Genomic DNA, 55307 nt, shown 5'->3' on the forward strand with positions numbered 1-55307 from the left:
ACTGCAGTGGCACGCCTCGCCCTGCGAGGAACTGGTGGAGAAGATGGGCATCTCCTGGGATGATGCCAAGCACAAGTTCGAGCTGTACCTGAAGGAAGTCGAGGCCGGCAACATCGAATACCTCTACGACCCCGAACTCGCCACCAAACACCTCGGCGCCGGCGCCTGAGTACCCATAAGCTATCGAGCTGACATTTTCGAATGACTGAAGGTAGGGTTTAAAATGCAAGATACAGTATTGATTGTAGGCGCGGGACCCGCCGGGCTGGCTGCTGCTGCAACGGTCGCCGAAGCCGGCAAGAAAGCAGTCCTGGTCGAAAAGGAAGACATCCTGGGTGGCGCGCCGATCATCTCCGGCTATGCCAAGCTCGTGCCCTCAGGTGAGTGGGCAAAGGATGCCATTGGCCGCATGGTTTCCCGTGTGGAAGGCAATCCCAATGCCACCATTCACAAATCCACCAAGGTCACCAAGGTGGACGGCGAGGCTGGCAACTTCACCTGCCAGCTGAGCAATGGGCAGTCCGTGAAGGCGGGCTCCATCGTGCTGGCCACCGGCTTCACCCACTTCGATTCCATCAACAAGCCGGAATGGGGTTTTGGCACCTATGAAGACGTGCTGACCACCACCCAGATGGAGCAGATGGTAGCCCAGGGCGAAATCCGCTGCCCTTCCGATGGCCGTGTTCCCGAGCGCGTCTGCATCCTGCTTTGCGTCGGTTCACGTGACCGCCAGATCGGCCGTGAATGGTGCAGCAAGATCTGCTGTACGGTTTCCACCAATCTGGCCATGGAAATCAAGGAATTAAGTCCTCAGACGGATGTCTTCATCTATTATATGGACATTCGTACCTTCGGCCTGTACGAGGACAAGTTCTACTGGAAGTCCCAGGAAGAGTTCAAGACCAAGTTCGTCAAGGCGCGTATTGCCGAGGTCACCAAGTCTCCGGACGGTCGCCTGCTGGTCAAGGGCGAAGACACCCTGGTCAAGCGTCCTATCGTGATTCCCATGGACATCGTGGTGCATGCCATCGGCATGGATCCGAATGAAGACAACCCGGAAATCTCCAAGGTCTTTGGCATTGGTCTGGAAAGGCACGGCTTCGTTGATCGTGCCGAGCAGTACACCAACAGCCAGGGTACCACCCGTCGCGGTATCTACGTCGCAGGCGCTGCAACCGGTCCTGAAGACATCGATACCTCCATTGCTCAGGGCCAGTCCGCTGGTTCCCGTGCCCTGGCCGACCTCTATGGCGCAGCCCAGCAAGCCGCAGGGTAGGGGCGAGGGCGGGGGCGAGTATATCGCTCCCGCCCAGCTCGCGCTGACCCTCGATTCGGGTATTTTCAGTCGTGGTTTCACTGCCATGGGGAATATGCTCGAAAGCAGTGGTGGCACCGAGAGCTATGTCGAGGCGCTGAAGGCCAAGGCTGCCCAGTTCCAGGCCGTCTTGTCCCGGGACCATGTTCAACATCTTACGCTTGATGAGCTCAAGCCCTTGGTGGAGCGCATGTTTACGGTTCGGCGGCGGCTCTGGCCCGTTCTCCAGGAAAGCGGTGAGTCCTTGCTGCGGGACAGCATTGCTGACCTGTTGTATGCCAATGGTCCGGTTGCCGAGCGCATGAAGCGATTCGAGTCGAGCATCCCGGCAGAGGGAAAGACCAAACGCGCATTGCGTGATCTCGCGGCCGAACTGCTGCATTACAACAACCCTGAGACATACCCGCTGATGACCAGGTGGGTATGGGATCAGGGCACGGAATCGGGTGCCATGCGGGAGTTCATTGCCGGGGGAGACCACCTGCAGGAAGTCCCCTTTGGCGAGTCTCCGGAGGTGTTCGAGGGAGGCAGAGCCTGGATACGGGAGCAATTGGCCGAGATGGGTGTGTATCGTGATCTGCCATACCTGACGGATATGATGCTTGCCTTCCAGTACAGTGAGTATCTTCGGGCAATGGCGGAAGGCTTCTTGCGATCGGACTTCGGCGGACAGAGCGATCCTGCTGAGCAAATCAGGAAATTATTGGGTATAGATTCGCCACGCCGGCAAGGTGCCTCGCGGGTGAAAACAGAAACCTTGCATTAACCGGGCAGGAGTTGATATGGCAATTCATGAGAAGTCACTAATCGATCAGGATCGCATCCTGACCCATGACAAACTGGTCGTGGACGGGGTCGATGTCTCTGGTCACTGGAACACAATGATCTCCCCGCGTACCCTGACGGACTACGACGATGATTTTGAGGAGATCATTCAGAGCTACCCCGGCGGTGAAAATGTGCACCGCTGCTGGCAATGCGGCTCCTGCACCAACTCCTGCACGATGTATGCGCAGAACATCGACTTCAATCCGCGGTTCTGGATCTATCTGATCCGCCTCGGTCTGAAGGATGAGTTGATGAAGGACCGTGACATCATCTGGCAGTGTGTCTCCTGTAACAAATGCACCAACATCTGTCCCAAGGACGTGCGTCCGGAAGGCGTGATGAAGGCCACGGCACACTGGCTGGAAGAGAATGGCTACACGGAAAAGACCAGGTCGACCATCTTCGACGAGGAATTCACCGAGCAATGCCTTGAGCATGGCCGCATCGAAGATACGCACATCCTGGTCAACTTTCTCAAGAAGAGCAAGCAGCCCCTGGTTCAGGACTGGCTGGTAGAGTTCACCAAGCGCATGAACAAGCATCTGCCGGTTGGTCAGTTGATGCGGATGGGCATGAACCTGGTGTTCACACCCAAGGCCAAAACCTGGGGCCGCACCGGCGAAGTGCTTCGCGAATACGTCAGAGAGCAGAAGGAGGCCACGCACCATGGCTAAGGTTGCATATTATCCGGGGTGTGCCCTGGAAGGTTCGGGTGGCCCCTACGACAAGTCTACCCGCGTGCTGGTCAAGCAGCTCGGTCTGCAGATGGAAAACCTGCAGGACTACAACTGCTGTGGCGCGATGGAAGTGAAGAACGTCCATCCGATGCTGCAGACCTACATGTCCGCGCGTAATCTGGCCATGGCAAGCAAGCTGCAGGGCTGTGACACGGTGATGGCCCCCTGCAATGGCTGCTATCACAATCTGAAGAAGGCCGAGTATGAACTGGCCACTTCAGAGACCTCCCTCGACACTGTGCAGGATCTTGCCCGCAAGTCCGATGATCCGGTCTACGAGGGTGACGTCCGTACCGTCCATCTGCTTGAATGGCTGATGGAAGAGGTCGGTCCGGAAGGCATCAAGGGCCAGATCAAGAAGAACCTGAATGGCCTGAAGGTCGCCAACTACTACGGTTGCATGTACACCCGGCCGCGCCAGATCTTCCCCGAGAAGGATCAGGGTCCCGGTTCCGAGTCCAGCTACAAGCCGCACTTCATGGATGACCTACTGCAGGCCGCGGGCGCCGAGAACGTCGACTTTCCGCTGAAGACAGCCTGCTGTGGCGGTGCGCATACCTTGTCCGATGCCGATACCTCCACGCAGCTGGTGCTGAACCTGCTGCAGGCGGCCGAGGACGCGGGTGCCGAAGTCATCGCGACGGAATGCCCCACCTGCCACTCCGGCCTGGAAATGCATCAGGTCCGGGCGGAAACCGAGTTTGGCATCAAGACCAATGTCAAGATCATCTACTTTACCCAGTTGCTGGGCATGGCGATGGGTCTGTCCCCCCGCAAGGTAGGCGTGACCGACAACGTCAGTGATTCCCTGGATGTGCTTCAAAACCGGGGAATAGCGTAAATATCTTTACAGGGCGCAGCTTGCTGCGCCCTTTTTTTGTCCGTAATCTGGGCTGTATCTAGGATTGGGTTGGACATATATGGAATTTAACGGTTGCGAGTTCAGGCCCGAGCTGTACTACGATGACGAATATCAGGTGTGGGCCCGCCGAGAAGACGACGGGACCCTGACGGTTGGTATGACGGATATCTCGCAGAGCATCGCAGGCAAGATTCTGCATGTTCGGGTTCGGCGGCCTGGCACTCGACGGCCGGTGGGTAAGCCGGTGGCAACCATCGAGAGCGGCAAATGGGCGGGGCCGGTGCCAAACACCTTTGATTGTGTCATCGTTGAGGCCAATGAAGAGGTGCTGGAAGATCCCAACCTGCTGAACATCGAACCTTATGAGGCATGGATCGCCCGGGTCGAGCCGGTGGATGGGGTGGAACAGGCACTCAGCGTCATGAAGACAGGGGATGCGGCGGCGGAAGGCTATGCCGCCCGCTGCATACGGGACAATATCAGCTGTGAGCGGGGTATGCGCTGAGCATGGACAAGCACTATGTAGACCATGAGGAACAGGACGTGGTCATCGTCATGACCAGTGGACCCAGTACGCCACATCGTTGCGCCACGCCATTTTATCTCGGTGGCTTATTGTCATCCATGGATGCCAACGTTAAGATCTTTTTCACCATGGAAGGCGTGCGTCTCATGGAGCAGGGGGTAGCCGAGAACCTGGTCGCCATGGAGGGTGGCAAGCGGATCATCGAATTCATCCGCGACGCCAAGAATGCCGGCGTTGAATTCTTTGTTTGCCGTCCGGCAATGCCAGGCTATAAGATGGCCGAGGACAACCTGATCCCGGAAGTCACGGCAACGGCGAGCGCCGGTGATCTCGCTGATCTCATCCTGACTTCGGATCGGCAGTTGTTTTTCTAGGCTTGAGGTTTCAAGACAGATTTGGCAGTTCCACAAGGGTGGCGGTCGCGCCCGGAAGCGCTTTTTTTACCCGTAAGGAGGATGATCGATGGGCACAGTTCGTGGTTGCAACATTCCTGAAGACCTGTATTACAACGTCGAAAACAATGTCTGGGTGCGCAAGGAGGATGACGGTACGGTCACCGTGGGCATGACGGCTTATGCCTGCTCCCTGGCCGGTGAAATCGTGTCCTATACCCCCAAGAAGGTGGGCAAGGATGTTGCCAAGGACAAGTCCGCTGCCACCGTGGAGTCCGGCAAGTGGGTCGGTCCGCTGAAGGCGCCGGTCTCTGGTGCGATTACGGCCACCAATCCCGATGTTGCCGCGAACCCCGGCCTGATCAACAAGGATCCTTACGGCAATGGCTGGGTGGTCAAGCTCCAGCCCAGCGACTGGGACGGCGAATCCGGCGAGCTGAAGACGGGTGCTGATGCCCTTGCCGCCTTTGAAAGCAAGATGGACGCAGACGGCTTCGGCGGCTGCTAATTGGCCAGGGGCGTCACCCCGGTGACGCCCCACCATGATCGGGGGAAAACATGAGTGCATGGCTGGAAGCGGTAAAAAGGGTAGAAGCGCTCGAAGACCTGGATCTCAACCGGGCTCTGGTGGCAGAGATGGAGTCACGCTGGGCAGGTCTCAAAGGCAGCCAGACCGGGCCGGTGAATTTCTACACACCGTCTTTCAAACATCATGAAACCTCCGAAGTCAGTGCCTGTGGCAAGAATGCCTTTCCGGCGATCTCGATCACCGGTGGTGATTGCAAGCTCCAGTGCGATCATTGCAAGGCCAAGATTCTGGAGCCCATGATTCCTGCCCGCACGCCCGAGGACCTCGCGCGTCTGGCTGACGAGTTCGTGGCGGATGGTGCCCGGGGCATGCTGCTCAGTGGCGGGTCCGACCACCGCAATGTCGTTCATTACGAGCCTTACTTCCCGACAATCCGCAAGATCAAGGACCAATATCCGCATCTGCAGATTGCCATGCACACCGGCCTTGCTACGCCCGAGTTCGCCCGGGGCATGGAAGATGCTGGCGTCGACGTGGCCATGATGGATGTGATCGGATCGCAGGATACCATCACCCAGGTCTATCATCTCAAGCGCAGCGTGGATGAATTCGAGGCCTCCCTGGAGGCCTTGGTGGCCACGCGCATGAAGGTGGTGCCGCATGTCGTGATTGGTCTGCATTATGGCAAGCTGCTTGGCGAGTGGAATGCCCTGGACATCGTCCGTCGGCATCAGCCGGATGCGCTGGTGCTGGTTGTCATCATGCCGCATTACGCGCCCGCGAGCCGGCCTTTCGCCACCCCATCCTCGGCGGAGGTCGGCAAGTACTTCATGGACTGCCGCGAAGCCCTGCCGGACACCCCGGTGTTGCTGGGCTGCGCGCGTCCTGCCGGGGTACACCGTCTTGAGACCGATGCCTATGCCGTGATGGCGGGCCTCAATGGCGTAGCCTTCCCCTCGGATGGCATGCTGGCCCTTGCCAAGCACCTGGATCGTGACGTACGTGTCACGCCGTCCTGCTGTTCCATGGTGGTGGGCGAGGAGGTACTGGCCCTGACTGATGGCCAGTCCGGCAGCATCAAGCTCGATCATATCCCGGCCGCGCCGAAGCGCCGCGCCAGTATCCGCGACATTCCCATCGTCGTCGCAGGTTAAGCGGCTTACCGAATCGAGGACACAGGCATGACGCAGGGCACTTGGCGGGTACTGGATACCGGATTGCGTTCAGCGGCCGACAACATGGCCCTGAACCGCACCCTGCTTGAAAGCCAGCAGGCCGGTACCAGCGTCAATACCCTGCGTTTTCTCCAGTTCCAGCCCGCGGCCCTGGTCGGTTATCACCAGTCCCTGGAGCAGGAGCTCGAAGTCGACTACTGTCGTGCCAATGGGGTCGAGATTCAGCGCCGCATCACCGGTGGTGGCGCGATCTACTTCGATCCCGGCCAGCTTGGCTGGGAACTGTATTTCAACAAGCAGGACTTTGGGCGGGCGGAAATGGCTGCCATATCCGAGATGATCTGTGAGGCCGCCGCCCATGGCATGTCGAAGCTTGGCATCGACGCGCAATTTCGGCCGCGTAATGACATCGAGGTCGATGGTCGCAAGATTTCCGGTACTGGCGGCGTATTCGATGGCGATGCCGTACTGTTTCAGGGAACGGTACTGATCGATTTTGATATCGAGGCCATGTTGCGCGTACTGCGGGTACCCAAGGAAAAGCTCAGTGCGCACGCCATTGCCTCGGCGCGGGAACGTGTGACCTGTCTCAAAACCCTGCTCGGCGAAGCGCCATCCCTGACCCAGGTCAAGTCCGCCCTGCTGGCTGGCTTCGAGGAAAAGCTGGGGCTTTCCTTCAAGTCAGCCGGACTGAACCCGGTCGAGGAGGCGCTGTTTCAGCAGGTCCTGCCGGAGATCAAGGACCCTGAATGGGTGAGGCTGGTTGACCGCCCGCGCACTGAGGCGCCCCTGCTGCAGGCAGCCTATAAGTCCCAAGGTGGTCTCATCCGCGTGACCGCCCTGGTCGATGAATTCAAGGAACGCCTGCTGCAGATCCAGTTCGCCGGCGACTTTTTTGTACAGCCCAAGCGGGTCATTGCCGATCTGGAGGCAAGCCTGCGCAATGTGCGGCTGGAATCCGTCCCTGAGCGGATTCGTGCCTTCTTTGCCGAAACGCCTGCCGAGATGCTGTTGCTGGAACCCGAGGACTTCATCCTTGCTTTCCAGCAGCTTCTGCCCTCGAAAGCTGACGGAGCCGTGGCATGAGCGCTCGTTCGCTTGATGTCCTGGTGGTTGGCTGCGGCCCGGCTGGCAGTGCCGCAGCACGTACAGCGGCCGAGGGTGGCGCCAGGGTGCTGGTGATCGACAGGCGGCAGGAGATCGGCCAGCCAGTACAGTGCGCCGAATTCGTGCCCACGCCCATGCTGCCCTATACCAAGGTACCCGGTGTGCTGACGCAGAAGGTCGACGGCATGCTGACTTTTTTGCCTTCCAGCGCCAGCCACGCCAGTGCCTTTCCGGGGCTTATGATCGATCGGGGCGCTTTTGACAAGGTGCTGGCCGAGCGGGCGGTTGCCGCTGGCGCTGAACTCTGGACCGCCGCGCGTCTGCTGCGCCTGGATGGGCAAATAGCCGAGGTGCAGCACGAGGGTGTCATTCATCGGATCGAGGCCCGAGTTGTGATCGGCGCCGATGGCCCGCATAGCCTGGTTGCCCGTTCGGTCGGGGTGCCGGAGCAGCAGGTGGTTTATACCCGCCAGTATACCGTACCTCTCTTGCAGCCCTATCTTGATACCGACATCTTTCTGTCGGACGATTTTCCGGGTGGCTATGGCTGGCTCTTCCCCAAGGGCGAGGTGGCCAATCTCGGGATCGGCGCGGACCGGCGCTTTGAAGACAATCTCAAGCTCCCTCTGGAAAGGCTGCATCGCGCCATGGTGGATCGGGGCTTGCTGGGTAAAGCCGTGCTGGCGCGCACGGGTGGCGCCATCCCGGTCAGCGGCCTGCGACCCATGGTCCATGGCAGCACTCTGCTGGTCGGGGATGCCGCCGGGCTGACGCATCCGATCACCGGTGCGGGCATTTCCGCCGCGGTCATCAGTGGCGAGCGGGCAGGCGAGGCGGCCGCGGCATATCTGGAGAGTCTGGATCCGGCTGAACTGGCGGATTTCGAGGAAGATGTGCGGGATCAGTTTGAAACGACCCTGGAGCGTGCGGTACAGCGGCGCAAGGCCCTTGAACAGGTCTGGCGCCGCCCGGCAGCCCAGGATGACAACATCATGCGATCCGGCTGGATCGCCTTTGAAGAGTACTTCGCGGCCTGAGCGCCCCGGAACCCATTTCGACCGAGGAGGCAACAATGAGCGCTGTTCCCGAACATCTGAACACTCCCCAGCCGGTCACTTTTTACCGGCCTGACTACAACATCAAGACCCCCGAGATGCGTTCGCCGGAGTACATTCAGATGAGCACGGCAGCGGCGATCACCCTGGGATTGGTGCCCGGTGTGATGCATCGTACCGCCTGCACCCACTGCCTCAATCTGCTCATGACCTATCCCGAGGGCTGCCGTGCCAACTGCACCTACTGTGGCCTGGCGCGTCACCGCGAAGAGGCGCGCGACTACGCCGATCGCAACTTCATCCGCGTGGACTGGCCCACGGTGCGCGTCGATGAAATGCTGGAAAAGGTCGTCGCCGGCTATGACAAGGGGCAGTTCGAGCGCATGTGCATCAGCATGATCACGCACCCGAACTCCGACCATGACACCCGTGTCATCCTCAAGCGCTGGATGGAGGTGGCCCCGCACATCCCGGTCTCCATCCTGTCCAATCCCACCACCATGACCCGCGAGGATCTGGTCGAGCTCAAGGAGCTGGGCGCCGACATCTTCACCGTGGCCCTGGATGCCGTGACCCCGGAAATCTTCGAGCGCACCCGCGGCAAGACCGTGCAAAGCCCGCATCGCTGGGAGAAATACTGGCAGGCCATCGAATGGGCAGCGGAAATCTATGGCCCGGAGAAGTTCGGCGCGCATCTGATCTGTGGTATGGGCGAGACCGAGCAGGAAATCCTCGAAGTCTGCCAGAAGATCAAGGACATGGGCGGCCACAATCACATGTTCGCCTTTTTCCCGGAGAAGGGCTCGATGATGGACGACTGGGACGCCGTGCCACAGGACCAGTGGCGTCGCGTGCAGCTCGGTCGCTTCCTGATCGACTACGCTGGCGGCAATGTGCGTGACATGCGCTTTGACGAGTACGGCCGGGTGGAGGACTTCGGCTACCCGCAGACCGAGCTGGAAGATATCATCAGCTCCGGCAAGCCTTTCCAGACCTCCGGCTGCCCCGGCAAGGACGACGAGGAAGTCTCTGCCTGCAACCGCCCCTACGGCGATTCATCACCTTCGGACATCCGCAGTTTCCCCTTCGCCCTCAACAAGCAGGACATGGAGATCGTGCGCCGGCAGATGAAACTGCAGGAGCTTGCCTGCGAATAAGACGGAAAGCTTCTGTTCCTTAGTAAAAAAGCGGCCTTTTGGCCGCTTTTCTTTTTAAACTTAATTATATGCTTATATAGCCAAATTATTTGATTTTCAGGGTTTATCCTGCAATCGAAAATTTTATGTCTGAAACTTGTTGCAAGCACGCAAATAACTGCTACAAATAGCTTAGGCAGATGGGCTGCCTCCGAATAAAGATAGGAGAGGGAAATGCAACAAGCGCCTATGCGAAAAAACAACCTGCTGGCGGTGTCGATTGCGGCCGTCCTCGGCCTCGGCGCTAGCGGCAGCGCCTTTGCGGTAAATGGTTTCCAGGTGATTGGCTACGGCGAGGATCAGGTTGCCGTAGGTGGTGCTGTAACTGCCAATCCGACTTCCGCCATGACCGCGCTGAGCAATCCGGCCGGTATGACCATGATCGGCGAGCGTGCGGATTTCAGCATGGAAGCCTTCATGCCGGATGTGAAGCTGGATGCCACTAACAGCGCCTTTACTGGATTTAACGCAACACCAAATCCAAACCCTGGTGGCACAGCGAAGAGCTCGGGTGATCTTTACGGCCTTCCGAGTATCGGCTGGGTGGGTCAAACTGGGGTTCAGAATCTATTCTTTGGTGGTGGCATGTATGCAACCGCTGGGTTGGGGGCGGACTTTGGCTCTGTTAACCTGAACACCCAAGCCAACCCGCTTGCGGGCAATACAAACCCAACCGTGTTCAATGGGTACAGCAATGTCACGATGTTCCGGGTCTCACCTGCGCTTGGCTACAAGATCTCACCACAACTCTCGGTGGGTGCGGCGCTGAATGTGAATATGCTGATGCTCGGTTTTCGTGAAACCTTTACCAACATGATCAATCCAGCAAATGGTTCTGCCTTTGATGTAAACTTCAATCTCGGGCGTGCCGGTCAGGCCTTCGGATTGGGTGGCACCCTGGGTCTGATCTATGACCCGTTACCGGGCCTCGTGCGTTTGGGGGCATCGTACACAACAAAGGCCAACTTCCAGGATACCGAATTTGAGCTGGCTGCTGGAGATATTTCAGGTTTTCCGGATGTGTCTGCAGCGCAGGGAAATCCTAACGCTGGGGCTCCTAACTCTGCTGGAACCTACAAGGCGGCATTTGACTTCCCACAACAGGCGGCTGTTGGTCTGGCGCTGATGCCGGAAGGTCCGCTGACCCTGAGCGCAGATGTGAAGTGGATCAATTACAAGGATACCCTGAAAGACTTTTATGTTACAGGCAATGGCAGGACATGGAATCTCCAGCCCAAGTGGGATGACGTCTGGGTTTATGCCGCGGGTGCGACCTATAAACCAATGCCGGGCATGAAGTTCATGGTTGGCTACAACTACTCCGATGCGCCAGTCAGCAACTCGGCCACTTTTAACAATCTGATTTTCCCGGCTATTGTCAAGCATCACATTACCACCGGTTTTAACTATCAGTTGGGTAAGAATTGGGATATCGGTGGTGCATTGCAATATATTCCCAAGGAGACCATCACGGGCGAGAATGACATGCAACAACCTGATGGTTCAATAGGAAGCTCAAACATCAAGCTCAGCAATCAGATCACGACTATCGGTATGAATCTCGGCTATCGCTTCTAAGCCACTCTGAACCCATTCAGGCCAGCCTTCGGGCTGGCCTTTTTTATTTGTCCGCCTCGGTTCGGGTAATGTGGTTTGACGTAAGCCCACTCCGGCTCTCCATTCCTGCCCTTGTGCTGTCGCCATGATCAGGGCACACTAATAATTGACCAAACTGATATGGAATAGCGATGAAGAACATCCAGATTACCGATGTCAGCAGCCTGAAAAACGACCTCAACAAGTATCGCAAGGGCAAGAAGCTGGAGATCCCGCGCTTCAACCAACTCGCCCGGCTGGCCTATCTCGGCCGCCTGGTGATGACGCCCTTTGACCTGGAGGACCCGAGCGTGGAGTCCTATCTGGTGCATGTCATGCCGCCTGAGGGCATGGCGGGGCATTTCATCGATCTCGACGAGGATCTGCAGGACGCCATCCTGATCCTGGATTCCGAGCAGTCGAAGGCCCTGATCGAGATTCTGCGCAATGGCGTGCAGGAGCGCGCGCGCATGTATCAGGAGCTCAATGAGCGCGACTTCTACTTCCAGTCCTTCTACAAGCCGGGTGAGCCTGGAGGCAAGCAGGAAGGATGACCGGGGCGCTGCCGGCGCGCTGGATCGATCTGGGTGATCTGGCGCCGCTGGACCTGCATGCAGCCTATATCGGGATCGCCACTGCCCAGGATCCTGAGGCAGCGCCGGTCGTGCTCTGGGGCCGGAGCGCCACACCGCATCTGAGTCTGGGGGCGTCCCAGAATGCAGAAGCCGAGCTCGATCTCGCGGCCTGCGAGGCAGGGAGTGTGCCCTGGATCCGGCGTCCGCTGGGTGGCGGCACCGTGCTGGTCGATGACCGGCAGTTCAGCTTTTTCGTGATCCTGCCCAGGGCCTATGCGCCAGGGCGCCCGGCGTTGCGCCCGCACGAGATCTTTCCCCTGCTGGCGCCGGCGATGCTGGAAACCTTTCAGGCCTTCGGTCTGGCAGCCGGCACGCAGGGCAACCATGATTTCTGGGTGAATGGGCGCAAGATCGCCGGCACGGGCGCCGGGATGATCGGCGCTTGCCAGGTATTTACCAGCAGTTTCATGCTGGACTTCGATGCTGAACGCTTTACGCAACTGGTGGCCGTACCTTCAGCGGGCTTTCGTCAGTGGCTCCTGGAGGGGCTTTGCGGGACAATGACCTCCTGGCGCCAGGAGGGCGTTGTCCCTGATCCGGCCCCGCTGGCTGCGGCATTTCAGCGGGCCTTGACGCGCACCCAGGGTTGGGGGCTTGAGGCCAGCGAAATCCGGCCCTTGGAACGCGATGCGATTGCCGAGGCGCGCGCCACGCTCGCGGATGATCAGGATGCCGACTGGCAGTCCTCAGTGGGTGGATCGAGGCGGGTGCCCTGGGGCATCAAGCTGAATGCCGGCAGCTTCCTGACTGAGCGACGCTGGGGGTCGGACTGGCTGCGCATCCTGACTCAATTGGGGCGCATCGGGCGGCTGGCGGGTTCGGGCGCGCTGGATCAGGGCGTCATAAGTGAATCGCTCCTTGGTCTGCCGGTAAGTGCCGAGGCCATCATGCCGGTTCTGCGGCGGGGAATGGCCGATGAGCTTGCCCGGCGCTGGACAGAACGCATCCTCGAGACAGCCTTTGTGAGTGACAGGAATCAGGGAAATCAGTAGATGGCGAATCCAGGACCGGGTATACAGCGGCGTTTGCAACGGGCCTTCATCGTGATGTCCTCGGACGCGGATATGCTTGCGGCAATCCAGGCGGCGACGCCAGAGGGCTGGGAGATGAAGGTGGTGACGGATCTCGAGGACATTGGCGAGTGGCAGGAGATCCTGCTGCATCGCTTCATGCTGGTGGATCTGGATGAGGTGGATGCCTTCGATCCGCTGTCACCCATCCGTCAGGTGCGCACGGAATACATGCTGCAGATCCCCATACTTTGTTTTGGGGGGGATGAATATGCGCGGGATCAGGCGAGGCTGGCGCGTGCCGACCGCTTTTTTGGTCGTGAGGAAATCATTGGCCGGTTGCCGGAGTTTTTCGAGCAGTTTGGCTGGGGAGGGTAGGGCGCGATGGTAACCGCGCCCTGAAACCGGTTAGCCGATCCAGGCGTGTTCTTCGACGTCCAGCGGCAGATCGAAATTCTCACTGCGTCCGCCGGCAGTGACGGTGATGGTCGCGACGCGGTGTCCGGGTGTTTTGAAGCTGACTTCACAGCTGGCGGTGCCGGGCAGGCTGACGGTCTGGTTGCATAGCGTCTTGTCCTCGGCCCTGATTTCCATCTGGGCCTGACCGCTGCCTTCCAGCATCACCTGCACCCGGAAGGGTTGGCCGGGCGTACGACGGTAGACCTGCGGGTCGCGGTTGGGGTTGTATTGCAGGTTGTTCAGTTTCACCATCTTGATGAGTTTCTGGCTCATGTGGCCTCCTTTATGAGCAAATAAGAAAATCTTTTTAAACTCGGACCTTTGCTGGATACGTGGGGGCTTATGCTAAACGAAATTGCCCCCGGACGATAGAGCAAAGTCAATAGCCTGGAGCGGCTTTAATGGAAGCAAAAACATCTTTGATGGCACGGCTGGGGACGGTCAATGATAAGCTCCTGAGCCTTGAGCAGCGCATCTCCCGGGGCGAGGAACTGCCGGTTTCCGAGACCATCGACGAGGCCACGGCCCTGGTCGAGGAGATCCTGCGCGCTTTTCTGGATACCGAGGGCAAGGAATACGATCCGGACGACCGCATTCTGGAACTGTGGAAGCGTTTGGTGAAAGGCGAGCCGACCCTCAACACCATCCGCGACAATTGCCGGGAACTGGTTTATTACCGCAACTGCCTCGACATGCAGCGGGAGGACGCCCTGCCGCCTCACCCCGCCAGGATGGCGGTGCGCACGGCCCGACACATTTACCTGTATATGCGCAGCCGCGCCGAGCAGCGCGGCATGTTGCAGGAGGATTGACATGTCAGTGAATCAAGGCGCCAGCCGGGATGCCGTGCGCATGCCGGGTGGCGAGGCACCTTTCTATCAGCCGGTCGGCAATGAAGTGGAGATCTTCGAGACGGCCTATCGCAAGCGCTTGCCGGTCATGCTCAAGGGGCCGACGGGTTGCGGCAAGACCCGCTTCGTGGAGTATATGGCGCATCGCCTGTCCCGCCCACTGGTGACGGTCGCCTGCCATGAGGACCTCACGAGCTCGGATCTGGTGGGCCGCTTCCTGCTGGAAGGGGCCGAAACCGTCTGGCAGGACGGCCCCCTGACCACCGCGGCCAAGGTCGGCGCGTTCTGCTACCTGGATGAAATCGTCGAGGCGCGCACGGACACCACCGTGGTGATCCATCCGCTGACCGACCACCGGCGCCATCTGCCCCTGGAAAAGCGCGGCGAGGAGATCGAGGCCCACAAGGATTTCATGCTGGTGATCTCCTACAATCCCGGTTACCAGACCGTGCTCAAGGATCTCAAGCCTTCCACCAAGCAGCGCTTCGTCGCGCTGACCTTCGACTATCCCCCGGAAGAGAAGGAAATCCCCATCGTGGCGCGCGAGAGCGGGCTGGATCAGGCCTTGGCCGCCAAGCTGGTGGCGGCGGCGCGTAAAGCTCGCAACCTCAAGGATCACGGACTGCAGGAAGTGACCTCGACGCGCGCGCTGGTCTATGCCGGCAGCCTGATTTCCGGCGGCGTCCCGCCCCTGGAGGCCTGCCTGGTCGCGATCGTCAACCCGCAGACCGATGATCCGGAATTGGTCGAGGCCCTGATGGAAATCTTCCGGGCCCATCTTGGCTAGCATGGAGAACCTGGCCTCGCATGGGTGCGCTGCTGCATGAATACTGCCGCTGAAGAAATCCTGGAGCATCTGGCTGCCATCAGCTTCGTGGCGGGCAGGGATGCCCGCGCCGCGCTACCGGCGGTTGAGCCCCTGGGCGATGCGGCGGTCGAACGCTATCTGGATGTCGGGCGTGATCTGTTTTTTTATGATCGCGAGGCGGGCAAGGCCTATTTTCATCAGACCGCGGCGCTGGCGTCCGCCTTTGGCGGCCTGGAACCCTGGGTAACGCAGGCGGATGCCTTCCGGCAGTTTCGGGGTACCTGGAAGGCGCTGGCCGCCTTTCTGGAGCAGGCGCCGAAGCTGCGCGAGCGCTTTGGCGTGGCGGTGGAGACGCACTGGTACGAGACAGGCTTTGCCTATGTGGCGAGCCACGTGGACAGCGGCGCCGCTTTCTTCCGCACGCCTTTTACCGAGATGGCCGGGGAGCAGGGCGATCTGGCGCGTATGGAGACCCTGCTCGCGCCCTCCCGCGAGTTGCTTGGCCTGCGGGTCGGGTTGGCCACCTATCTCAAGGGCGCCCTGCGCATCCGCGAGATGACAGATGATGCGGAGATGCAGCAATGGGCCCGGCGCGGCATGGACATCCTGCAGAGCGGGCGTTTGCGGGGCGAGGCCTATTTTCGTCTCGAAAGCGAGGAAAGCCTGTCCTTTCTGCTGGATGTGCTGCCGGGCTTTCGCACGCGCCCGCAGCAGCGTTTGCTCTCGCTGCTTCTAACGGCATGGTTTGGCTTTGATCTGCCGCTGGAGGATAGCGGCTGGTCGCCTGACAAGGGCCGGGCCTTCATCGAGACCGATGGCCGGCATCTCTTCCTGCCTGCGGTCATGCCGGACCGCGAGGAGGCAATGCTGGGCCTGCTGCACGCGGCGGGACACATTCACGCCGGCTCCTATGACCAGGACGCCATCCAGGCGCTTTTCGCCGAGATGGGCTCGAAGCATCCGCCCCTGGACAAGGACCAGTTGCGCATCACCTGGCGACCGCTTTTCGCCCACTTTGGCCAGGATATGATCCGTTTTCAGCTGATCTTCGATCTCTGTGAGGATCTGCGGGTGGACTGGCGGGTGGCGCGCGAGGCGCCCGGCTATCTCGCTCGAATGCTGAAGGCGGCCCAAGCACGCGGAAATCCCGAAGGCCCTGCCGGCGTGTACTACGCGGCGGCGCTGGAGCAGGTCCGGGGCCTGCTGGGGCAGGCGAGCCTGCCCGAGCGGCTGCAGCCCCTGCTGGAGCCGGCTGCGGGCATCGTCGACAGCTTCCGCATTGCGCTGGCCTGGTATCAGGAGGACACCTTCCCACCCATTACGCTCGATCAGCGGGCAGCGGCCTTTCTGCCTGGGCGCTCGCCCAATGCCGCGCGCCCCGTGTTCCCGACCTTCAAGGGCAAGCCGGCCGGCGATAGCAATGCCGATGAGGGCGGGCTCCTGGGCCAGACGCATCCCGAGGAAGGCAAGCGCGACATGCCGGACAAGGCGGCTGGAGAGGATCCCGACTTTGATGTGCCGCCGGAGGATACCAGTGGGCAGGGGGGCCGGGTCGGGGCCGGCAAACCAATGCCTACCAAGGTGACGGGCAAGGGCCGTGGCTTCAAGAAGACCGAGGGCGGCATTCCCTATCCCGAGTGGGATTACCGCGAAGCGCGGCTGAAACCGGGCTGGGCGCGGGTGCATCTGCGCCAGCTTCAGGAGTCTGATGCCGAGACCGCCGAGCAGCTCATGCTTCAGTATCGTGGGGCGCTGCTGCGCCTCAAGCGCGCCATCCAGGCACAGAAACCCACCCGCCTGGCGCCCCTGCGCCGGCAGATGGAAGGCGAGGAGATCGATATCGAGGCGGCGGTGCAGTTCGTCGCCGAGCGCCACGCCGGCTATTCGCCCAAGGCCAATGTCTATCGCCAGCGTCGGCCCCGGCAGCGCGATACCAGCGTATTGCTGCTGGCGGACATGTCCACCTCCATCATGGCGCAGTTGCCGGATGGCAGCGGGCGCATCGTCGATCGCCTGCGTGCCGCGATGCTGCTGTTTGCCGAGGCGCTCAATGAGGTCGGTGATCCCTATGCGCTGTATGGTTTTGCCAGCAAGTACCGGGACAATGTCTCGGTCTATCCCATCAAGCGCTTTCAGGACCCCTTGAACGCCAAAACGCGGGCCACCATCGGCGGCCTGTCCGGACGGCTGGCCACCCGCATGGGTGCTGCCATCCGTCATGCCACCGGGCTGCTGCAGCAAAGCCCGGCCCAGCGCCGGCTGCTGCTGATCCTGTCCGACGGCCGTCCCTCGGACTATGATGATGGCGGTGATATCCGCTACCTGCACGAGGATACCCGGATGGCGGTCAAGGCCGCCGTGGATGCCGGCGTGCATCCCTTCTGCATCACGCTCGATCCGCAGGGCGGGCAATATCTGCCGGGCATTTTCGGTTCCGGCCATTATCTGGTGCTCGATCACATGGACAGCCTGCCGGCCCGCCTGCCGGAACTCTATCTGAGGCTGCGCCGGGCATGAGCGCCATGCGCGAAAGTGACAGATTCCAGCCCGCCATTGCGCCCAGGCGCGACGCGCTTTTCATCGGTGCGGCCCGTTACCGGCGGCCCACCTACCGCGACAATCACCCGCTGGCCATCCCGCGGGTATCGCTGACGCTCGATCTGATCAATGCCTATGGCGCCATCACATCAGCCGAGTACCTGACCGGGCGGCGGGCCAGCAACAATGAGCTGCACTGGTTTCATACGCCGGATTACATCCAGGCCTTTCAGCGCGCCCAGTTTCGTGGCAAGGTGACCCAGGACGATCGCCAGCGCTTTCAGCTCGGCAACCTGGAAAACCCGTATTTCCCGGACTTCTTCGATACCCCGAATCTTGCCACCGGCTCCAGCATTCAGGGCGCCGAGATGGTGCTGGCGGGGTGTACCGCCTTCAGTCCGGCGGGCGGGATGCACCATGCCGCGGCAGATCAGGCGCGGGGTTTCTGCTATCTGAACGACCCGGTGCTGGCCATCAAGCGCCTGCGCCAGGCGGGTTTGCGGGTGCTGTATCTGGACATCGATGCTCATCATGGCGATGGCGTCGAGGCCGCCTTTGTCGATGACCCGGATACCCTGACCGCGTCCATCCACATGGATACGAGCTATGCCTATCCCTTCCAGGGCGGTGGGGTTGCCGACCAGGCCGGCGGCGCCGTGAACCTGCCGCTGCCCAAGGGCGTGAATGACAGCGAATACCGGCTGGTTTTCGAGACACTCTGGCCGCGTATGCTGGCGGGTTTTCGCCCGGAGGTGGTGGTCCTGCAGGCGGGCACGGACATTCTCTCGCCTGACCCCCTGAGCAAGTTTCGCATCTCCAATGGGCTGTTCTGGGAAGTCTGCCGGCGCATCCTGACAGACAGCCCACGCCTGCTGGTGCTCGGTGGCGGCGGCTATCACCCCATAGCACTTGCGCGTTGCTGGACCGGGTTGTGGGCCATCCTGACCGGGCGCGAACTGCCAGAGCGCCTGCCCGAAACAGGCTCAGCGCTACTGACAGCGGTCGAGTGGGACCTCGATGACGAAGACGCCGAGGATACCGAAAGGCTGTATAGTCACTTGAGCGATCTGCCGAATGAGGGGCCGGTCCGGCCGCAGATCACCGAAATTCTGAATACACTCCTGAAATCGCACCGGCTGCTGTCCTGAAGCGTCGGGCATGCCGACATACTGACGAGACGAGACCATGAACCGCAATGCGCCAAACCTTGTTCCCGGATTCGCCACGCCTGAAGCGACCAAGGCCTATGTGGCCCGATTCGAAGGCCGCCTGCCGGCATCCAATTACAGCGATTTCCTCAAGACCCACATCAAGCTCTCCTCCATCGGCGTTGGCACCTTTCCCGGACAGCCGGACGACGCCACCGATGAGAGCTACGCCGAGATCATCAGCCAGGCCCTGCAAAATGGCCTGAACGTGATCGATACCGGGGCGAATTACCGCTATGGCCGCTCGCCGCAGGCAGTGGGCGAGGGCGTGCGCCGCGCCCTTGAAGCCGGGGTGCCGCGTGAGGCCATGTTCCTGATTTCCAAGGGCGGTTTTCTGAGCTTCCCGAATGGCCGCCCGGACGACATGGCGACCTTTTTCCGCAAGGAGATCATGGCCAAGGGGCTCGGTTCACCAGAGGATCTGGCGCAGGGCATTCATCTCCTGAGCCCTGGCTATATTCTCTGGCAACTGGAGCAGAGCCGCCAGGCCATGGGCGTCGAGACCCTGGACGCCTTTCTGGTGGACCAGCCGGAGGTGCATATCCCGGAGATCGGCAAGCAGGCCATGCATGGCAAGCTGCTCAAGGTCTTTGAGGTATTGGAGATGGCGGTGGCGGCGGGCAAGCTGCGCAGTTATGGCATCTCCACCTTCAACGCCTGTCGGGTGGAGACGGACAATCTGCTGTTCCAGTCGATCACCAGTCTGCTGGGCCTGGCGGAGAAGGCTGCCGGCGGGGAGGGTAAGCGGCATCATCTGAAAATCGTGCAGATGCCATTCAACGTACTGATGACCGAAGGCTTCACCCGCTTCAGCCAGGCCACGGGACAGGGCAACATCGCCTCGACCATACAGGCGGCCTTCCAGTTGAAAGTCTATCTGATGGCCAGCCACAGCATGGGCAAGGGCATTCTCGCCACGGAGGCCCCGGTCGTGTTTCAGGAGGTCATGCCTGATCTTACCAACCCGGCTCAGCAGGCGCTGCAGTTCAACCGCTCCACGCCGGGCCTTGGCACATCCCTGGTGGGCATGAGTAATCCGGCGCATTTGCAGGACGCGCTGTCGGTCGCCCGGCGCGAGCCGCTGGAGAAGGAGCAGTATCTGAAAATGTATCAGCGGGCGGAAGAATAGCCGGAGGAATCTCCGGCGCTACTTGTCCTTGGCAGGTTTCCGCGACTTGGCAAGCTCTGCCAGCAGGCGTTCCTGCTCGGCGAAAGATGGGGCCCGCTTGCCGGCCCCGTAACCTTTCTCGTTTCCCGGGGATTGGCTCCTGGGCGCAGGATGGCCAGCCCGCTCCTGCTCCTTGGCTTTGACATAACCCTGGAGCTCGCTGTCATAATCGCTGTAGCGTCCCTTGAAGTCGGCGGGCGGGGGCGGTGCCTCCTTGCTGAGCCAGAGTGATTTGCGCAATTCCTTGTTCAGCCGGGACACGCGGTCGGGGATGTGCAGTAGATCATAAATGGCCGCAGCGGCGATCAGGCCCAGGAGTACGCCGCCAACCAGGGTCAGACCTGCCCAGAGCAGGCCGATGGCGGCCAGGGTGACCAAAGGATAGAGCCAGAACCAGGGTTGCTTGAGATAAATTCGATGAGCTCCCAGGGGAAAGAGCAGCCAGCTGGCATAAGCCGTGGGCAGCTTCTTTTGCGAGCGGAGCAGGCGCAGTTGCAGGGACTGTAGCCCGCCTCCTTCCAGGTCCATTTTCTTCCAGGCCTCGCTCATTTTCCCTTTCCTCTGTTGATTGGTGCATAAAACCGATTGATAATAGCGGGTTCATGGGCTATCAAGAATCTCGAGCCTGACCTATGCGCATATTCCGAAGAGAACCACGATGGCTGATAGAAGACTACAGGTTTTTCACACGGTGGCTCGCCTGCTGAGCTTTACCAAGGCAGCCGAGATTTTGCACATGACGCAGCCAGCGGTCACTTTTCAGATCAAGCAACTGGAGGAACAGTTTAACACACGTCTGTTTGATCGTACCCACAACCGGATCAGCCTGACCGAGGCGGGAAACATCGTCTATGAGTACGCCGACCGCATTCTGAACCTTTACAGCGAGATGCAGAACCGCATCGGCGAGATGACCGGCGACGTGCGGGGCACCCTGCTGCTCGGGGCCAGCACGACCATTGCCGAGTACATGCTGCCGCGGGTACTGGGTGACTTCAAGGAACGCTATCCCGAGGTACAGGTGCGCATGCACGTGGCCAATACCGATCGCATCGTGAGCATGGTGGAAGACAACACCATTGATCTGGGCGTGGTGGAGGCGGCCATCAGCAACAAGAGTCTCGCGGTACGCAAGTGCTGCATGGATCAGATGGTGGCCATCTTCCCACCCAGTCATCCCCTGGCGCAGCGAAGCAGTGTGTCCGCCACGGATCTTTTGCAGTATGCTTTCGTCTCGCGCGAGGAGGGGTCCGGTACGCGCGAGGTCACCAACGAGTATCTGGTGATCGCCGGCCTGGATCCCAATGACCTCAACCTGACCATGGAACTGGGCAGCCCGGAATCGGTGAAGGGCGCGGTGGAAGGCGGGCTCGGCATCTCGGTGGTATCTGAAGCGACCGTGCGCAAGGAGATCGCGCTCGGCAGTCTGGTGGCCCTGCCCCTGAACCCCCCGCTTGCCCGTCCCTTCCTGTTCGTGTATCAAAAGCAGAAATTCCGCAGCCATGTCATGGACGAGTTCCTCGAATTTGCCAAGGGCCGCTGCGGAGACGATCTTCTGACGGCCTGATCCAGGGCCACAAAACAGACGGAGTGGCATGTGAAGCGATTTGCCGTGGTACAGCAGAGCTATTCCGAATTCCTGAGTCTCATTGAAACACAGCTCGAAAAGCGGGACATCGGATTCATCTACTTTCGGCCCTTCCTCGGTAGCGAGGTGCCGGGCAGCGCCCTGCAGTTCGATGCGCTGTTCCTGCTGGGCGGGCCCATGTCGCCGCTGGAAACCGAGGAGTATCCCTGGCTCGAAAACGTCATGCATCTGATACAGGCCTTCCGTCAGGCGAAGCGGCCGGTGGTCGGCATGGGGCTTGGGGGCATGGAACTGGTGGCAAGCTTCGGTGCGGAGATCCTGCCCGAGCCACGCATCAATGCCTACTGGACCATGGCGCACAAGACGGCGGCGGGCGAGGGCGATCCGCTGGCCGAGGCCGTCGATGGCCAGCCGGTACTGGTCTGGGCGCCGGGAGCGGCCGTTCTCCCCGAAGGCATGCAGCCGATCCTGGTGGATGATGCTGGCCGCTGGATTGCCGTGCGACCGGATGAAAACTCGATTGCCATGCTGTTTCGCCCGGAGATGAAGCCCGGCCTGATCGAGGACATTCTCATGGAAGAGGGGCGCGAGGTGCCCGAGGATGTCGGCGAGATCCTGTCGCGCATGCGCGAGCTGTGGCCGCAGATGCAGCAGCAGACCGACCGGGTGGTGGTTGCCCTGGTGACCAGCCTGAAGCTGATGCAGGAGCGCCACAAGCCACCGGTATTCAGTCTCAAGGTGGAAAAATGACCGACGTGGAAAAAAGACTGTTGCTGCTGCTCGGTGAGTTGCGGGAGCCTGAGCAGCAGAACCTGCTGGCCTTTGCCGAGTTTCTGGCGAGCCGCTCCCTGGGTCAGGTGCCGACCAGCGATGCCCTGATCCCCATGCTGGCCCAGGCCGTGGCCAAAAAGCCGGAGCAGCCGGAACCGCCACAACAACAGCCCCGGCCCGAACAGGAAAGCGTGGTGGCCGCCATCAAGCGTCTGCGCCTGACCTATCCGATGCTGGACCGGCGCCTGCTGCTCAATGACACCTCCAATGCCATGGCCAAGCACGCCATCAGCGGCGTGTCAGCCGAGATCGTCATCGACGAGCTCGAAGAGGTCTTCGAGCAGCACTACCAGCGCTACTGCGAACGGATTCACAAGGCATCCGAGGCGTAATCGGCCAGTCGTGAGCGCTCGCCACGGCGCAGCGTGATATGTCCGCTGTGGGCCCAGTCCTTGAAGCGGTCCACCACATAGGTCAGGCCCGAGGTGGTTTCCGTCAGATAGGGCGTGTCGATCTGGGCGATGTTGCCCAGACAGACGATCTTGGTCTGCGGGCCGGCGCGGGTCACCAGGGTCTTCATCTGCTTGGGCGTGAGGTTCTGCGCCTCGTCGATGATGACGAACTTGTTGAGGAAGGTGCGCCCGCGCATGAAGCTCATGGATTTGACGCGGATGCGCTTGCTGAGCAAATCCTGGGTGGCCTGCCGGCCCCAGGTGCCGCCATCGCCGCCGTTCTGCCCGAGAATTTCCAGGTTGTCTTCCAGCGCCCCCATCCAGGGCATCATCTTTTCCTCTTCAGTGCCCGGTAGATAGCCGATGTCCTCGCCGACCGGCACCGTGGCGCGGGTGATGATGATCTCGTTGTAGTGCTTTTCGTCGAGGATCTGGTGCAGGGCGGCGGCCAGGGTGATCAGGGTCTTGCCGGTACCGGCCTGCCCCAGGATGGTGATGAAGTCGATATCGGGGTCCATGAGCAGGTTCAGGGCGAAGTTCTGCTCGCGGTTGCGGGCGCGAATGCCCCAGACGCTGCTGCGCCCCTGCTGATAATCCTGGGCCCGCTCGATGATGGCGTAATCGGGACCGACCTCGCGGACGACGGCATTGAAGTCACTGTCATCCTCGGTAAACAGGAACTGATTGGGGTGCCACTGCCGCACCAGGGGGCCGGTGATGCGGTAGAAGCTGCGCCCTTCCTCCTTCCAGGCCGCGAGTTCCTTGGCGTGGGTCTCCCAAAAATCTCCTGGTAGCGGGAAAAGCCCGGTATATAGGAGGTCGGCATCCTCCAGGGCCTGATCCGTGGTGTAGTCCTCGACCCGCAGGCCGAGCGTACGGCCCTTGATGCGCAGGTTGATATCCTTGCTGACCAGGATGATTTCGCGGTCCGGATAATGCTCCCGCAGGTCCAGGGTGACGGCGAGGATCTGGTTGTCCCCCTTGCCGGCCATGTTGCCAGGCAGGATGTGCTGGTGGATTTCCGTCTGGAAAAACAGCCTGCCCTGGGCGTGGGGCAGGGGCAGGCCGCCATTGAGATCGGCCCCGCTGCTGAGCAGTTCATCCAGATGCCGGCTGACCTGGCGTACGTTGCGCGCGGTTTCCGAAACACCCCGTTTATGATTGTCCAGTTCTTCCAGCACCACCATCGGCAGCAGGACATCGTGTTCCTGAAAGCGGAACAGGGCGCTGGGGTCGTGCATCAGCACATTGGTGTCCAGCACATACAGCTTGTTTTTCTGGAATGGCGCGTCTTCTGGCATAGTGGCTGGCCTGTCTGGGTTCAGGGAAGTTTGCGGATGATGTCGAGCATGCGTTCGGCGTGGCCTTCCACCTTGACCTTGCGTTCGATATGCACGATCCGGCTATCGCGATCGATGACGAAGGTGCTGCGTTCGATGCCCATCACCATCTTTCCGTACATGTTCTTTTCCTTGAGGACATCGAACTTGCGGACGGCTTCCTCCTCGGTGTCGGACAGGAGCGGGAAGGAAAAGCCATATTTTTCGGCAAACTTGCAGTGGGAATCCAGGGGGTCCCGCGATATGCCCAGGACCTCGGCGTCGGCAGCCTGAAACTCGGGATAAAGCCGGGTGAAGTCCTGGCCCTCGGTGGTGCAGCCGGGGGTGTCATCCTTGGGATAGAAATACAGGACGACCTTGCGGCCCTTGAGATCCCGCAGGCTGATATTCTGGCCGGTGTGGGTGGGCAGGGTCACATCAGGTACCAGGTCGCCAGTGCGTAAGGTGCTCTCGCTCATGTGTTCGCTCATGCTGCCTCCAGGTTGGTCTCATATTTGAACTTAGCCAGCCATGGCGTGCATTGCAAGTCCCGGATGGGCATTTGGCCGGTGCTTTGCAAATCCTGAAAATGGCAAGTACCATTGCCGATTATTTCTGAATTGCTGGAGAAGTGTATGTTCCACGGCAGTATGGTTGCCCTGGTCACCCCGATGAACACGGATGGGAGCGTCGATGAGGTGCGGCTCCGGGAGCTGGTCGAATGGCACCTGGCCGAGGGAACGCACGCGATCGTGGCGGTGGGCACCACGGGCGAATCAGCCACCCTGGACGAGCAGGAGCATATCGACGTCATCCGCATCGTGGTCGAGCAGGTGCGCGACCGGGTTCCCGTCATCGCCGGCACTGGCGCCAATGCCACCAGCGAGGCCATCGCCCTGACCCAGGCCGCGGCCGACGTGGGCGCCGATGCCGCACTGCTGGTCACGCCGTACTACAACAAGCCCACCCAGGAGGGTCTGTTCCAGCACTACAGCGCGTTGGCCCAGGCATCCCCCCTGCCGCAGATCCTCTACAATGTGCCTGGGCGCACCGGGTGTGACCTGTTGCCGGCCACCATCGCCAGGCTTTCCAGGTATCCCAACATCGTGGGTATCAAGGACGCGACCGGCAGCGTGGCGCGTGGCGAGGAGATCCTGGCCACCTGTGGTCCGGGGCTGGACCTCTATGGCGGGGATGATGCCACCGCGATGGCCCTGATGCTGCTCGGCGCCAAAGGCGTCATTTCGGTCACCGCCAACGTCGCGCCGCGCCTGATGGCGCAGATGTGCCAGGCCGCCCTGGACGGGGATCTCCAGACTGCGCGGGATATCAACAATAAATTGTTGCTCCTCCATCAGGATCTCTTCGTGGAGTCCAACCCGATTCCGGTCAAGTGGGCGCTGGCGAAAATGGGCCGCATCGGTCCCAGCCTGCGCTTGCCGCTCACGCCCCTGGATGATTCCTTCGAACCGCGTCTGCAGGATGCCCTGCGTCACGCGGACTGCATTTGATTTTCTTAGCCGGAGTTTCCTCCTGATGTCACTGCCACGCTGGATCATGTTGACCGCCACAGGTATTGCCCTGGCGGGTTGCCAGTACCTGCCCTTTACCGGAGAAAAGACCGGGCCCGAGTACAAGGATGCCAAGGTGCTCGCGCCGCTGGACCTGCCACCCGATCTGGTGAGTGAGGCGAGCCAGCCGGGCCTGACCCTGCCGTCTCCGGCACCCGCTGCCGAGGTGTCGGCCAGTCGCTCTGTCGCACCAGCAGCCGTCACGGGTGGTCAGATGCCGGTACCAGCGGCCCAGGCCACGACACCGGTTCCGGCCGCGCCCGTTGCCGAGCTTCAGACCCAGGGCGAGGAGGCGGTCCTGCGCCTTGACATGAGCCCTGAGCAGGTCTGGCCGGTGGTGAGCAGAACCCTGCAGCAGGAAGGCTACAAGGTGGCCCGCCAGGACAACGCAAGCGGGCAGTTGCAGACGGACTGGAAGTCAGAGCGTCGGGGACTGAGTGGTCTGCTTGGCTCGGCAGTGGCGGCCAATGCCCGCTCGCGTTATACGATCACGCTGAAACCGGGCGAAAACGGCGTGCTGCTCAGTGCCAGTCAGGAAGTGCAGGAGAACGACTCGGGCGAGATAGGTGATGTCTGGACGGCTACGACGCCTGATGACAAGGCGGGCCTTGCCCTGCTGAAGGCGGTCCAGAAAAACCTGCAGCAACCGACAATGACACAGGCTGCCGGTCAGCCCTCCGTTGAACGCCTGACCGATGCCAGAGGGCCCTATTTGATATTGTCGCTGCCGCCAGCGCAGGCGCAACAGCGCGTGAGCGGCGTGCTCAAGGACATGGGTTACGAGCTGCGTGCTGGTGACACTGCCGGGATCTTCCTGCTCTCGCGCACGGACGCGGCGGCGCAGGAGGGCTTTTTCCAGAGCATCTTCACCCAGTTCAGGGACGGCATCCTCGGCGCCTTCAAGAATGAGGAGCCGAACGGCGACACGCATCTGCAGCTGCGCCTGTCTCCTGACGCAAAATCTCCGGGCACTGTGCTGGAAATCCTGCCGGAGGATGGCGCCGCCAAGGAAGACAAGGCGGTCCGGACGCTCGTGGATCGGCTTGCCGAACGCCTGCGTGCGGCCTCCTGAATGTTTTAGCCCTGCTCCTCGAGCGGCGCTGTTCCCGGGGTGCATGCCGGGAGCGAATTGTTTGATTCCTTAGGAAGAAGATCATGATTGAACGTTACACCCGCCCGGAGATGGGCGCCCTCTGGACCCAGGATGCCAAGTATCAGACCTGGCTCGATGTCGAGCTGGCCGCCTGCCGGGCCCTGGCCGCCCAGGGCCGGATTCCCGCCGAGAATCTCCAGGAAATCGAGGCGAGGGCGCAGTTCGACAGCGCCCGGATCGAGGAGATCGAGCGCGAGGTCAAGCACGACGTCATCGCCTTCCTGACCTCGGTAGCGGAATTCGTCGGCCCGTCCAGCCGCTACATCCATCAGGGCCTGACCAGTTCCGATGTGGTGGACACCGGCTTCGCGGTACAGCTCAAGCAGGCCGGTGAGATGCTCCTGCAGGGCATGGACCGGCTGCTGCTGGCCCTGAAGAAGCGCGCCTTCGAGCACAAGGACACGGTCATGATGGGGCGCTCGCACGGCATCCATGCCGAGCCCGTCACTTTTGGGCTGAAGATTGCGGTCTGGTATGCCGAGATGCAGCGCAACCGCCAGCGCCTGGTGGAGGCCGTCGAGGCCGTATCAGTGGGCATGCTGTCCGGCGCAGTGGGTACCTTCGCCAACATCGACCCCGCCATCGAGGAAGCGGTCTGCCGGGAACTGGGCCTCAGCCCCGAACCGGCCAGCACCCAGGTCATTTCACGCGACCGTCATGCCCAGTTTTTCAATACCCTGGCGGTGATCGCGGGATCCATCGAAAAGATTGCGGTCGAGATCCGCCATCTGCAGCGCACCGAGGTGCTGGAGGCCGAAGAGCCCTTCACCAAGGGCCAGAAGGGTTCCTCGGCCATGCCGCACAAGCGCAATCCCATTCTCTCCGAGAATCTCACGGGTTTAGCGCGGCTGGTGCGCGGCTATGCCGGCATGAGTCTCGAAAATATCGCGCTCTGGCATGAGCGGGATATTTCGCATAGCTCGGTGGAGCGGGTGATCGGTCCGGATGCGACCATTACGCTCGACTTCATGCTGCATCGCGTCAGCGGCCTGATGGAGAATCTCGTGGTCTATCCCGAGAACATGCTCAGGAACCTCAATCAGATGCACGGCCTGATCTTCTCCCAGCGCGTGCTGCTGGCCCTGACCGAGAAGGGCGCGCTGCGCGAGGACGCCTATCGCTGGGTGCAACGCAATGCCATGCGCGTCTGGGAGGGTGGCGAGGACTTCAGGGCCCTGCTCGCGGCCGATCCCGAGGTCAGCGCCAAGCTGAGTGCGGCCGAGCTGGATGATCTGTTCAGCCTCGATTACCACACTAAAAACATCGACCGCATTTTCAGCCGGGTGTTTGCCGGGGAGGCCTGAGATGGAAAAGCGCGACAGGCTCTATGAGGGCAAGGCCAAGGTGGTGTACACCACCGATGACCCGCAACGCATGGTGCTGCATTTCAAGGACGATACCTCGGCCTTCGATGGCGAGAAGATCGAGCAGCTCGCCCAGAAGGGTGTGGTGAACAACCGGTTCAATGCCTTCATCATGGGCAAGCTCGCCGAGGCCGGCATCCCCAATCATTTCGAGAAGCTGCTCTCGGACCGGGAAAGCCTGGTCAAGCGCCTGGAGATGATCCCGGTCGAGTGCGTGATCCGCAATCGTAGCGCCGGTTCTCTTTCGCGGCGCCTGGGCGTGCCGGAAGGGCTGGTGCTCAGCCCGCCGGTCTTCGAGTTCTTCCTGAAGAACGATGCCCTGCACGACCCGATGATCAACATTTCGCACATCAAGGCCTTCGGCTGGGCCATGGAAGACGAGGTCGCGCGCATGGCCGAGCTCACCTTCCAGGCCAACGACGTGTTGCAGGCACTGTTTGCGGATGCTGGCCTGATCCTGGTGGACTTCAAGCTCGAATTCGGGCGCTTCGATGGCGAGATCCTGCTGGGTGATGAGTTCAGCCCTGATGGCTGCCGGCTCTGGGACGCCGATACCCAGGAAAAGATGGACAAGGACCGCTTCCGCCGCGGGCTAGGCGGTGTCGTCGAGGCTTACGAGGAAGTGGCGCGGCGTCTCGGCGTGCCGCTCTGATCCCCGAGGGCGGGCAGTGTTCGCAGAAGATCTGACCCGCCCCGTTTTTCCAATCCCTTCCGTTTTGAATATTCCCTTCCAGTAAAGCAATCAAAGTCCAGGCTTGGAAATCCAGATGATCTGTCATTTCAGACGAAAGGGGCAGGTCTGCCGGATTCAGGCAACTCCTGTGCGGCTTGTGTGTACTAAACACTTGTATCACTGACCATAGGAGAGTCTCATGAGAGCACTGCGCTGGCATGGTAAGGAAGACATCCGCTGCGACAATCACGTCCCTGACCCGACCATCGAGGACCCGCGCGACGCCATCGTCAAGGTCAGCTCCTGCGCCATCTGCGGCTCCGACCTGCATCTTTATGATGGTTTCATGCCGGGCATGAAGCATGGTGACATCGTCGGCCACGAATTCATGGGCGAGGTGGTGGAGCTAGGCAAGGATAACAAGAAGCTCAAGGTCGGCGACCGCGTGGTCGTGCCGTTCACCATATTCTGCGGCGAATGCGATCAGTGCCGGCGCGGCAATTTCTCGGTCTGCGAGCGCAGCAACCGCAACAAGGATCTCGCCGACAAGATGTTTGGTCACACCACGGCCGGGCTGTACGGTTACACGCATCTGACCGGTGGCTATCCCGGCGGGCAGGCCGAATATGTGCGGGTGCCCTATGCCGACATCGATTCGGTACGCATCCCGGACGGGTTGACGGATGAGCAGGTGCTCTTTCTCGGCGACATCCTGCCTACCGGCTGGCAGGCGGCGGCCCAGTGCGAGATCGAACCGACCGATACCGTGGCCATCTGGGGGGCGGGGCCAGTCGGGCAGTTTGCCATTCGCAGTGCGGTGCTGATGGGCGCGAAACAAGTGGTGTGCATCGACAATGTGCCCGAGCGCCTGTCCATGGCCCGTGCCGGTGGGGCGATCACCATCAATTTCGATGAGGAAAGCGTGGTCGAACGCCTCAACGAACTGACCCATGGCAAGGGGCCTGACAAGTGCATCGATGCAGTCGGCATGGAATCCCATGCCACGCGCTCGATCGATGCCCTGTATGACCGCGCCAAGCAGGCGGTGATGCTGGAGACGGACCGTCCGCACGTGTTGCGCGAGATGATGTATGTCTGCCGCCCGGCCGGGGTGCTGTCGATTCCGGGAGTCTATGGCGGACTGATCGACAAGATTCCCTTTGGTGCGGCAATGAACAAGGGGCTGACCTTCCGCATGGGTCAGACCCACGTCAATCGCTGGACCGATGATCTGTTGCGGCGGATTCAGGAAGGCCAGATCGACCCCAGTTTCGTCATTACTCATACTGTCGGGCTGGAGCAGGGGCCCGAGATGTACAAGACCTTCCGCGATAAGGAGGACGGCTGCGTGAAAGTCGTTCTAAAGCCTTGAGGAGAATCGGCATGCATATTCCTGGACGGAGCATCCTGCGGCAGAAACCGGGTACGCTGGCAAAAGGGCTGGCTTGGTTCAGTATCGGTCTGGGCGTGGCGGAGCTGCTGATGCCGCGCAGGTTTTCGCGGGTGCTGGGCATGCCGGGGCAGAAGAATCTGATCCGTGCCTATGGCCTGCGCGAGCTCGTCACCGGCATTGGCATCCTGAGCACCCGGAATCCCAGGCCCTGGATGCTGGGACGCATCAAAGGTGATGCGGTCGATCTCGCCACGCTGGGCTGGAGTGCGAAGCATGGCTCTGCGCCGGTCAAGGCGGCTCTGGCAGCCGGCCTTGTAGCAGGCGTGACGGCATTGGACCTGCGTTCGGCCAGCGGGCTCAAGCGCGAGGAGCGGGCCAGACGGGCGCCGGATTACAGCGATCGCAGCGGATTTCCGAAACCACCCGCGCAGATGCGCGGTCTGGCCCGGGACGCGGCGCATTTGCGCTAGGCCCCCCGCCTGGCCAGCCAGATGTTGTGTCGCGCGCCCTTGCGGCCGCGATGCGCGCGCACCTGTTGTTCCTCCACCGCGAAGCCCTGCTGGCGCAGCCGCTCGGTAAACACCGGTTTCGGCCCGGCCGACCACACCGCCAGAATACCTTCGGGACGCAGGGCCCTGAAACATGCGCTCAGGCCCGCATTGCTGTAAAGCCAGTTGTTTTCCTCGCGGGTCAGGCCCTCGGGGCCGTTGTCGACATCGAGCAGGATGGCATCGAAGGCATTTGCTTCGCGCTGGATGATTCCTGCGACATCTTCCTCGCGCACCGTCACCCGCGGGTCCTGCAGGGGGTGGCCGGCGTGTATCCCGAGCGGGCCGCGATTCCACTCGACCACGGCGGGAATCAGTTCGGCCACGATCACTTCGGCATCGGAAGCCAAGCCCTTCAAGGCCGCCGCGAGGGTGAAGCCCATGCCCAGCCCACCGATCAGGAGGCGGGGGGCCGGTCGGCCGGCAAGCCGGACGCAGGCCAGTTCGCCCAATGCATCTTCCGAGCCGTGAAGCCGGCTGTTCATCAGGTCGCCACTGACCCCAAGGATTCGGATGGCGTGCTCGGCGTCCCGCTGATAGAGGCGCAATTCTCCCGTGCTGCCGGGGATTCCGGCGGCGCCCAGCAATATCCAGGGCTTCATCTATCTGCATCCTCGGCGTAGGCCCTGCGGCGCATGGCTTCCTCGCGAGCGTCATCGATCACCTTCAGGACGCCACCCACATTGACCGCCTTCTCGTCGCGCGCAAACTGGCCGGTCAGCACGGATTCCGGCGTCAGCTCACCCTTTTCATAGAGGCTCCAGATCTCGCTGGCATACTGGGTATCCAGAAGCTCGGGGGCAAAGCGGCCGAAATAGGCGGCCATGTTGTTGACGTCGCGCTCGAACAGGGCGAAGGCGCTGTTGCTGTCGGCGGCATGGATGGCCTGGGGCAGGTCGATGATGACCGGACCCTCGCCACCTACCAGCACATTGAACTCGGAAAGATCGCCGTGAATCAGACCCGCACAGAGCATGCGGGCAACCTGGGCGATCAGGAACTGGTGATATTCGCGTGCCACATCCGCTGATAATTCCAGATCGTTCAAGCGGGGCGCCGCGTTGCCCTCGGCATCCACCACCAGTTCCATCAGCAGCACACCATCGACAAAGTGATAGGGCTTTGGAACCCGGACACCTGCGGCCGCGAGCAGGAACAGGGCCTCGACCTCGGCGTTCTGCCAGGCGGATTCCTGCTCGGCACGCCCATATCGGCTGCCCTTTTCCATGGCGCGCGCCTTGCGGCTGTTGCGCACCTTGCGCCCTTCGGTGTATTGCGCCCGGTTACGAAAGCCGCGTTCGTTGACGGTCTTGTAGGCCTTGGCGCAGCATACCTCGTTGCCACGCCGAACCACATAGACGGCGGCTTCCTTGCCACTCATCAGCGGCCGGATGACTTCATCGACCAGGCCATCCTCGATCAGCGGCTCGATACTCTTGGGGGGCTTCATGCAGTCGTGGGATTCCTTTAATGATACCGGTAATGGTGCCGGCCCACGGTTTAGCGGGCGGAGGTATATTTTACCTGTTCCTGAGGGATGTGTAATGTGCCCATCCGCACTGTCCTGGAAGGGTTTGTCCTGGCTTGAGATGAGCAGCGAATGGCTGAATAGTGGTATGGTCTCACGGCAAGATTCCAGTGTGCAGTTCGGTGGCCCCGTTGAGGATCTGGTCAAGGCGCTGCACCAGCCAGTGATAGCCGATGTGTTCCTGTTCCAGACGCAGTCCTGGGCGAATGCGGTTGTCGCGTAGCTCATCGTAGAGAGATCTTTCTTCGGCATTCAGCCTGTGCAGGTCAGCCGCCAGGGGTTTGTTCTCGTGCCCCCAGAAGCCGGCATGCGCATCCAGGGTTTCCCTGTCCATGAGGAACGAGTTCACTTGCCCGAAATGGCGGCGCAGCTGATCCAGAATGCCAAAGCCGTGGGTGTCGATATCGCCCCAGTAATGGATCGAGCACTTTTGCAGCCAGTGGCTGCGAGCGAGCGCCTCCCAGCCGTACCCGGCGCCGAAAATCACGATGGCGTCATGCACGGGCGGAAATGCCAGGAAATTGATCTCGTTTTCGGTGATGAACACATGCTTCACGCCGAGCTCCAGGCGGCTGAAGCTATCGGCATCCAGGCTCACATCGGGGCAGGACGTGCCGGGCAGCAGCGCTATCGCAGGATCCAGCACGCGAAATCGAATGCGTACCGGCTTATCCAGAAAACCGTAGCGGGCAGAAAACTGGCTGATGCCGGTTTTGCCCTGATCCACAGCCCCGGCGGGCAATGCCAAATCCAGCAGCTCGGCCAGCACGCCGCGGTGGGCTTCGATGAACTTGCTGTGCACCCCCGGCAAGTCCACCTGACGCAGGTAGATGCCCGGGCGGGGATGCTCGCCAAGCCAGCTCAGCACGGCCAGCAATCGCGGCCACTCGGCGGACAGTTCCAGCGCCTGGAGGGGGCGTTTTTCCAGCCAGCGCAACAGAGCGGGATGGGTCTGCCGGGTCGCGGCGACCTGAGCCGAAAAGCGTTCCCATTCCCGGCGTTTGCCCAGCCAGTTCAACGCCGCATCAAGCGTCTCGACCCACACGGAGGCCGGCATTTTCTGTACCCCCTGAACGCGGTGTCGCAGCTCCTGCCATTCCACGCGGACCGCCGCTGTCGCCGACAATTCGGCGGCCCAGAGGCGCACGGCCTCAAATCGATCGGTGATATCCGCTGAGCCCGGCAGCTTGAGCGACAGCCGTAAGGGAAAACGCGCATTGCCCGTCACGGCGTCGCGCAGCAATTCGCCGCGCTCCCATAAGCGCGCCAGTTGCGTCCTCAACTCCCTGGGCCCGGTCCAGGTCACCGGGTCAGCTCCGGTAAGGGCTGCTGTGACATCGAGGCCTTTTGCGTCCGATATTCCTCGATCGAAAGATTGCGTAGTTTGGACGCCCGGCCGCCCTCGTTATGGACGAACCCCACGCTGGAGACGTAAGGCTCGATGATGTGGATCTTCTGCAGCGGCGTGACGATCAGTAGTTGCAGGTTGAGTTGCCGGAACAACTTCAGGCCATATTGAGCAGACTCGTCCGATCCTCGCCCGAACGCTTCGTCGATGACCACGAAGCGGAAAGAACGCGAACGCACCGCCCCCCATTCCAGCCCGAATTGATAGGCCAGGCTGGCGGCCAGAATGGTGTAGGCCAGCTTCTCCTTCTGTCCGCCCGACTTGCCTCCGGAGTCGGAATAATGTTCATGCTCGCTGTTGTCCTCGCGCCAGCGCTCGCTGGCGGCAAACAGGTACCAGTTGCGCACGTCGGTAACCTTGGCGGTCCAGCGGCGATCCTGTTCGGACAAGCCTTCGCGGCCCCGGAAACGGTCGATGATGGACTTGACCTGCAGGAACTTTGCCTCTGAATACTGCGAGTCGTCCGAGCCTGTGACAGCACCTTCGGTGCAGGCGCGCAATTCCTGCTGAAAGTCGCGGATCTCGGCATCGGGGCTGGCCTGCGCCTCCAGCACGATATAGCGCCCGGGGTTGTAGTCGATCTCGCCCAGCGACTTGTTGATATGCGCGATACGGTCCCTGATGGTTTCGCGCTCGCGGGCCAGTTGAGCGTTGAAGTTGGCGATCTCATTGATCGTGTTGACGTTGAGCAGTTCCTTGAATCGCGCAACGAAGCGCGGAAGATCGTCGCGATTCAACTGCGCCAGCAGATTTTCGTATTCAAATGCCGCCTCCAGGCTGGCATCCATTTCGGCCGTCTCGAGCTTGAATGCTTCCTTGAAGGAAACCATGGCCTTGATGATCCTGGCCGCCAAGTCCCGGATCTTCCGGTCCACCGCATCAATCCTGTCCTGTAGCCAGCCACGTACGTCCTGCTCGCGGTTGTCGCAGGATTCCACCGTCAGCACATGCTCGCCCAGCGCTTCGGCCCGCATGGATTCGAGCCTTGTCGCCAAGGCATGGTCGACGACGGCAGCTTGAAGCAGCGTCCCGGTTTGCCGCCGGAGGTCTTGCGCGTCCGAGCGCCGCTGTTCCAGCTTGGCCCGCTTGTCGCGCGCAGCTTGCAGTTCTTCCCCGGTCTTCTTCTGCGCTGCCTGCAAGGTGCGAAGATTGTCGTTCAACTGCTTGAGCACATCCGAGGCTGATTCCAGCCGGCTGCGCTCATCTGCCAGCTGGGCGATCTCGGTGGCGACGCTGGCCCAGTCCAGCTCATTGAATGCCGTGAACTCTTCCAGCCGGGTCAGCGCATCGAGGCGGCTTGTCAGCCCATCACGCGCTTTCTGGATTCCACCGATCCGGCTGCCAATGTCGCCAAGCCTTGTTTCCAGTTGGCGGCGCTTGTGTTCCAGTGCCGCGATCTTGGCATGGTTGCTCCAGCCCAGCACATAGCGGCTGCGGTCATCGATGCGGTGGCGGTCGTCCTTTTCATGGCGGCCGCTCGGGTCCTTGATCTGTCCCGCACGGGTGATGGCGCGCGTCTCGCGGCGGAACTGTTCCTGCGTGGCGCAGCAGGCCACGTCAAACCGGTGGGTAAGTTCGCGTTCCAGCCAGTCGTAATGCGCGGAGTCGGGCTTGATGGCCAGCTTGCGCACCAGGGAGTCACGATGCAGATCGGGCAGCTCCGCCGCCTTGCGCGGCCGCACATGAAAGTACACCAGGCGGCCGCGCAGATGGGCGCCGTCCACCCATTCAGCCACCGCCTTGTAATGCGCATCGGGAACCAGCAGCGCCAGGCCAAAGCCGCGCAGCAGGCGCTCGGCAGCGCCTTCCCATTCGCGCTCGCTATCACGCACCTGGATCAACTCGCCAGCGAAAGGCATGTCATCCACGTTCAGGCCCAAGGCCGCGCACATCGCCGTGCGCATCTGGATCTGCTGGTCATCGATGTTACTGCGCCGCTGCTTGAGGCTTTCGATTTCGCTGCACAGTTGCTCGTGCTCCTGTCTACCCTGGCGCAAGCTCACGCCTTGTTCAGTGAGGGCGTTCTGCAGATCGGCATCGCGGTTGCGTGCCTCCTCTCGCCAGTCTTGAAATTTGCCGCGCTGTGCGGCGAAGGTGGAGGCATCGGTTGCCAGGGGCTCACCCAGCACGCTGGCCAGCTCCCCGTAGCGAGCAGCCTTGACTTGGCGAGCATCGCGCAACTGTTCCTTCTTGCGAATCTCGACAGCAAGGCGTTCCAGCCGGTCGCCGCCATTGTCCTTGATGGCCTGCTTCAAGTCATCGACTTGCTGGCCTTGCGCCTCATGTGCGGCATCGAGTTTTTGTGCCTGGGCATCCGCGCGACGCCATTCCTCGTCCAGCGAGTCCAGCCGCCTGTCGAGCAACTCCAGTTTCAGGCCCGCGAAGTGCGGCCGCAGGGCCTCCCGGCATCTGCGCAAGCTCTCGACCTCGGTCACCAGTTCGCTGTGTTTGCCACAATCGGCCATCAAGGGGGTGAGCATTTCAAGCTGCCGCTGGGTTTTCAGCACTGCCTGGTGGGCGCGGTTGAGATCGTCGAAGTGGCCGATCAGGGCTTGCAGGCGTGGGCCGACCTCGAAAGGTTCAAGCATGTGGCTGCGCACGAAGTCAGTCAGGTTGCCAACGGACTTCATCGACACTGTCTGGTGAAACAGTTCCAGGGCCTGATCGTTTTCAATGCCAAAGCGCCGCCGAAACCAGGCCGCATACGGCGGAAAGCTGTCGTGCAGTTCGGCCCCCAGCGCACGCAGCTGCTTGCGCAGGTGGGTAATGTCCGATCCGAAATGGGCAAAGTCGGAGGCAATCGACAGCGCACGCTCCGCCCCCAGAAAGAATCGCGAAGGTTGCCCCTGTGCTTCCTTCATCCAGAACACCTGGGCCAGCGTCACCGTCTGGCCGTAGCCGGCGTTGTGGAACACCCCCAGAATGACGGAGTAGCTGTTCTGGTCGCGCAAGCTCACCGGCCTGGCCGCGCCCGTGACTTCATTGCGCTCGGATTTGTAATGGCCGAGCACGTAGGAGCGCAGTGTTCGCTCCTTGCTGTCTGCGCCTGCGGCCTTGTTGTAGGCGATCCGGTTGGTGGGCACCAGCAGGGTGGTGATGGCATCCACCAGGGTGGATTTGCCCGATCCGATATCGCCCGTGAGCAGGCCATTCCTGCCATCGAGCTGCAGCGTCCAGGTCCGGCGGTCGAAAGTGCCCCAGTTGAATACTTCCAGCCGGCTCAGGCGATAGCCCGACAGCGTGTCATCGGCGCAGAAATCCAGGCCCAGCGGTTGCGGTTCATTCATGAGCGGCTCCTTCCCCGGCAGCGTTCGCGCCCGACAGTTGCGACTGGTAAGCGGCGAGGCGCGCATCGAATTCGGCCAGCCACTGGGCATCCACAAAGGCCTTCAGGATGCGTTGCACTTCATAAGTGGCCGGTCCTGCCGCAGCGCCTGCGGCTGGTTTGAGTTTCTGCAGGAACCCCAGCTCGGCTACCTTGTTGATCGTGGCATCCATCTGGTCGATCAGCTTCGCTTCATTCGGGCCGTCGGGCAGAAACACCCGCATCAGCTCCACAATATCATCGCGGGAGAGCACCAGACGGGTATCGCCGCCGCCTGCATCGAACTCCGCCAGCTTCTTGCGCAGCAAGGCGAGCAGCAAGCTCACGGTGAAGGACAAGGGACGGCGCGCCACCAGGCGCGGCAGCCGCGGTGACGCATCGTCGTCTGCGGGTTCGGGGCGGCTTTTCAGGAAGGCATAGCCTTCCGACTCGTCCAGCACCAGTTCAAGATTCAGCACCGCGACATAATCGCGTACCCGGGCCTGCAGATTCAGCAGCGCCGCCCATCGGCGCTCGTCGCCATCGCGGTACAGCACGCTTTTGAGGAGGCCGATCAACAACACCGACAAATCAGCGGCGGGGGAGACCATTGGCTGCGTCGCCGGTGTTGCGCTTGAAAATTCCTCTTCCATCCCTTGCCTTGTCATCAGATCTTGTTCAGCGCATGAAAATCACGCGCGGCAACCGCGCGCTGCGGGTAAGGGCCTGACCGTCCTCGGCCACCGCCTGCCAGCAGATGGGCTCGGACGTATCTTCATCCACCACGGTACTGAAGGCCTCGCTGCCCAGTTGCAGATAAGCCACCAGCTCGGCCAGACCCTGCAACAGCGGCTGCCGGGCCACCAGTTCGCTCAGGGTGATCTGCGCGCGGTCCTGCAGGGCATGGCGGATGTGGCGGGTGAGCCGCGCCTTGTCCACGACCACCTGATTGAACAGCGCAGAGGGGTCGATGTCTTCATCACCCGGCTGCAAGGCCAGATCGGCAATCACCGGCTTGACGGCCGGGGTGAACAAGGGCCGTTCCATCGCCAGCTCGATGTCCGCGCAGGCCTCGGCCATTTCCATCACGCTGCCAGCAGGCGGCGCGTCGCGCAGGGCCAGCGCCTTGCTCTCTATGCCATGCAGAATGTCCATGATGCGGCGGTTTTCCAGCCAGGCCTGGTCATCCAGAAAACGGCGCAACTGCTGCGACAAGGCAGCGACCGTGCGCTGGGTGTGCTCGCCCGCTTCCATCCAGTCGTAGTGCACGCGGCGCGTGCGGGCGTCCGGATGCAGGCCGGTCACAACAGGCAAGGTCAGCACGCGATCCAGCAGCTCGGTCAGCTCCTCCTGCCGGCGGCTGGACAGCAGAAAATCCCAGAAGGCGCGAAAACTCCTGCCCTGATCGGAATCGGCAATCGCATCACGCTCGCCCATGATGTCTTCCAGCAGGGCTCCCTTGCTGCCCTCCCACAGCGCAATGCGCTCGCGCACGCGCCGGTCCAGTTGGCGGAAGTTGTGCTCCACCTCGCGAAAGTCAGTCAGCAGCTCGCGCGCCCCCTGCATGAACTGCTGGAAGCGTTCCTTCAGGGCCGTGTCGTCCAGCAATGGCACGTCTCCAGACAGCACCTGTGCAATCTCCGCGTCGATGTCATTGCGTTTTTTGTGCAGCTCGGCAAGGCGCTTGGCCGGATCGGCCTCGCTGCCCTCGCTCATCTGCTTGAGCAACTCAAACAGCGTGAGCAGGCGCGATTCGGTACCGATGAACTGCCGCTCGCCGAGTTGCGCCAGCCAGGCAATGGCTTTTTCGGTGGCGGGCGTCAAGTCGAACTGCGCCTCGTCCGTGCCCGGGCGGTAGAACTTGCGCAGCCAGCCCTTGTCTGGCGCGGCCCAGTCGTTCAGGTATTCAATCGCGGGTTTCGGGAATGCGGCTTCGCCCAGGTGCAGGCGCAGGGCGTAGAGCTCATCCTCCAGCGCCTCGGACAGATCCGCTGCCGCCATCACCCGGACATTGGGCGCCACGAACACGCGGTGCAGAAAGCTCGCTACCAGTGGCGCATGGTCCGAACGCAGTAGCCGCCACGCGGGGTGGTGGGTGCGCAGGGTCTCGAGGGCGGCGAAGTCGAGGTTCATGCCAGCAGGGGCTCCCTTGGGGTAGATCGTGCTGAGGCGACGACGGCCCGTTCGAGTTTTCGACCAGTCAATGCGTGTTCAGTGCCTGAGCGGGCCACTGCCGTCGGGTAGCCAGAGATATGCCTTGTCGAGTGTAAAACCCCATGGGCAAGCAGGTCCAGCAGGCCATGCCGGAGGTATGTCGCGTTAGGCCAGCAGCATTGGCAGGCACTTGCGGGGATGGCTTCACACTGGCTGCTGGCGAGCCCCCAGTCATTCATATCCCATCTTGAGTTGCTGGGCCTGCCCGGCCAAAGCGTCGAGACATTTGTGGCGCTCCGCATCGATTCGCTCTTTACGCGTTTACGTCCTGGTAGCGGACGGGCGGTGCGTGCCAATCTTATGGAATGGAATCTCGCCGCGCTCCAGCAGCTGTACCAGCAAGGGACGCGAGACATTGAGCACGTCAGCGGCCTCCTCGGTAGTGAGTTCGGCATGGATCGGGAAGATGCTGACCGCGTTGCCCTCACCAATTTCGGTCAGGACATCCACCAGCAGGCGCAGTGCCGATGCCGGGACGCGGACCGGGTGTGCGGCGCCATCCGGGAAGGTGGCCACCATGCGGCGAATGGCGCCTGTATTCACCGCACTATGTGCGGCGGATAACTTGCACATGCGGCAAATGCAGTCCACAATCTCCGCATGAATAGCGGCGATTACAAATACATCTGGCAGGCCAGGGACTGGCCGAACTGGCGCTTCGACCTGGCGGTGCTGGCTGGGCCCATGGCCGAGGTCAGCCGCGCCCAGGGGCTCTTGATGGGGCGCCTGGCCGACATCGGCATGGCGTTGCGTGCTCAGGCGAGCCTCGCGGCGCTCACTGAGGACGTGGTCAAGACCAGCGAGATCGAGGGTGAACAGCTTAACGTCGAATCGGTGCGTTCGAGCATCGCGCGCCGGTTGGGCGTGGACATCGGCGCCCTGGCGCCGGTGGATCGGCATGTAGAAGGCATGGTTGAAATGGTGCTCGATGCCACCGCCAACTGCCATGCGCCGCTGTCGCGAGAGCGTCTGTTCGGCTGGCACGCCGCGCTGTTTCCTACCGGCTACTCCGGCCTTTCCAGGATCAAGGTCGGCGGCTGGCGCGACGATGCCAGCGGCCCGATGCAGGTGGTGTCCGGCCCCATCGGCCGCCAGAAAGTGCACTTCGAGGCGCCACCCGCTGACTGTCTGGAGACCGAAACCAGCCGCTTTATCGACTGGTTGAATGGCGCATCGAACGAACCGCCGCTCATCAAGGCAGGCCTTGGCCATCTGTGGTTCGTCACCTTGCACCCCTTCGACGACGGCAACGGCCGCATCGCCCGGGCCATCGGCGATCTGCTACTGGCGCGTGCTGACGGCAGCCCGCAACGCTTCTACAGTTTATCGGCGCAGATCCAGCGCGAACGCAAAGCCTACTACGACATCCTGGAGCGGTCGCAGAAGCGGTCGATGGATGTCACCGAGTGGCTCGTCTGGTTCCTCGATACGCTCCACCGCGCAGTCGACCAGGCACAGCACACACTCGACGCCGTGTTGACCAAGGCACGCTTCTGGCAGTGCTGGGCGACCACGCCGTTGAACGAGCGACAGGTGAAACTGCTCAACCGCTTGCTCGACGGCTTCGACGGCAAACTCACCACCAGCAAATGGGCGGCCATCGTCAAATGCTCGCCGGACACGGCGCTGCGTGACATCAATGATCTGCTCGCGCGCGGCGTGCTGCGGAAAGCGGAGGCCGGTGGGCGTAGCACTAGCTATGTATTGGTTGAGCCTGCAACGGGGAGCGCGCATGAATAAAGGCGTCAAGCATGGATGTCGCCCAAGGGGGCTGTGCCGGTCATCTCAACAAAGAGCGTGTTCGAGAATTGAGCCTCGCCGGGGTGGTTCGCTGGCGGGGCGTGCTGCGGGTCAGGCGCCGAGCAGACGGCGAGCTAACACTGATTGCATGTTACGGCGTCCCTCAGCGATCAGATAAATGAGGACTTGACTGCCTGTCACACGGTAAATCACGCGGTACGGCTTGAAGAAGATCTGGCGATACTCTTTGATGCCGAGGCCAACCAGTTCCTTGGGGTAGCTGCCACGCTCAGGGAATTTCGACAAGCCCCCCAGAGCGTCCACCAACTCGTCCAGTACGTGGTTGGCGTTGGCCACACAGTCGAACTCGGAGATGTAGTCGTGGATGGACTCCAAATCCTGCTCGGCGCCTTCAGTGAGCAGAACCTCGAATCTGGTAGGAGCGCCAGCCATCAGTCATCAGATCGTTTGGCGCGAAGGCGGGCAATGACCTCGGCCACGGGCTTTACCTTGCCAGCCGCCACGTCCTGGTTGCCCAGTGCGAGAATTTTCAGCAATGCCAGCGTTTCTTGCGTCTCTTCGAACGAGGCGACGTCCTGCAGGACAGCTTTGGCTTCTCCGTTTTGGGTGATGATCAGGGGCTCGCGCTGTTCAGCAAGATGCGTCAAGACCTCGGCAGCGTTGGCCTTGAGATAGCTGATCGGCTTGACTTGAGATGAGTAGCGCATGGTCGTGCTCCCGATTGAGAAAGACTAAATATAGTCCTCATATGGTCTCATGGCAAGATTCCTGGGCGGTGTAGGGGGTCCCGCTGAGGATCTGTTCAAGGCGATTGGCCGCGTAGCTGGCCAGAATGTCAAAACCATGGGTGTCGATATCGCCCCAGTAATGAATTCCAACCGTAACCGGCGCCAAATATCATAATGGCATTACGCACGGGTGGAAGCGTCAGGAAACTGATCTCGTTTGCACTGAAAAGGGGGACACGAATTCCTCGTATTCCCCTGATTTCATGCGGGCTTTGGGTAACCGTCATCGGGAGAGTAGTTCAACGAAGGCCTGATAGCTGTAGCTCCGGTTCTTTTTCTGCCCGGTCATCTCCGTTACGATGCCCAACGCTTCCAATACCTTGACCGCTGCCGTTGCGGTGGGGAAGCTGGTGTCCAGTTGCTGCCTCACACGCTCAATCGTGAAGCGCGGCATCATTGGCAGCATCTCGAACAGTCGGTAGCTCGCCGGGCCAGCCTTGGCAGATTGCAACAGGCGCCGGCGGTCTGCGGCCACTAGGCTGGCTACCTCGATGATGTTTTTTTCCGCATCGCCAGCGGCAGTGGCGACCCCCTCCAGAAAGAATGTCACCCAAGACTCCCAATCACCCTCCGTACGAATGGCCGACAAGCGACGGTAATACTCAGCCTGATGTTGCTTGAGGTAGCCACTGAGGTACATCAAAGGCTCAGACAGTAGTCCCCAATGCTCGAACAGGGCTGCGATCAGCAGTCGGCCGATGCGTCCATTGCCGTCGAGAAAGGGGGGGATGGTTTCAAACTGGGCGTGGATGAGCGCCACCTTGACCATGGGCGGCAAATCCGTCGCCGTGTCGTGAATGAATCGCTCCATGTCGGCCAGCAGCATGGGAACGTACTCCGGCGGCGGTGGTACGAAAACCGCATTGCCGGGCCGGGTGCCGCCGATCCAGTTTTGCGACCGGCGCAATTCGCCCGGTTGCTTGCCTGCGCCGCGAGCCCCGTCAAGCAGGCGACGGTGTGCCTCGCACAACAGCCGCACACTGATGGGCAGCCCTTCGGGATCGCGCAGTTGCTCCTGAGTCCAGCGAAAGGCACGGAGGTAGTTGGTCACTTCCTCCACGTCGTCGGTATTGCTGACTTTGAATCCTGCCTCTTCGTCGAAGAGATCAGTCAGCGTGGCTTGTGTACCCTCGAGCTGCGACGTGAGCAGGGCTTCCTTGCGGATGGCGCTATATAACAACCAGTCCACCGACGGTACCAAGCCGGACACGCCCGCCAGCCGCGCAAGCGCCAATTCGGCCTGCCGATTGAGGTCAGTGAACACATCGGATGACAGGGCAGGATCAGACGGTGGCAAGGCGTGGGGCATGAAGGCGCGCACCGACTCGCCCAAAGTCGTGGAAATAAAATAGGTCCCGGTGGTGCGAGTCATTGAAAGCTGCCTTTAGCACAGCGCAACCAAACTAAAGCATCCTTTAATTTGAAGAGCAACAATTAACAGCGCCTAACAAAATAGCGATTTCATGGTCATAGCTCGTATCGAGACTGCACCGAGAGGAGCGTGTCATGGCCAAGCCCCTGCTGGATGATGCCCTATGGTCAAAGATCGAGCCCTTGCTGCCGCCCCATCCGCCACGCCTGAAAGGGGGACGGCCCCGGGTGCCGGATCGATCAGCCTTGACCGGCATCCTCTTTGTACTGCGTACCGGCATCCCCTGGGAGTATCTCCCCAAGGAAATGGGCTGTGGCTCGGGCATGACCTGCTGGCGCAGGCTGCGCGACTGGCAGGCGGCCGGAGTCTGGCAACAGTTGCATCAGGTCATGCTGGTCCACTTGCAATCGGATGCTCAAATCGACTGGACACGTGTCTCGGTGGATGGCGCCAGCATCCGCGCCCCCCGGGGGGCGCGGAAACCGGCCCGAATCCAACTGACAGGGGCAAGCTGGGCTGCAAGCACTACCTCGCCGTCGATGCCCGAGGCCTGCCGCTCGCGGTAATACTCTCGGGCGCCAACCGGCACGATTCCAAATGCTTCATCCCGGTACGCGAAGCCATTCCCCCCATCCGCGGCCTGCTGGGTCATCCTCGCCGCCGACCCGAGCAGGTGCATGCCGACAAGGGCTATGATTTCCCCTACCTGCGCCAGTATCTGCAATGTCGAGGGATTCGTCCCCGCATTGCCCGCCGGGGCATCGAATCCCGTGAACGCCTGGGCAGATACCGCTGGGTTGTCGAGCGCACTTTCTCCTGGTTGCACCGCATGCGCCGACTACGTATCCGTTATGAGCGCCGCGCCGACATCCACCAGGCCTTCCTCCAACTCGGCTGTGCCCTCATCGCCTGGCGCCATGTCCAAAGGTTTTGTTAGAGGCTCTAAGTCTGCGCCTATTTGCGAACACGACGTCCCTCGGAGGCATTCATGAAGATCGCTGTTGCCAGCCAGAACCGCAAGCATGTCACCGGGCATACCGGGCGCTGTCGGAAGTTCTGGATCTACGAGATCATCGAAGGCAGGGTCGTCGACAAGACCTTGCTGGAATTGCCTATGGAGCAGTCCTTCCACGCGAGCCCGCCCAACGCGACTCATCCCCTGGATGGGGTGCAGGTGCTGATCAGCGGCGGCATGGGCCAGGGGATGGTGACGCGCCTCGCGAGGAAGGGCATTGCGGGATTGATTACCACGGAACCCGATCCCGACCGGGCCGTGGCGCTGTATCTGGCCGGCGGTTTGCCCCAGGGCGAGCCGGAAGCGGGCGGAGAGCACCGACAGATGCGACGCGAACAACATGTCCGGGGAAAGGAGTAGCCATGACGTCCCTGAGCGAGAAGGGCGGAGGCACATTCAGCGGCATCAAGCTGCTGCTGTGCGAAAACCCGCTGCCCCCCATCGACGAGGCAATCACCGCCGCGCAGACCGAGATCGCGCGTAGCAACTACTACACCGAACCGTATTCCGCTCCGCTGCGCCAGCTCATCAGCCGGCAGATCGGCGCGCCCGAGCACCTCATCCACATCAATGCCGGCTCCGAGCTGATCCTGCGCCAGTTGTTCGACCGCTTCGGCCAGCAGGTCCACCTGCTGACGCCGACCTACGTGCTGTTTCCCGAAATCGCCCGGCGCCATACCGAACAGCGCCTGCTGCCGGAAAGGGATTTTGCGTTCGACCTGGGAGATCTGATCATCCCGGACGGCACCACCCTCGCGGTGATCGTCAATCCCAACAACCCCAACGGCGGCATCTTCGACATGGCACCCCTGCCGGACCTGTTGCGCCGCCATCCGCAGACCCGATTCCTGGTCGACGAGGCCTTCATCGGCCTGGCCGGACAGTCGGTCGCGCACCTGGTACCCGAATTCCCCAACCTGCTGGTGACCCGCACCCTGTCCAAGGCGCACAGCCTGGCGGGTTTTCGTGTTGGCTATGGCATCTTTCCCGAAGCCATTGCCGATGACCTCAACAGCCACAACGATGCATATCCGCTCGCACGCCCCAGCCAGGCGGCGGCCATCGCGACACTGCAGCACGAGGACCAGATTCACGCCCGTGCCGCCCGGCTGCAGGCCTGGACCGAGGCTCTCGCGGCGGAGCTGCGCGCCCTGGGCGTGCGCACCTATCCGACCCATACCTATTTTTTCCTGGCCGATTTCGCCCCGCATGATGCGGCCGAGCTCGCCGAGCGGCTGCGCAGCCGGGATATCCTGATCAAGCCCTTGAACGACCCGGCGCTGGGGCCGGGCTTCATGCGCATCACTACGGCGCTGCCGGAGGACAATCGGCGCTTCGTCGACACGCTGCGGGAGGTGCTCGCCCATGCCTAAGGCCGCACCCTTCGAGGCGCACCATCCCCGCTATGAGGACTGGTTCGGTGAACACGAAGCGGCTTACCTCTCGGAGCTGCTCGCCCTGCGGCCTTTCGTGCCCTGGGAAGGAGATGGCCTGGAGATCGGGGTGGGCAGCGGCCGCTTTGCCGGGCCGCTGGGCGTGGGGGTGGGTGTGGATCCCTCACCCGCGATGCTGGCCTACGCCGCCGCGCGTGGCATCGAGGTGGTGGAGGGTACGGCGGAAAGCCTGCCTTTCGCAGCCGATAGGTTCGACCATGCCCTGGTCGTGACTACCATCTGTTTCGTCGATTCCCCGGAAAGGATGTTCGCCGAGGCGCGCCGGGTGCTCAAGCCGGGCGGGCGCCTCACGATCGGCTTCATCGACCGCGACAGCGCCCTGGGGCAGGATTATCTGGCGCATCAGGCCGAGAACGTGTTCTATAGCGAGGCGACGTTTTATTCCGCAACCGAAGTGGAGCGGCTGCTCTTGGACGCGGGATTTTCGATCGCTGCCTGGGGGCAGACGCTCGCGCGTCCCCTGCCCGAGACACGGGAAATCGAGGCCCTGCGGCCGGGGCGCGGGCAATGTGCCTTCGTGGTGGTCGCCGCGAGCAATCAGAAATGAGGGTGTCATGAAGCAACGGCCGGTACTCCTGGTGATCTTCGACGGCTTCGGTCTCAACCCCAGCCGTGCCTACAACGGCTGGGCGCGAGCGCGCACGCCCCATCTGGATCACTACTTTGCCGGCAACCCCCACACTGCACTGCAGGCTTCGGGTCACGCGGTGGGCCTGCCGGACGGGCAGTTCGGCAATTCGGAAGTGGGTCATCTGACCCTCGGCTCGGGCCGGGTGCTCAAGCAGGACCTGTTGAATATTTCCGACAGCCTGGCCAATGGCGGATTTGCGCGGCTGGAACCCTGGCAAGCGCTGCTCCAGGACGCGCCCCGGGTGCACCTGATCGGTCTGGTCTCGGATGGCGGAGTACATTCCCACATCGACCATCTGCTGGGCCTGCTGCCGCTGGTGGTGCGCGCCGGTGTCGAACCGGTGATCCACATGGTGACCGATGGACGCGATACCCCACCGCGCTGCGCCGACCGTTTCGCCGCGCGGTTGGAAGCGACGCTGCGGCAACTCGGCCGCGGACGCATCGCCAGCATAAGCGGCCGCTATTACGCCATGGACCGCGCCGGTTTCTGGCCGCGCACGGAGCAAGCCTGGCGCGCCATGGTGTGTGGTCGGGGTGAGTCGGCAGCCTCGGCTGCCGAGGCCATCCAGAACGCCTGGCGGCGCGGCGAGGGGGATGAGTTCATCGTGCCCACGGTGATCGGCGACCCGGCGCAGAGCCGTATCGCGCCCGGCGAGCCGGTGTTCTTCTTCAACTTCCGCTCCGACCGCATGCGTCAGCTGGCCGCGGCACTGGGGATGCACGAGTTCGACGGCTTCGACCGCGGAGGCGAGGGTGCGCGTCCTGTGGTCTCCATGACCCGCTACGATGCGGAATTTCCGTTTGCGGTGCTGTTCGATTCCGAAGTGCCCGCCAGGGTGTTGGCCGAGGTACTGGCCGACGCGGGCCTGCAGCAATTCCATTGCGCAGAGACCGAGAAATACGCCCACGTGACCCATTTCTTCAACGGTGGACGGGAACCGCCCTTCCCCGGGGAAGCGCGCGAGATCGTGCCTTCGCCCAAGGTGGCCAGCTATGATCTCAAGCCCGAAATGAGTGCCGCCCAGGTGGCCGACTGCGTCATCGCCGCGATCGAAAGCGATGGTTACCCGTTCATTCTGGTGAATTTCGCCAACGGCGACATGGTCGGCCACACCGCTGTGATTCCCGCCATCGTGCAGGCCGTCGAGACGCTGGACCCGCAATTCCACCGCGTGGCGCAGGCGGCCCTGGCGCGGGGCTATCGGATCCTGCTCACGGCCGACCACGGCAACTGCGACGAGATGGTGGATCCGGTCAGCGGCGAGCCGCACACCCAGCACACGGCGTATCCCGTGCCATTCCTGATCCTCGGCATGCGCGAGGCAAGGCTCGGTACCGGATGCGGGCTGGCCGACGTGGCGCCGACCGTGCTCGATCTGCTTGGCCTCGCACCGCCCGAGGAAATGACCGGCCGGAGCATTCTGTTGAGTTGAATAGCACACCAGCGATGGCGCGGGCCTGACGGCGGGTCGCCTGGCGGGACACAAGAGGATCGGCGCGTGGAAAACACCTTTTGGACCGCCCTGGCCACCAGCAGCGTCGCGGCGCTGGTCACCTCCCTCGGCATCTACACCATAAGGCGCTTCGCCGACTGGGGGCACCGCAACACCACTTATTTCATGTGTTTCGCCGCCGGCGTGCTGATCTCCTCTTCTTTCCTGCACATCGTGCCGAAGTCCCTGTCCATGAACCCGCAGGCGCCGGCCTGGCTGCTGGTCGGGTTTTTCGGCATGCACCTGTTCAATCGTTTTCTGACGGCCTTCGTCTGCGAGAAGGACCCGGCGAAAAAGGAATACGCCATCGGCATCGTGCCCATGCTCGGCATCGGTTTTCATTCCTTCATCGACGGCTTCATCTATTCCATCGCTTTCACCGTCAGCATCCTCACCGGATTTCTCGCCACCCTGGGCATGGTCCTGCACGAATTTCCGGAGGGCATCATCACTTACCTCCTGCTGGTTCGGGGCGGTGTCGGCGAGCGTCGAGCCATGGTCCTGGCGTTTCTCGCCGCGGCCGCGACCACGCCGCTGGGCATGCTGGTGTCCTATCCCTTCATCAGCGCCATCGACCGCCAGACCCTGGGCGCCCTGCTCGCCCTGTCGGCCGGCGCCCTGATCTATGTGGGCGCCACCCATCTCCTGCCGAAGGCGGAACAGGAACACAGGAAATTCAGCTTCGTGGCGCTGGCGGGCGGCGTGCTGGTCGCCGTCATCATCGTCGCCTCCAAGCTTTGAAACCGGAAGGAGCAATCGCATGTCGACCGGAGAACGCCCCATTCCCTGGCTGGACCAGGCCCTGCTCGACCCGGGATCGGTCTTCGCCGGTCCCGAGGCGGTCGTCGAGCACCCCGATCTCGACCGGGAACAGAAGATCGCGATCCTGCGTGCCTGGGAATACGACGCCGCCGAGGTCGGGGTCGCCGAGGAGGAAGGCATGGCGGGGCCGGACGACGGCCTGCTGCAACGCATCCTGCAGGCGCTGGCCCGGCTGACCGACGGCCGGGACGGGGAGCGCGTGGCGCCCGCCAAGCAGCACGGGCTGTTGTGACGGCATGCCCGGGCCGCCGACCGCGACCCAAGTCGCAGTCCTGCTGCTGTCCCTGCTGTCGCTATTGACGACCTGGCTCGGCGTGATGCTGGCCGTGCGGCTGCGCGAGAACGCCCGCGCCATCGCCGCCGGCATCGGCTTTTCCACCGGCATCATGCTGCTGATCTCGCTGCTGGAACTCATCCCCGAGTCGATCGGCATCATGGGCGTGCCGCCCACCCTGCTCGGTTGCGTCCTCGGCGCCGGCCTGGTCTGGACGGCCCACCTCATCGTCCCGCACACTCACCTGGTGAAGGAGCAAGGGATGGCCGACAGGATGCTCGTCAAGTCGGCATATCTGGTGGCCTTCGGCCTGATCCTGCACGACGTTCCCGAAGGTTTCGCGATGGCCAATGCCTATATCGCCTCGCCGCAACTGGGCGTGCTGATCGCCATTGCCATCGCCCTGCACAACGTGCCCGAGGAGTTCGCCATGGCGGTGCCGGCGGTGGCGGCCCGCAGCCGGCGCTTTCTTTACGGCGCCGCCCTGCTCTCGGCGCTGGCCGAGCCCCTCGGGGCGATCCTCGGCCTGGTGGCGGTCGGGATCGCGCCTGCCCTCAATGCCCATTTCATGGCCTTTGCCGCCGGGGCGATGATCTTCGTGTCCTTGCACGAGCTGGTGCCCATGGCGCGGCGCTACCGCAACATGCGCCTGTTCGCGGCCGGCATGCTGCTGAGCGCGCTGGTCTATGGGCTGCTGGCCAGAATCACCGGGCTCGCATGAACGTCGAACGCTGGGGCTGGTATTCGATCCTGGTCAACGTCGTGCTGGCGGGCCTGCACGCCGTCATCGCCGCCGCGTCCGGCAGCCTGGCCGTCGCGGCGGAACTGGTCCACAACCTGGTCGACCTGCTGACGGCGGTGGCCGTGCTCGCAGGGCTCAAGATCGCCGCCCGCAAGTCCACGGCCTTCCCGTACGGGCTGTACAAGGTGGAGAACCTGGTTGCGGCCGGTCTCGCCATCATGGTCTTCGTCAGCGCCTGGGAGATCGTGCGCCAAGCGCTTTCGGCGACGCCTGCGCCCGTGCGAACGGACGCCTGGATGCTCGCCGTACTGCTGGCCACGGCCGCCACTCCGCTCGCCTTCAGCCGCTTCGAGCTGCGCGCAGGGCGGGCCGCCAATTCACCCGCCCTCATCGCCGATGCGCGTGAGTACCGCGTGCACGTCTTCACCACCGGCCTCGCCTTTCTGGCCCTGCTTGCGCAATGGCTGCGCTTTCCCCTCGACCGCATCGCGGCACTGCTCATCGTCGTTGCGGTGGTCAAGACCGGATGGGACCTGCTGCGCGACGCCATGCGCGTCCTGCTGGATGCCTCCCTCGACGCCAGGACGCTCGATGCCATCCGCGAGACGATCCATGCCGACCCGGCCGTGACCGAGATACTCTGGATCACCGGTCGCAATGCCGGGCGCTTCTGCTTTGTCGAGGCCGGCGTCGCGCTGCGAGTCGTCGACTCGAACAGGACCGAGGCCGTGGTACGTCGCATCGAAGCCGCCGTGCGTGCGGAAGTGCCGCATGTGGAGCGGGTCCTGCTGCACGTGGAGGCCCCGGCCTCGCCCTATCTGCGCTGCGCCCTGCCGCTGGCTGACCCCGCCGGCACCCTGAGCCCCCACTTCGGCAAAGCGCCCTGGTTTGCCCTGGTCTCGGTGCGCCGCGCTGATGGTGCGGTGGGCGAGCGCGTAATCCTGACCAACCCTCACGGCGGGGAGGCGCGGGCCAAAGGAATCCGGGTGGCGGAATGGCTGGTTGCACAGAAAGTGGACCTGGTGCTCACCCGAGAGGACCTGAAGGAAAAGGGTCCCGCGTATGTGCTGCACGATGCGGGGGTCGAACTGCACCAGACTGATCGCGGAACAGTGGCGGAAGCGCTGGCGCAACTGCGGAAGCGATCCACTCATAAGGGAGCGAACTATGGATTCGACTTGACAACTCTGCATTGTCGCGCGAAACCGCGGATTGCTTGGGGGCGGGCCATTATGCAGGTAGTTGTCAACAATGACCGACATAACGCAACCGAGCATCCCAAATCAGGTGCCGCCGGGCGAAGATTGTTTCCTTCGGCCGGGCAATGCCGTCATCCAACTGCTCGACCAGTCCGCATGTAAGTCATTGTTTCTATGAGGTGCCGGCACCGACCTTTGCGGACTTAGCCCCTTCGACAGGGAGCGAGGCCGGAGAGAAAAACGGCGCGGAGAGAGCAGAATGTTGCCCGAGGTGGGCGAGAGCGCCGGGGAAGGGAGTCCGCAGAAATCCGCAGGAGTCCCCGCGAACACGCGCGAGCGCGCAGAAAAAAAGGCCAACCGAGAATGGTTGACCTTTATATATTGGTGGTGGGGCGGCAGCCCGCGCCAAACGCCGTTGGAAAGACATGTTACCGGCGTCCCGGCAAGTTGATAAGTCCTGCGGGCTGCTGCGAAAAGTGCGAAAAGCGGGGCGTTGACAGGCTGTGATCGGCAGATGGTCGAGCGGTTCTTCTCGTAGATTGGTTGCCGATTAGGCCGTTCAACCGCCTCTGCTTTCCGGGGCCAGTTCAATTCCCGAAACGGGAATCGAACCCGCGTCCCGCAGTCCTCAGCGCAGGCCGTACCAAACTCCCCGGCCCCTGCCGTGCTGATCAAGCGTGCCGCGCTCGACCAGCGCCCGGAAATGCTGCTTGAGCGTATTGCGGCTGGCCCCGGTCAGCTTGATGGCCTCGCCGATGGTGACGCGCCCGTGCTCGCGTACGAACTCGACGATCTGTAGTTGTAGTTCCGGCATGGCCGCCAGCACGATCTTCTCGCGCTCGACCTTCTTCTCCAGGCGCCGCACCTGCTCGGCCAGGGAGCGAAGGAAGAACACCAGCCACGGCTGCCAGTTCGGCGCCTCGGTACGGATCGTGCCCTGTGTCTGGCGCAGCGCCAGGTAGTACGCCTCCTTGCTCTGTTCGATCACGCTCTCCAGCGAGCTGTAAGGCACATAGGCGTAGCCGGCCTGCAGGAGCAGGAGCGTGGTCAGCACGCGGGAGAGCCGTCCGTTACCGTCCTGGAAAGGGTGAATCTCCAGGAACACGACGACGCACAGGGCGATGATCAACAGCGGATGCAGCCGGGCCGTTTCGCGCTCCTGGTTCACCCAGTCCACCAGTTCCGTCATCAGGCGGGGCGTGTCGAACGGTGTGGCCGTCTGGAACACGATACCGATCTGCTTCCCATTCTCGTCGAAGGCGGCGACGCTGTTCGAGTTGGTCTTGTAGTTGCCGCGATGCCAGGTGTCCTTCTCGCTGTAGCGCAGCAGGATCTGGTGCAACTGCTTGATGTGGTTCTCGGTGAACGGGATGTCCTGCCACGAGGAGAACACCAGATCCATCAGCTCGGCGTAGCCGGCCACTTCCTGCTCGTCGCGGGTGGCGAATGACTTGATCTCCAGGTTCGACAGCAATTGCTCCACCTCACGGTCGGACAGTTTGCTGCCCTCGATTCGGGTGGAGGAGCCGATGCTCTCGATGGTGGCCACGCGACGCAGGGCCGACAGCCGGTCGGGCGCGAGCGTGCCCAAGGCGCGCCAGGCGCCCTTGAACTCGTCGATCCTGGCGATGAGACTCAGGATCTCCGGGGTGATCTGGAGGGTGTCGGTTTTCAGCATGAACCAATACTACACCCATTTACACCCATTTTCGAGATGCATCCATTAAAACGCCCATTTACACCCAATCCGGGCGTGGGTCAGGGCTTGCGGAGAATGATCAGTCTAATCTCCGCATCTCATGCGGTGAATGGCCGTGCGGCTTCTGGGGGGCAAACCGACCGCGCGATATCACTTGGCTCCCCGGCCGAACAGCGCCGTCATGGACGCATGCCAACTCGTTCGGAAGGGGACCAAGATGGAAGTCGTTCATCTCAACCAGAAGCAACTGGCCGCCCGCTGGAGCATCAGCGAGGCCACGCTGGAGCGCTGGCGCAGCGAGGGAATCGGGCCCAAGTTCCTGAAGCTCTGCGGCCGCGTCCTCTACCGCCAGATCGACATCGAAGCCTACGAGGCGTCGTGCCTGGCGACCTCGACCAAGTGCCGCGGCGCCCGGGTGAGTGCAGAGTGAAGCATGTTGCGTTTTGTCGGTAGTTGCCGATAGGTGAAGACGTTTCGGAACAGATGACCGGCCAGCGCCGGCCTGAACGCTGCTTGTTGACTCGTCAAATGCCCTGCGAAACGGTCACTCCCCCATTGGCCTGCTTCAGGAAAATCAACGGGTTGCCACGTAGCCGTGCGGACGAATGCGGGTTCCTGCGTGTCGGTGCGGAAGGATTCGGGTAAATGCGGGGAAAAGGTGGGGCGGCAGCCTGTGCCAAACAGTAGTAACTCAGCGCCTTAGAACCGCCGCGAACTCCTGCGGAGAGGCGCGGAATCTAGCCCCTGCGTCCAGCAATCCTATCAGTTCCTGCCAGCGTCGGCATCCGCCAAGTGCCTCAAATCGGCCGCCAGTTCGATTCCCGAATCCGGAATTGAACCCGCGTCCGGGTCGGGCGCCTGGAACCAACGATCTACCCGACGTCCCGGGCTACTGCCTGGTCGCCCAAACGTCGTACTCGACCATCGGCTTGGACTTTGTGCGCAGGAATCTAAGCAATGGCTGCGGCAGCTGCTTCGAGCCTAATCAACATGGCGAGCGGTATAGAGTGGACAGTTTTGGCTTTTCCGAACGTCAGTAGCAGTCGTCGCACGTCGTTTCGCTCGAAGCCCCCCGCAGGAACAGAGAGCTCAACATTCCCAATCAGGCGCAGCGTGTGGGGCACACTCGCCCATTGGCTTTTCACCGCTTTCGCCGCCGCCGTGAACTGCAGGGCAATCTGGTCCTGCTGCGGTTGGCCGCTTGATTGCCGCGATGCCTCGGCAAGCCGCCTCATCGCTGCCCTCATGCCGCCAAAGCGACCCGACTGGCGAACCTCGTAGAGCGTCTGCGCGTTCATGTCGATCGGGAAATCGATGGCTCGCAAGCTCTCCACCACAGGTGTCCAAGAGCCAGCCACCGCTCGGCCTGTTTGCACAGCGTGCAAGTGCAATTGCTGCCAATGAGCTTCGACATCTGTATAGATGGCCGAACCTGTGAGTGAGGCGAGGTACATCGCCGCTTCCAGACTGTAGCCCTTGAAGTACAGAAATTGTGCTCCTGTCTCTCCCGGCTCGGTCGGTTGCAGCAGAGCGTACGGGTCAGCGGCAAGCTCAGCCTTCATGTAGGCAATGGTAGACTCGATCTCCGTGTCCGACGCCTGCGACATGTGCTTACGGAACCATTGCCTCAAGGAGTTCTCCGGCAACTGCCGTAGAAGCCGATGGTGGTCGTCTTTGGCGAGCGCATTGAGCAGCCCCATGCTCTTTTGGTCCGGCTTCCAGCCTGCAGTGCGCTCCTCTGCCATCTGAAGCGCCGACGTGCCGAACAGAGGGTTAAAGTCTCCCGGGTCCGGGATCAGGTGCACATAGCCTGACCGGATGTACGGCTCCAGGACCAGCAGCAAAAGCACGTTCTTGAGCGTTTGCGCCTTGTGTTGCGATGGTGACTTCGTTGGGCTGAACTCTGGTTTGATGCGCAGAGGATTGATGAACGGATGGGCAAGAACAACCTCATCGAAGTATGGGAGCCACCCGAGGACCGTCGCCTCGACTGTGCGAGGGTCGGCCACACCCAGGTACACAACCCGAAACGCGCTTCTTGTAGCTCTTGGCAATACCTCCGTGAGGTCAGTGTCCTCCGGCCAAAGGCTGCCGAACGCCTCATGGATGCGCTTAACTTGCTCGTCGCTCAGCTCTCGTCGAACATCATCCCAAGACTTTCCGGCCGTCAGCCCCAAGATGTCCTGGACGGCCCGGCTGAGCATGAGATTGCGCTCTCGAATGCCGTAGACATCCCATGATGGACGATCAGCCTCGGGCAGGTCCTTGCAGCAATGCTTGAATTTGCGGCCGCTGCCGCAGCCACAAGCATCGTTCGGGCCAAGATTGGATTGACGCTTCTTGCGCTGCAGGTACTTGTGGGCACCAGAGGTCCTGCCGAAGGCGTCCTGGTAGTGCGTGGCCCCATCCGCATACCCAACGTAGATCTCGCCGCCGAATCGCCAGAGGTCATCTCGTGGAAGCAGTACTTTCGCGATGTCCTGCCATCCTCCAGCAAACGACCTCTCCGGGTACAACCACTCCTGGTTCGCTGCAGCCAAGTATCTCCGCGCGCAGCTCTTGAGCAGGTGGTTGATTGCGATGACTTCGTCTCGCGAGAGCTTGCGCTTTCGGATGAAGGCGTCAGTCCGCACCAGACTCTGCCCTCGATACCGAGCGTGTGTTCTCGGTGCGGTCAGGTTGGAAGCTCTTGGCTCCTGCGCGTTCTCCAAGTGAGTCAGGATGAGGCACGTGTTTGCGTCGAGCGCAAAGACCGTCTGAGATCCGACCAACTC

General features: G+C 61.8%; 57 protein-coding genes and 1 pseudogene (1 of these 58 running past the window's edge). 41 read left to right on the forward strand and 17 right to left on the reverse strand.

Annotated elements, in window-relative coordinates; genetic code table 11:
* From WOB96_RS05140 to WOB96_RS05215, 16 genes and pseudogenes are all read left to right on the forward strand, one after another.
* A pseudogene (locus WOB96_RS05140) lies at window positions 1-169 on the forward strand (heterodisulfide reductase subunit B); the annotation flags it as partial.
* 54 nt (window positions 170-223) lie between these two features.
* The gene (locus WOB96_RS05145) at window positions 224-1276 is read left to right on the forward strand and encodes an FAD-dependent oxidoreductase (RefSeq protein ID WP_341370211.1); all 1053 of its coding nucleotides are present in this window, start codon (window positions 224-226) and stop codon (window positions 1274-1276) included.
* On the forward strand, window positions 1248-2081 hold the full coding sequence (locus WOB96_RS05150) for a hypothetical protein (protein WP_341370212.1): 834 nt from the start codon (window positions 1248-1250) through the stop codon (window positions 2079-2081). Before WOB96_RS05145 ends, WOB96_RS05150 begins: the two co-directional genes overlap by 29 nt.
* 16 nt (window positions 2082-2097) lie before the next feature.
* Window positions 2098-2817: a 4Fe-4S dicluster domain-containing protein gene (locus tag WOB96_RS05155; protein ID WP_341370213.1), complete on the forward strand. Its 720-nt coding sequence runs from the start codon at window positions 2098-2100 to the stop codon at window positions 2815-2817.
* The gene (locus tag WOB96_RS05160) at window positions 2810-3721 is read left to right on the forward strand and encodes a CoB--CoM heterodisulfide reductase iron-sulfur subunit B family protein (RefSeq protein WP_341370214.1); all 912 of its coding nucleotides are present in this window, start codon (window positions 2810-2812) and stop codon (window positions 3719-3721) included. The genes WOB96_RS05155 and WOB96_RS05160 overlap by 8 nt, the downstream gene beginning before the upstream one ends.
* A gap of 79 nt (window positions 3722-3800) precedes the next feature.
* Window positions 3801-4247: a biotin/lipoyl attachment domain-containing protein gene (locus WOB96_RS05165; protein WP_341370215.1), complete on the forward strand. Its 447-nt coding sequence runs from the start codon at window positions 3801-3803 to the stop codon at window positions 4245-4247.
* 2 nt (window positions 4248-4249) lie between these two features.
* Window positions 4250-4642: a DsrE family protein gene (locus WOB96_RS05170; RefSeq protein ID WP_341370216.1), complete on the forward strand. Its 393-nt coding sequence runs from the start codon at window positions 4250-4252 to the stop codon at window positions 4640-4642.
* A gap of 88 nt (window positions 4643-4730) precedes the next feature.
* Window positions 4731-5168 (forward strand): glycine cleavage system protein H, encoded by a 438-nt coding sequence (locus WOB96_RS05175; RefSeq protein WP_341370217.1) that lies wholly within the window; start codon window positions 4731-4733, stop codon window positions 5166-5168.
* A gap of 50 nt (window positions 5169-5218) precedes the next feature.
* Window positions 5219-6343 (forward strand): radical SAM protein, encoded by a 1125-nt coding sequence (locus tag WOB96_RS05180; protein WP_341370218.1) that lies wholly within the window; start codon window positions 5219-5221, stop codon window positions 6341-6343.
* A 27-nt stretch (window positions 6344-6370) separates the two neighbouring features.
* Window positions 6371-7450, forward strand: a complete 1080-nt coding sequence (locus tag WOB96_RS05185) for a lipoate--protein ligase family protein (protein WP_341370219.1) — start codon at window positions 6371-6373, stop codon at window positions 7448-7450.
* A complete protein-coding gene (locus tag WOB96_RS05190; RefSeq protein ID WP_341370220.1) occupies window positions 7447-8508 on the forward strand; it encodes a geranylgeranyl reductase family protein in 1062 nt (353 codons plus the stop codon). The genes WOB96_RS05185 and WOB96_RS05190 overlap by 4 nt, the downstream gene beginning before the upstream one ends.
* A 35-nt stretch (window positions 8509-8543) precedes the next feature.
* Window positions 8544-9683 carry a radical SAM protein gene (locus WOB96_RS05195; RefSeq protein WP_341370221.1) on the forward strand — a complete coding sequence of 380 codons (1140 nt, stop codon included), beginning with the start codon at window positions 8544-8546 and terminating at the stop codon, window positions 9681-9683.
* A 213-nt stretch (window positions 9684-9896) separates the two neighbouring features.
* A complete protein-coding gene (locus WOB96_RS05200; protein WP_341370222.1) occupies window positions 9897-11300 on the forward strand; it encodes an OmpP1/FadL family transporter in 1404 nt (467 codons plus the stop codon).
* 170 nt (window positions 11301-11470) lie between these two features.
* Window positions 11471-11872: a hypothetical protein gene (locus WOB96_RS05205; protein ID WP_341370223.1), complete on the forward strand. Its 402-nt coding sequence runs from the start codon at window positions 11471-11473 to the stop codon at window positions 11870-11872.
* Window positions 11869-12945, forward strand: a complete 1077-nt coding sequence (locus WOB96_RS05210; protein ID WP_341370224.1) for a lipoate--protein ligase family protein — start codon at window positions 11869-11871, stop codon at window positions 12943-12945. The genes WOB96_RS05205 and WOB96_RS05210 overlap by 4 nt, the downstream gene beginning before the upstream one ends.
* Window positions 12946-13341, forward strand: coding sequence for a hypothetical protein (locus WOB96_RS05215; RefSeq protein WP_341370225.1), 396 nt, complete (start codon window positions 12946-12948; stop codon window positions 13339-13341).
* A 30-nt stretch (window positions 13342-13371) separates the two neighbouring features.
* On the opposite strand, the gene WOB96_RS05220 is transcribed toward WOB96_RS05215, so the two are convergent.
* On the reverse strand, window positions 13372-13695 hold the full coding sequence (locus WOB96_RS05220; RefSeq protein WP_341370226.1) for a hypothetical protein: 324 nt from the start codon (window positions 13693-13695) through the stop codon (window positions 13372-13374).
* A 128-nt stretch (window positions 13696-13823) separates the two neighbouring features.
* On the opposite strand from WOB96_RS05220, the gene WOB96_RS05225 reads away from it, so the two are divergent.
* The 5 genes from WOB96_RS05225 to WOB96_RS05245 are packed head-to-tail and all read left to right on the forward strand — an operon-like array spanning window position 13824 to window position 19956.
* Window positions 13824-14234: a hypothetical protein gene (locus WOB96_RS05225; RefSeq protein ID WP_341370227.1), complete on the forward strand. Its 411-nt coding sequence runs from the start codon at window positions 13824-13826 to the stop codon at window positions 14232-14234.
* Between the two features lies 1 nt (window position 14235).
* Window positions 14236-15060: a CbbQ/NirQ/NorQ/GpvN family protein gene (locus tag WOB96_RS05230; RefSeq protein ID WP_341370228.1), complete on the forward strand. Its 825-nt coding sequence runs from the start codon at window positions 14236-14238 to the stop codon at window positions 15058-15060.
* Between the two features lie 36 nt (window positions 15061-15096).
* Window positions 15097-17598, forward strand: coding sequence for a nitric oxide reductase activation protein NorD (locus tag WOB96_RS05235; RefSeq protein WP_341370229.1), 2502 nt, complete (start codon window positions 15097-15099; stop codon window positions 17596-17598).
* A 5-nt stretch (window positions 17599-17603) separates the two neighbouring features.
* A complete protein-coding gene (locus WOB96_RS05240; protein WP_341370230.1) occupies window positions 17604-18767 on the forward strand; it encodes an acetoin utilization protein AcuC in 1164 nt (387 codons plus the stop codon).
* A 37-nt stretch (window positions 18768-18804) separates the two neighbouring features.
* Window positions 18805-19956 carry an aldo/keto reductase gene (locus tag WOB96_RS05245; RefSeq protein ID WP_341370231.1) on the forward strand — a complete coding sequence of 384 codons (1152 nt, stop codon included), beginning with the start codon at window positions 18805-18807 and terminating at the stop codon, window positions 19954-19956.
* An 18-nt stretch (window positions 19957-19974) separates the two neighbouring features.
* Here the strand turns inward: WOB96_RS05245 and WOB96_RS05250 are convergent, their stop codons facing one another.
* The gene (locus WOB96_RS05250; RefSeq protein WP_341370232.1) at window positions 19975-20544 is read right to left on the reverse strand and encodes a TM2 domain-containing protein; all 570 of its coding nucleotides are present in this window, start codon (window positions 20542-20544) and stop codon (window positions 19975-19977) included.
* Window positions 20545-20653: 109 nt separating this feature from the next.
* Between WOB96_RS05250 and WOB96_RS05255 the strand changes: the two genes are divergently transcribed.
* From WOB96_RS05255 to WOB96_RS05265, 3 genes are read left to right on the forward strand one after another with little or no spacing between them, the layout of a single operon-like run.
* Window positions 20654-21562, forward strand: coding sequence for a selenium metabolism-associated LysR family transcriptional regulator (locus WOB96_RS05255; RefSeq protein WP_341370233.1), 909 nt, complete (start codon window positions 20654-20656; stop codon window positions 21560-21562).
* 30 nt (window positions 21563-21592) lie between these two features.
* Complete coding sequence (locus WOB96_RS05260) at window positions 21593-22333, forward strand: type 1 glutamine amidotransferase (RefSeq protein ID WP_341370234.1); 741 nt, start codon at window positions 21593-21595, stop codon at window positions 22331-22333.
* Complete coding sequence (locus WOB96_RS05265; protein ID WP_341370235.1) at window positions 22330-22746, forward strand: hypothetical protein; 417 nt, start codon at window positions 22330-22332, stop codon at window positions 22744-22746. Before WOB96_RS05260 ends, WOB96_RS05265 begins: the two co-directional genes overlap by 4 nt.
* Here WOB96_RS05265 and WOB96_RS05270 read toward each other — a convergent pair.
* Both WOB96_RS05270 and WOB96_RS05275 read right to left on the reverse strand, forming a co-directional pair.
* The gene (locus tag WOB96_RS05270) at window positions 22725-24107 is read right to left on the reverse strand and encodes a PhoH family protein (RefSeq protein WP_341370236.1); all 1383 of its coding nucleotides are present in this window, start codon (window positions 24105-24107) and stop codon (window positions 22725-22727) included. The two genes, WOB96_RS05265 and WOB96_RS05270, sit on opposite strands and share 22 nt — an antisense overlap.
* Before the next feature lie 20 nt (window positions 24108-24127).
* Window positions 24128-24616 (reverse strand): peroxiredoxin, encoded by a 489-nt coding sequence (locus tag WOB96_RS05275; protein ID WP_341370237.1) that lies wholly within the window; start codon window positions 24614-24616, stop codon window positions 24128-24130.
* 144 nt (window positions 24617-24760) lie between these two features.
* Between WOB96_RS05275 and dapA the strand changes: the two genes are divergently transcribed.
* The 6 genes from dapA (at window position 24761) to WOB96_RS05305 (ending at window position 30749) form a co-directional block, all read left to right on the forward strand.
* Entirely contained in the window at window positions 24761-25636 is an 876-nt protein-coding gene (gene dapA, locus WOB96_RS05280; protein WP_341370238.1) for a 4-hydroxy-tetrahydrodipicolinate synthase, read from the forward strand.
* A 25-nt stretch (window positions 25637-25661) separates the two neighbouring features.
* Window positions 25662-26768, forward strand: coding sequence for an outer membrane protein assembly factor BamC (gene bamC, locus WOB96_RS05285; RefSeq protein WP_341370239.1), 1107 nt, complete (start codon window positions 25662-25664; stop codon window positions 26766-26768).
* 83 nt (window positions 26769-26851) lie between these two features.
* Window positions 26852-28153: an adenylosuccinate lyase gene (gene purB / locus WOB96_RS05290; RefSeq protein WP_341370240.1), complete on the forward strand. Its 1302-nt coding sequence runs from the start codon at window positions 26852-26854 to the stop codon at window positions 28151-28153.
* A gap of 1 nt (window position 28154) precedes the next feature.
* Window positions 28155-28865, forward strand: coding sequence for a phosphoribosylaminoimidazolesuccinocarboxamide synthase (gene purC, locus WOB96_RS05295; RefSeq protein ID WP_341370241.1), 711 nt, complete (start codon window positions 28155-28157; stop codon window positions 28863-28865).
* A gap of 220 nt (window positions 28866-29085) precedes the next feature.
* Entirely contained in the window at window positions 29086-30258 is a 1173-nt protein-coding gene (locus WOB96_RS05300) for a zinc-dependent alcohol dehydrogenase (RefSeq protein ID WP_341370242.1), read from the forward strand.
* Between the two features lie 11 nt (window positions 30259-30269).
* Window positions 30270-30749, forward strand: a complete 480-nt coding sequence (locus WOB96_RS05305; protein WP_341370243.1) for a hypothetical protein — start codon at window positions 30270-30272, stop codon at window positions 30747-30749.
* Here the strand turns inward: WOB96_RS05305 and WOB96_RS05310 are convergent.
* From WOB96_RS05310 to WOB96_RS05340, 7 genes are all read right to left on the reverse strand, one after another.
* Window positions 30746-31429 (reverse strand): spermidine synthase, encoded by a 684-nt coding sequence (locus tag WOB96_RS05310; protein WP_341370244.1) that lies wholly within the window; start codon window positions 31427-31429, stop codon window positions 30746-30748. The two genes, WOB96_RS05305 and WOB96_RS05310, sit on opposite strands and share 4 nt — an antisense overlap.
* A complete protein-coding gene (locus tag WOB96_RS05315; RefSeq protein WP_341370245.1) occupies window positions 31426-32277 on the reverse strand; it encodes a PA4780 family RIO1-like protein kinase in 852 nt (283 codons plus the stop codon). The genes WOB96_RS05310 and WOB96_RS05315 overlap by 4 nt, the downstream gene beginning before the upstream one ends.
* 172 nt (window positions 32278-32449) lie before the next feature.
* Window positions 32450-33661: a DUF3322 domain-containing protein gene (locus WOB96_RS05320; RefSeq protein ID WP_341370246.1), complete on the reverse strand. Its 1212-nt coding sequence runs from the start codon at window positions 33659-33661 to the stop codon at window positions 32450-32452.
* Window positions 33658-37050 carry an ATP-binding protein gene (locus WOB96_RS05325; protein WP_341370247.1) on the reverse strand — a complete coding sequence of 1131 codons (3393 nt, stop codon included), beginning with the start codon at window positions 37048-37050 and terminating at the stop codon, window positions 33658-33660. The genes WOB96_RS05320 and WOB96_RS05325 overlap by 4 nt, the downstream gene beginning before the upstream one ends.
* Window positions 37043-37720, reverse strand: coding sequence for a DUF4194 domain-containing protein (locus WOB96_RS05330; RefSeq protein WP_341370248.1), 678 nt, complete (start codon window positions 37718-37720; stop codon window positions 37043-37045). Before WOB96_RS05330 ends, WOB96_RS05325 begins: the two co-directional genes overlap by 8 nt.
* A gap of 25 nt (window positions 37721-37745) precedes the next feature.
* On the reverse strand, window positions 37746-39200 hold the full coding sequence (locus tag WOB96_RS05335; protein WP_341370249.1) for a DUF3375 domain-containing protein: 1455 nt from the start codon (window positions 39198-39200) through the stop codon (window positions 37746-37748).
* 342 nt (window positions 39201-39542) lie between these two features.
* Complete coding sequence (locus WOB96_RS05340; protein ID WP_341370250.1) at window positions 39543-39854, reverse strand: excisionase family DNA-binding protein; 312 nt, start codon at window positions 39852-39854, stop codon at window positions 39543-39545.
* Window positions 39855-39881: 27 nt separating this feature from the next.
* On the opposite strand from WOB96_RS05340, the gene WOB96_RS05345 reads away from it, so the two are divergent.
* The gene (locus tag WOB96_RS05345; RefSeq protein ID WP_341370251.1) at window positions 39882-41021 is read left to right on the forward strand and encodes a Fic family protein; all 1140 of its coding nucleotides are present in this window, start codon (window positions 39882-39884) and stop codon (window positions 41019-41021) included.
* Window positions 41022-41132: 111 nt separating this feature from the next.
* On the opposite strand, the gene WOB96_RS05350 is transcribed toward WOB96_RS05345, so the two are convergent.
* The 4 genes from WOB96_RS05350 to WOB96_RS05360 form a co-directional block, all read right to left on the reverse strand.
* A complete protein-coding gene (locus tag WOB96_RS05350) occupies window positions 41133-41474 on the reverse strand; it encodes a type II toxin-antitoxin system RelE/ParE family toxin (protein ID WP_341370252.1) in 342 nt (113 codons plus the stop codon).
* Complete coding sequence (locus tag WOB96_RS05355; RefSeq protein WP_341370253.1) at window positions 41474-41749, reverse strand: type II toxin-antitoxin system Phd/YefM family antitoxin; 276 nt, start codon at window positions 41747-41749, stop codon at window positions 41474-41476. The genes WOB96_RS05350 and WOB96_RS05355 overlap by 1 nt, the downstream gene beginning before the upstream one ends.
* A gap of 37 nt (window positions 41750-41786) precedes the next feature.
* A complete protein-coding gene (locus WOB96_RS14450) occupies window positions 41787-41936 on the reverse strand; it encodes a Wadjet anti-phage system protein JetD domain-containing protein (RefSeq protein WP_423229720.1) in 150 nt (49 codons plus the stop codon).
* 117 nt (window positions 41937-42053) lie between these two features.
* A complete protein-coding gene (locus WOB96_RS05360) occupies window positions 42054-43202 on the reverse strand; it encodes a Fic family protein (protein ID WP_341370254.1) in 1149 nt (382 codons plus the stop codon).
* 134 nt (window positions 43203-43336) lie between these two features.
* Between WOB96_RS05360 and WOB96_RS05365 the strand changes: the two genes are divergently transcribed.
* From WOB96_RS05365 to WOB96_RS05405, 9 genes are all read left to right on the forward strand, one after another.
* Window positions 43337-44139 (forward strand): IS5 family transposase gene (locus WOB96_RS05365; protein ID WP_341370255.1). Its coding sequence is split into 2 segments (ribosomal slippage): window positions 43337-43658 and window positions 43658-44139, totalling 804 coding nucleotides; the frame shifts between segments, so codons are not numbered across the junction.
* A gap of 51 nt (window positions 44140-44190) precedes the next feature.
* Entirely contained in the window at window positions 44191-44577 is a 387-nt protein-coding gene (locus WOB96_RS05370) for a NifB/NifX family molybdenum-iron cluster-binding protein (RefSeq protein ID WP_341370256.1), read from the forward strand.
* A 2-nt stretch (window positions 44578-44579) separates the two neighbouring features.
* Window positions 44580-45590, forward strand: coding sequence for a pyridoxal phosphate-dependent aminotransferase (locus WOB96_RS05375; protein WP_341370257.1), 1011 nt, complete (start codon window positions 44580-44582; stop codon window positions 45588-45590).
* Window positions 45583-46218, forward strand: coding sequence for a methyltransferase domain-containing protein (locus WOB96_RS05380; RefSeq protein WP_341370258.1), 636 nt, complete (start codon window positions 45583-45585; stop codon window positions 46216-46218). The genes WOB96_RS05375 and WOB96_RS05380 overlap by 8 nt, the downstream gene beginning before the upstream one ends.
* A gap of 7 nt (window positions 46219-46225) precedes the next feature.
* Window positions 46226-47737 carry a 2,3-bisphosphoglycerate-independent phosphoglycerate mutase gene (gene gpmI, locus WOB96_RS05385; RefSeq protein ID WP_341370259.1) on the forward strand — a complete coding sequence of 504 codons (1512 nt, stop codon included), beginning with the start codon at window positions 46226-46228 and terminating at the stop codon, window positions 47735-47737.
* A gap of 66 nt (window positions 47738-47803) precedes the next feature.
* Window positions 47804-48538 carry a ZIP family metal transporter gene (locus WOB96_RS05390; protein ID WP_341370260.1) on the forward strand — a complete coding sequence of 245 codons (735 nt, stop codon included), beginning with the start codon at window positions 47804-47806 and terminating at the stop codon, window positions 48536-48538.
* Window positions 48539-48557: 19 nt separating this feature from the next.
* Window positions 48558-48851, forward strand: a complete 294-nt coding sequence (locus WOB96_RS05395; protein ID WP_341370261.1) for a hypothetical protein — start codon at window positions 48558-48560, stop codon at window positions 48849-48851.
* 4 nt (window positions 48852-48855) lie between these two features.
* On the forward strand, window positions 48856-49614 hold the full coding sequence (locus WOB96_RS05400) for a ZIP family metal transporter (RefSeq protein ID WP_341370262.1): 759 nt from the start codon (window positions 48856-48858) through the stop codon (window positions 49612-49614).
* Window positions 49611-50996 (forward strand): cation diffusion facilitator family transporter, encoded by a 1386-nt coding sequence (locus tag WOB96_RS05405; protein ID WP_341370263.1) that lies wholly within the window; start codon window positions 49611-49613, stop codon window positions 50994-50996. Before WOB96_RS05400 ends, WOB96_RS05405 begins: the two co-directional genes overlap by 4 nt.
* A gap of 466 nt (window positions 50997-51462) precedes the next feature.
* On the opposite strand, the gene WOB96_RS05410 is transcribed toward WOB96_RS05405, so the two are convergent.
* Complete coding sequence (locus tag WOB96_RS05410) at window positions 51463-52512, reverse strand: Fic family protein (protein ID WP_341370264.1); 1050 nt, start codon at window positions 52510-52512, stop codon at window positions 51463-51465.
* Between the two features lie 238 nt (window positions 52513-52750).
* On the opposite strand from WOB96_RS05410, the gene WOB96_RS05415 reads away from it, so the two are divergent.
* Window positions 52751-52963 (forward strand): helix-turn-helix transcriptional regulator, encoded by a 213-nt coding sequence (locus tag WOB96_RS05415; protein ID WP_341370265.1) that lies wholly within the window; start codon window positions 52751-52753, stop codon window positions 52961-52963.
* 520 nt (window positions 52964-53483) lie between these two features.
* Here WOB96_RS05415 and WOB96_RS05420 read toward each other — a convergent pair.
* On the reverse strand, window positions 53484-55307 hold the 3' portion of the coding sequence (locus WOB96_RS05420; RefSeq protein ID WP_341370266.1) for a YecA family protein. The gene runs 468 nt beyond the window's last position; only the last 1824 of its 2292 coding nucleotides appear in the window; its start codon lies beyond the right edge, outside the window; it ends in the stop codon at window positions 53484-53486.

It is taken from the genome of Thermithiobacillus plumbiphilus (assembly GCF_038070005.1).
Lineage (GTDB): Bacteria > Pseudomonadota > Gammaproteobacteria > Acidithiobacillales > Thermithiobacillaceae > JBBPCO01.

What these genes read in the sequence shown, in the direction of transcription:
- WOB96_RS05145 (WP_341370211.1), top strand. Translation starts at nt 224, where the DNA reads ATGCAAGATACAGTATTGATTGTAGGCGCGGGACCCGCCGGGCTGGCT.
- WOB96_RS05150 (WP_341370212.1), top strand. Translation starts at nt 1,248, where the DNA reads ATGGCGCAGCCCAGCAAGCCGCAGGGTAGGGGCGAGGGCGGGGGCGAG.
- WOB96_RS05155 (WP_341370213.1), top strand. Translation starts at nt 2,098, where the DNA reads ATGGCAATTCATGAGAAGTCACTAATCGATCAGGATCGCATCCTGACC.
- WOB96_RS05160 (WP_341370214.1), top strand. Translation starts at nt 2,810, where the DNA reads ATGGCTAAGGTTGCATATTATCCGGGGTGTGCCCTGGAAGGTTCGGGT.
- WOB96_RS05165 (WP_341370215.1), top strand. Translation starts at nt 3,801, where the DNA reads ATGGAATTTAACGGTTGCGAGTTCAGGCCCGAGCTGTACTACGATGAC.
- WOB96_RS05170 (WP_341370216.1), top strand. Translation starts at nt 4,250, where the DNA reads ATGGACAAGCACTATGTAGACCATGAGGAACAGGACGTGGTCATCGTC.
- WOB96_RS05175 (WP_341370217.1), top strand. Translation starts at nt 4,731, where the DNA reads ATGGGCACAGTTCGTGGTTGCAACATTCCTGAAGACCTGTATTACAAC.
- WOB96_RS05180 (WP_341370218.1), top strand. Translation starts at nt 5,219, where the DNA reads ATGAGTGCATGGCTGGAAGCGGTAAAAAGGGTAGAAGCGCTCGAAGAC.
- WOB96_RS05185 (WP_341370219.1), top strand. Translation starts at nt 6,371, where the DNA reads ATGACGCAGGGCACTTGGCGGGTACTGGATACCGGATTGCGTTCAGCG.
- WOB96_RS05190 (WP_341370220.1), top strand. Translation starts at nt 7,447, where the DNA reads ATGAGCGCTCGTTCGCTTGATGTCCTGGTGGTTGGCTGCGGCCCGGCT.
- WOB96_RS05195 (WP_341370221.1), top strand. Translation starts at nt 8,544, where the DNA reads ATGAGCGCTGTTCCCGAACATCTGAACACTCCCCAGCCGGTCACTTTT.
- WOB96_RS05200 (WP_341370222.1), top strand. Translation starts at nt 9,897, where the DNA reads ATGCAACAAGCGCCTATGCGAAAAAACAACCTGCTGGCGGTGTCGATT.
- WOB96_RS05205 (WP_341370223.1), top strand. Translation starts at nt 11,471, where the DNA reads ATGAAGAACATCCAGATTACCGATGTCAGCAGCCTGAAAAACGACCTC.
- WOB96_RS05210 (WP_341370224.1), top strand. Translation starts at nt 11,869, where the DNA reads ATGACCGGGGCGCTGCCGGCGCGCTGGATCGATCTGGGTGATCTGGCG.
- WOB96_RS05215 (WP_341370225.1), top strand. Translation starts at nt 12,946, where the DNA reads ATGGCGAATCCAGGACCGGGTATACAGCGGCGTTTGCAACGGGCCTTC.
- WOB96_RS05220 (WP_341370226.1), bottom strand. Translation starts at nt 13,695, where the DNA reads ATGAGCCAGAAACTCATCAAGATGGTGAAACTGAACAACCTGCAATAC.
- WOB96_RS05225 (WP_341370227.1), top strand. Translation starts at nt 13,824, where the DNA reads ATGGAAGCAAAAACATCTTTGATGGCACGGCTGGGGACGGTCAATGAT.
- WOB96_RS05230 (WP_341370228.1), top strand. Translation starts at nt 14,236, where the DNA reads ATGTCAGTGAATCAAGGCGCCAGCCGGGATGCCGTGCGCATGCCGGGT.
- WOB96_RS05235 (WP_341370229.1), top strand. Translation starts at nt 15,097, where the DNA reads ATGAATACTGCCGCTGAAGAAATCCTGGAGCATCTGGCTGCCATCAGC.
- WOB96_RS05240 (WP_341370230.1), top strand. Translation starts at nt 17,604, where the DNA reads ATGCGCGAAAGTGACAGATTCCAGCCCGCCATTGCGCCCAGGCGCGAC.
- WOB96_RS05245 (WP_341370231.1), top strand. Translation starts at nt 18,805, where the DNA reads ATGAACCGCAATGCGCCAAACCTTGTTCCCGGATTCGCCACGCCTGAA.
- WOB96_RS05250 (WP_341370232.1), bottom strand. Translation starts at nt 20,544, where the DNA reads ATGAGCGAGGCCTGGAAGAAAATGGACCTGGAAGGAGGCGGGCTACAG.
- WOB96_RS05255 (WP_341370233.1), top strand. Translation starts at nt 20,654, where the DNA reads ATGGCTGATAGAAGACTACAGGTTTTTCACACGGTGGCTCGCCTGCTG.
- WOB96_RS05265 (WP_341370235.1), top strand. Translation starts at nt 22,330, where the DNA reads ATGACCGACGTGGAAAAAAGACTGTTGCTGCTGCTCGGTGAGTTGCGG.
- WOB96_RS05270 (WP_341370236.1), bottom strand. Translation starts at nt 24,107, where the DNA reads ATGCCAGAAGACGCGCCATTCCAGAAAAACAAGCTGTATGTGCTGGAC.
- WOB96_RS05275 (WP_341370237.1), bottom strand. Translation starts at nt 24,616, where the DNA reads ATGAGCGAACACATGAGCGAGAGCACCTTACGCACTGGCGACCTGGTA.
- dapA (WP_341370238.1), top strand. Translation starts at nt 24,761, where the DNA reads ATGTTCCACGGCAGTATGGTTGCCCTGGTCACCCCGATGAACACGGAT.
- bamC (WP_341370239.1), top strand. Translation starts at nt 25,662, where the DNA reads ATGTCACTGCCACGCTGGATCATGTTGACCGCCACAGGTATTGCCCTG.
- purB (WP_341370240.1), top strand. Translation starts at nt 26,852, where the DNA reads ATGATTGAACGTTACACCCGCCCGGAGATGGGCGCCCTCTGGACCCAG.
- purC (WP_341370241.1), top strand. Translation starts at nt 28,155, where the DNA reads ATGGAAAAGCGCGACAGGCTCTATGAGGGCAAGGCCAAGGTGGTGTAC.
- WOB96_RS05300 (WP_341370242.1), top strand. Translation starts at nt 29,086, where the DNA reads ATGAGAGCACTGCGCTGGCATGGTAAGGAAGACATCCGCTGCGACAAT.
- WOB96_RS05305 (WP_341370243.1), top strand. Translation starts at nt 30,270, where the DNA reads ATGCATATTCCTGGACGGAGCATCCTGCGGCAGAAACCGGGTACGCTG.
- WOB96_RS05310 (WP_341370244.1), bottom strand. Translation starts at nt 31,429, where the DNA reads ATGAAGCCCTGGATATTGCTGGGCGCCGCCGGAATCCCCGGCAGCACG.
- WOB96_RS05315 (WP_341370245.1), bottom strand. Translation starts at nt 32,277, where the DNA reads ATGAAGCCCCCCAAGAGTATCGAGCCGCTGATCGAGGATGGCCTGGTC.
- WOB96_RS05325 (WP_341370247.1), bottom strand. Translation starts at nt 37,050, where the DNA reads ATGAATGAACCGCAACCGCTGGGCCTGGATTTCTGCGCCGATGACACG.
- WOB96_RS05330 (WP_341370248.1), bottom strand. Translation starts at nt 37,720, where the DNA reads ATGGAAGAGGAATTTTCAAGCGCAACACCGGCGACGCAGCCAATGGTC.
- WOB96_RS05335 (WP_341370249.1), bottom strand. Translation starts at nt 39,200, where the DNA reads ATGAACCTCGACTTCGCCGCCCTCGAGACCCTGCGCACCCACCACCCC.
- WOB96_RS05340 (WP_341370250.1), bottom strand. Translation starts at nt 39,854, where the DNA reads ATGTGCAAGTTATCCGCCGCACATAGTGCGGTGAATACAGGCGCCATT.
- WOB96_RS05345 (WP_341370251.1), top strand. Translation starts at nt 39,882, where the DNA reads ATGAATAGCGGCGATTACAAATACATCTGGCAGGCCAGGGACTGGCCG.
- WOB96_RS05350 (WP_341370252.1), bottom strand. Translation starts at nt 41,474, where the DNA reads ATGGCTGGCGCTCCTACCAGATTCGAGGTTCTGCTCACTGAAGGCGCC.
- WOB96_RS05355 (WP_341370253.1), bottom strand. Translation starts at nt 41,749, where the DNA reads ATGCGCTACTCATCTCAAGTCAAGCCGATCAGCTATCTCAAGGCCAAC.
- WOB96_RS05360 (WP_341370254.1), bottom strand. Translation starts at nt 43,202, where the DNA reads ATGACTCGCACCACCGGGACCTATTTTATTTCCACGACTTTGGGCGAG.
- WOB96_RS05370 (WP_341370256.1), top strand. Translation starts at nt 44,191, where the DNA reads ATGAAGATCGCTGTTGCCAGCCAGAACCGCAAGCATGTCACCGGGCAT.
- WOB96_RS05375 (WP_341370257.1), top strand. Translation starts at nt 44,580, where the DNA reads ATGACGTCCCTGAGCGAGAAGGGCGGAGGCACATTCAGCGGCATCAAG.
- WOB96_RS05380 (WP_341370258.1), top strand. Translation starts at nt 45,583, where the DNA reads ATGCCTAAGGCCGCACCCTTCGAGGCGCACCATCCCCGCTATGAGGAC.
- gpmI (WP_341370259.1), top strand. Translation starts at nt 46,226, where the DNA reads ATGAAGCAACGGCCGGTACTCCTGGTGATCTTCGACGGCTTCGGTCTC.
- WOB96_RS05395 (WP_341370261.1), top strand. Translation starts at nt 48,558, where the DNA reads ATGTCGACCGGAGAACGCCCCATTCCCTGGCTGGACCAGGCCCTGCTC.
- WOB96_RS05400 (WP_341370262.1), top strand. Translation starts at nt 48,856, where the DNA reads ATGCCCGGGCCGCCGACCGCGACCCAAGTCGCAGTCCTGCTGCTGTCC.
- WOB96_RS05405 (WP_341370263.1), top strand. Translation starts at nt 49,611, where the DNA reads ATGAACGTCGAACGCTGGGGCTGGTATTCGATCCTGGTCAACGTCGTG.
- WOB96_RS05410 (WP_341370264.1), bottom strand. Translation starts at nt 52,512, where the DNA reads ATGCTGAAAACCGACACCCTCCAGATCACCCCGGAGATCCTGAGTCTC.
- WOB96_RS05415 (WP_341370265.1), top strand. Translation starts at nt 52,751, where the DNA reads ATGGAAGTCGTTCATCTCAACCAGAAGCAACTGGCCGCCCGCTGGAGC.